Source organism: Flavobacterium sp., from assembly GCF_040383245.1.
In the GTDB taxonomy this organism is placed as follows: Bacteria; Bacteroidota; Bacteroidia; order Flavobacteriales; family Flavobacteriaceae; genus Flavobacterium.
In genome coordinates this window covers 1-54709 of the sequence record NZ_JBEIDX010000019.1, presented here as the reverse complement: position 1 = coordinate 54709, position 54709 = coordinate 1, and the positions used below count along the sequence as shown (strand labels likewise).

General features: G+C 32.3%; 47 protein-coding genes and 4 tRNA genes. 48 read left to right on the top strand and 3 right to left on the bottom strand.

The window, feature by feature from the left end; genetic code table 11:
* Positions 1-25 precede the first annotated feature (25 nt).
* From rpsU to ABWO08_RS08605, 23 genes are all read left to right on the top strand, one after another.
* On the top strand, positions 26-223 hold the full coding sequence (rpsU, locus tag ABWO08_RS08715; RefSeq protein WP_353085228.1) for a 30S ribosomal protein S21: 198 nt from the start codon (positions 26-28) through the stop codon (positions 221-223).
* Positions 224-339: 116 nt separating this feature from the next.
* Entirely contained in the window at positions 340-1233 is an 894-nt protein-coding gene (locus ABWO08_RS08710; protein WP_353085226.1) for a tyrosine-type recombinase/integrase, read from the top strand.
* Positions 1234-1256: 23 nt separating this feature from the next.
* Complete coding sequence (gene hpf, locus ABWO08_RS08705; RefSeq protein ID WP_353085224.1) at positions 1257-1553, top strand: ribosome hibernation-promoting factor, HPF/YfiA family; 297 nt, start codon at positions 1257-1259, stop codon at positions 1551-1553.
* Between the two features lie 95 nt (positions 1554-1648).
* A tRNA-Thr gene (locus tag ABWO08_RS08700) sits at positions 1649-1722 on the top strand.
* 30 nt (positions 1723-1752) lie between these two features.
* Positions 1753-1834 (top strand) — tRNA-Tyr (locus tag ABWO08_RS08695).
* 160 nt (positions 1835-1994) lie between these two features.
* Positions 1995-2066, top strand: a tRNA-Thr gene (locus ABWO08_RS08690).
* A gap of 58 nt (positions 2067-2124) precedes the next feature.
* Positions 2125-3312: an elongation factor Tu gene (gene tuf / locus ABWO08_RS08685; protein WP_353085222.1), complete on the top strand. Its 1188-nt coding sequence runs from the start codon at positions 2125-2127 to the stop codon at positions 3310-3312.
* Between the two features lie 65 nt (positions 3313-3377).
* Positions 3378-3451 (top strand) — tRNA-Trp (locus ABWO08_RS08680).
* A gap of 17 nt (positions 3452-3468) precedes the next feature.
* A complete protein-coding gene (secE, locus tag ABWO08_RS08675; protein ID WP_353085220.1) occupies positions 3469-3666 on the top strand; it encodes a preprotein translocase subunit SecE in 198 nt (65 codons plus the stop codon).
* Positions 3667-3676: 10 nt separating this feature from the next.
* Positions 3677-4228, top strand: a complete 552-nt coding sequence (gene nusG, locus ABWO08_RS08670) for a transcription termination/antitermination protein NusG (RefSeq protein ID WP_353085218.1) — start codon at positions 3677-3679, stop codon at positions 4226-4228.
* Between the two features lie 66 nt (positions 4229-4294).
* A complete protein-coding gene (gene rplK, locus ABWO08_RS08665) occupies positions 4295-4735 on the top strand; it encodes a 50S ribosomal protein L11 (protein WP_353085217.1) in 441 nt (146 codons plus the stop codon).
* Positions 4736-4743: 8 nt separating this feature from the next.
* A complete protein-coding gene (gene rplA, locus ABWO08_RS08660) occupies positions 4744-5433 on the top strand; it encodes a 50S ribosomal protein L1 (RefSeq protein WP_353085215.1) in 690 nt (229 codons plus the stop codon).
* Positions 5434-5456: 23 nt separating this feature from the next.
* Positions 5457-5957 (top strand): 50S ribosomal protein L10, encoded by a 501-nt coding sequence (gene rplJ / locus ABWO08_RS08655; protein WP_353085213.1) that lies wholly within the window; start codon positions 5457-5459, stop codon positions 5955-5957.
* A gap of 55 nt (positions 5958-6012) precedes the next feature.
* The gene (gene rplL / locus ABWO08_RS08650; RefSeq protein WP_353085211.1) at positions 6013-6390 is read left to right on the top strand and encodes a 50S ribosomal protein L7/L12; all 378 of its coding nucleotides are present in this window, start codon (positions 6013-6015) and stop codon (positions 6388-6390) included.
* A 264-nt stretch (positions 6391-6654) separates the two neighbouring features.
* A complete protein-coding gene (rpoB, locus tag ABWO08_RS08645; RefSeq protein ID WP_353085209.1) occupies positions 6655-10467 on the top strand; it encodes a DNA-directed RNA polymerase subunit beta in 3813 nt (1270 codons plus the stop codon).
* A 245-nt stretch (positions 10468-10712) separates the two neighbouring features.
* On the top strand, positions 10713-15017 hold the full coding sequence (gene rpoC, locus ABWO08_RS08640) for a DNA-directed RNA polymerase subunit beta' (protein WP_353085208.1): 4305 nt from the start codon (positions 10713-10715) through the stop codon (positions 15015-15017).
* A gap of 2 nt (positions 15018-15019) precedes the next feature.
* Positions 15020-15334, top strand: a complete 315-nt coding sequence (locus tag ABWO08_RS08635; protein WP_353085207.1) for a DUF3467 domain-containing protein — start codon at positions 15020-15022, stop codon at positions 15332-15334.
* A gap of 197 nt (positions 15335-15531) precedes the next feature.
* Positions 15532-16629 carry a glutamine-hydrolyzing carbamoyl-phosphate synthase small subunit gene (carA, locus tag ABWO08_RS08630; RefSeq protein WP_353085205.1) on the top strand — a complete coding sequence of 366 codons (1098 nt, stop codon included), beginning with the start codon at positions 15532-15534 and terminating at the stop codon, positions 16627-16629.
* A gap of 145 nt (positions 16630-16774) precedes the next feature.
* Positions 16775-18067, top strand: coding sequence for a phosphopyruvate hydratase (eno, locus tag ABWO08_RS08625; protein ID WP_353085203.1), 1293 nt, complete (start codon positions 16775-16777; stop codon positions 18065-18067).
* A gap of 190 nt (positions 18068-18257) precedes the next feature.
* Entirely contained in the window at positions 18258-19541 is a 1284-nt protein-coding gene (locus ABWO08_RS08620) for a citrate synthase (protein WP_353085201.1), read from the top strand.
* Between the two features lie 77 nt (positions 19542-19618).
* Positions 19619-20533 carry a dimethylarginine dimethylaminohydrolase family protein gene (locus ABWO08_RS08615; protein WP_353085198.1) on the top strand — a complete coding sequence of 305 codons (915 nt, stop codon included), beginning with the start codon at positions 19619-19621 and terminating at the stop codon, positions 20531-20533.
* A gap of 60 nt (positions 20534-20593) precedes the next feature.
* Positions 20594-21532 carry a citrulline utilization hydrolase CtlX gene (gene ctlX / locus ABWO08_RS08610; protein WP_353085196.1) on the top strand — a complete coding sequence of 313 codons (939 nt, stop codon included), beginning with the start codon at positions 20594-20596 and terminating at the stop codon, positions 21530-21532.
* 16 nt (positions 21533-21548) lie between these two features.
* The gene (locus ABWO08_RS08605; RefSeq protein ID WP_353085194.1) at positions 21549-21914 is read left to right on the top strand and encodes a CoA-binding protein; all 366 of its coding nucleotides are present in this window, start codon (positions 21549-21551) and stop codon (positions 21912-21914) included.
* On the opposite strand, the gene ABWO08_RS08600 is transcribed toward ABWO08_RS08605, so the two are convergent.
* Positions 21911-23407: a sodium:solute symporter gene (locus ABWO08_RS08600; protein WP_353085192.1), complete on the bottom strand. Its 1497-nt coding sequence runs from the start codon at positions 23405-23407 to the stop codon at positions 21911-21913. The genes ABWO08_RS08605 and ABWO08_RS08600 overlap by 4 nt on opposite strands.
* A 123-nt stretch (positions 23408-23530) precedes the next feature.
* Here ABWO08_RS08600 and recR point away from each other — a divergent pair, with 123 nt between their 5' ends.
* Both recR and ABWO08_RS08590 read left to right on the top strand, forming a co-directional pair.
* Positions 23531-24145 (top strand): recombination mediator RecR, encoded by a 615-nt coding sequence (recR, locus tag ABWO08_RS08595; protein ID WP_353085190.1) that lies wholly within the window; start codon positions 23531-23533, stop codon positions 24143-24145.
* Between the two features lie 154 nt (positions 24146-24299).
* Positions 24300-25691, top strand: a complete 1392-nt coding sequence (locus ABWO08_RS08590) for a UDP-glucose 6-dehydrogenase (RefSeq protein WP_353085188.1) — start codon at positions 24300-24302, stop codon at positions 25689-25691.
* A 23-nt stretch (positions 25692-25714) separates the two neighbouring features.
* On the opposite strand, the gene ABWO08_RS08585 is transcribed toward ABWO08_RS08590, so the two are convergent.
* Positions 25715-28006, bottom strand: coding sequence for an SLBB domain-containing protein (locus ABWO08_RS08585; RefSeq protein WP_353085186.1), 2292 nt, complete (start codon positions 28004-28006; stop codon positions 25715-25717).
* Positions 28007-28099: 93 nt separating this feature from the next.
* Here ABWO08_RS08585 and ABWO08_RS08580 point away from each other — a divergent pair, with 93 nt between their 5' ends.
* From ABWO08_RS08580 to rfbB, 20 genes are all read left to right on the top strand, one after another.
* Positions 28100-28582, top strand: coding sequence for a UpxY family transcription antiterminator (locus tag ABWO08_RS08580; protein ID WP_353085185.1), 483 nt, complete (start codon positions 28100-28102; stop codon positions 28580-28582).
* Between the two features lie 132 nt (positions 28583-28714).
* A complete protein-coding gene (locus tag ABWO08_RS08575; protein WP_353085184.1) occupies positions 28715-29221 on the top strand; it encodes an ArsR family transcriptional regulator in 507 nt (168 codons plus the stop codon).
* A 124-nt stretch (positions 29222-29345) separates the two neighbouring features.
* Entirely contained in the window at positions 29346-30617 is a 1272-nt protein-coding gene (locus ABWO08_RS08570; RefSeq protein ID WP_353085182.1) for a nucleotide sugar dehydrogenase, read from the top strand.
* Between the two features lie 137 nt (positions 30618-30754).
* A complete protein-coding gene (locus ABWO08_RS08565) occupies positions 30755-31819 on the top strand; it encodes a GumC domain-containing protein (RefSeq protein ID WP_353085180.1) in 1065 nt (354 codons plus the stop codon).
* A 98-nt stretch (positions 31820-31917) separates the two neighbouring features.
* Positions 31918-32364, top strand: a complete 447-nt coding sequence (locus ABWO08_RS08560) for an adenylyltransferase/cytidyltransferase family protein (RefSeq protein WP_353085178.1) — start codon at positions 31918-31920, stop codon at positions 32362-32364.
* A gap of 22 nt (positions 32365-32386) precedes the next feature.
* Positions 32387-33829 (top strand): lipopolysaccharide biosynthesis protein, encoded by a 1443-nt coding sequence (locus ABWO08_RS08555; RefSeq protein WP_353085176.1) that lies wholly within the window; start codon positions 32387-32389, stop codon positions 33827-33829.
* An 18-nt stretch (positions 33830-33847) separates the two neighbouring features.
* Positions 33848-34924 carry a DegT/DnrJ/EryC1/StrS family aminotransferase gene (locus tag ABWO08_RS08550; protein ID WP_353085174.1) on the top strand — a complete coding sequence of 359 codons (1077 nt, stop codon included), beginning with the start codon at positions 33848-33850 and terminating at the stop codon, positions 34922-34924.
* A 4-nt stretch (positions 34925-34928) separates the two neighbouring features.
* Positions 34929-35636 carry a WbqC family protein gene (locus tag ABWO08_RS08545; RefSeq protein WP_353085172.1) on the top strand — a complete coding sequence of 236 codons (708 nt, stop codon included), beginning with the start codon at positions 34929-34931 and terminating at the stop codon, positions 35634-35636.
* Positions 35633-36580: a hypothetical protein gene (locus ABWO08_RS08540; RefSeq protein WP_353085170.1), complete on the top strand. Its 948-nt coding sequence runs from the start codon at positions 35633-35635 to the stop codon at positions 36578-36580. Before ABWO08_RS08545 ends, ABWO08_RS08540 begins: the two co-directional genes overlap by 4 nt.
* The gene (locus ABWO08_RS08535) at positions 36573-37994 is read left to right on the top strand and encodes a GNAT family N-acetyltransferase (RefSeq protein ID WP_353085168.1); all 1422 of its coding nucleotides are present in this window, start codon (positions 36573-36575) and stop codon (positions 37992-37994) included. Before ABWO08_RS08540 ends, ABWO08_RS08535 begins: the two co-directional genes overlap by 8 nt.
* 1 nt (position 37995) lies before the next feature.
* The gene (locus ABWO08_RS08530) at positions 37996-39270 is read left to right on the top strand and encodes an O-antigen polymerase (RefSeq protein WP_353085167.1); all 1275 of its coding nucleotides are present in this window, start codon (positions 37996-37998) and stop codon (positions 39268-39270) included.
* Complete coding sequence (locus tag ABWO08_RS08525) at positions 39267-39986, top strand: glycosyltransferase (protein ID WP_353085165.1); 720 nt, start codon at positions 39267-39269, stop codon at positions 39984-39986. The genes ABWO08_RS08530 and ABWO08_RS08525 overlap by 4 nt, the downstream gene beginning before the upstream one ends.
* On the top strand, positions 39986-40906 hold the full coding sequence (locus tag ABWO08_RS08520; RefSeq protein WP_353085164.1) for a glycosyltransferase: 921 nt from the start codon (positions 39986-39988) through the stop codon (positions 40904-40906). The genes ABWO08_RS08525 and ABWO08_RS08520 overlap by 1 nt, the downstream gene beginning before the upstream one ends.
* A 2-nt stretch (positions 40907-40908) precedes the next feature.
* Entirely contained in the window at positions 40909-41520 is a 612-nt protein-coding gene (locus ABWO08_RS08515; RefSeq protein ID WP_353085162.1) for a sugar transferase, read from the top strand.
* Positions 41504-42283 carry a GNAT family N-acetyltransferase gene (locus ABWO08_RS08510; protein WP_353085160.1) on the top strand — a complete coding sequence of 260 codons (780 nt, stop codon included), beginning with the start codon at positions 41504-41506 and terminating at the stop codon, positions 42281-42283. Before ABWO08_RS08515 ends, ABWO08_RS08510 begins: the two co-directional genes overlap by 17 nt.
* Positions 42258-43172 carry a DegT/DnrJ/EryC1/StrS family aminotransferase gene (locus ABWO08_RS08505; protein WP_353085158.1) on the top strand — a complete coding sequence of 305 codons (915 nt, stop codon included), beginning with the start codon at positions 42258-42260 and terminating at the stop codon, positions 43170-43172. Before ABWO08_RS08510 ends, ABWO08_RS08505 begins: the two co-directional genes overlap by 26 nt.
* A gap of 416 nt (positions 43173-43588) precedes the next feature.
* Positions 43589-44662, top strand: coding sequence for a GNAT family N-acetyltransferase (locus tag ABWO08_RS08500; protein ID WP_353085156.1), 1074 nt, complete (start codon positions 43589-43591; stop codon positions 44660-44662).
* A 356-nt stretch (positions 44663-45018) separates the two neighbouring features.
* A complete protein-coding gene (locus ABWO08_RS08495) occupies positions 45019-45864 on the top strand; it encodes a phytanoyl-CoA dioxygenase family protein (RefSeq protein ID WP_353085155.1) in 846 nt (281 codons plus the stop codon).
* A gap of 262 nt (positions 45865-46126) precedes the next feature.
* Positions 46127-47272: a DegT/DnrJ/EryC1/StrS family aminotransferase gene (locus ABWO08_RS08490; protein ID WP_353085153.1), complete on the top strand. Its 1146-nt coding sequence runs from the start codon at positions 46127-46129 to the stop codon at positions 47270-47272.
* A gap of 41 nt (positions 47273-47313) precedes the next feature.
* Positions 47314-48360, top strand: coding sequence for a dTDP-glucose 4,6-dehydratase (rfbB, locus tag ABWO08_RS08485; protein WP_353085151.1), 1047 nt, complete (start codon positions 47314-47316; stop codon positions 48358-48360).
* A 73-nt stretch (positions 48361-48433) separates the two neighbouring features.
* On the opposite strand, the gene ABWO08_RS08480 is transcribed toward rfbB, so the two are convergent.
* Positions 48434-48982, bottom strand: coding sequence for a DUF3575 domain-containing protein (locus tag ABWO08_RS08480; protein ID WP_353085149.1), 549 nt, complete (start codon positions 48980-48982; stop codon positions 48434-48436).
* A gap of 137 nt (positions 48983-49119) precedes the next feature.
* Here ABWO08_RS08480 and ABWO08_RS08475 point away from each other — a divergent pair, with 137 nt between their 5' ends.
* From ABWO08_RS08475 to ABWO08_RS08465, 3 genes are all read left to right on the top strand, one after another.
* Positions 49120-51015, top strand: a complete 1896-nt coding sequence (locus tag ABWO08_RS08475) for a polysaccharide biosynthesis protein (protein ID WP_353085147.1) — start codon at positions 49120-49122, stop codon at positions 51013-51015.
* 14 nt (positions 51016-51029) lie between these two features.
* Positions 51030-51569 (top strand): sugar transferase, encoded by a 540-nt coding sequence (locus tag ABWO08_RS08470; protein WP_353085145.1) that lies wholly within the window; start codon positions 51030-51032, stop codon positions 51567-51569.
* Positions 51570-51721: 152 nt separating this feature from the next.
* On the top strand, positions 51722-54709 hold a 2988-nt coding region (locus ABWO08_RS08465; RefSeq protein ID WP_353085143.1), incomplete at its 3' end, for a beta strand repeat-containing protein.

Here is a 54709-nt window from a genome sequence, read left to right as displayed (position 1 = left end):
CTTAACGAGAGGAGGTGTCTATATTATGTTAATTATACCAATTAAAGACGGAGAAAATATCGATAGAGCATTAAAGCGCTATAAAAGAAAATTTGATAAAACAGGAACTGTTCGTCAGTTGCGTGCACGTCAAGCTTTCATCAAACCTTCTGTTACAAATAGAATGAAAATCCAAAAAGCGGCTTACATTCAAAACATGAAAGACAAATTAGAAAGTTTATAATCAATTTTCTATTTAAATAATAATCGTTAGTAGTTAAAGTTTCATAACTTTGTTACTAACGATTTTTTTATTGGTTTAATTTCAAATAAATCTTTCACTACTTTAATTATTATAATTTGACTTATCCAAAAGCTTTTCAAGAATACCTTCAGCTCGAAAAAAATTATTCCTTGCATACGGTTAATGCCTATGGAAATGATTTAATTTTCTTTCAGGAGTTTTTGAAATCTAATTTTGATACAGAAAAGTTAGAAGAAGTGAATTATAGCATGATACGAAGTTGGATTGTTTCGATGGTCGACGCAGGTGTTTCCAATAGTTCTGTAAATAGAAAAATATCTTCTTTAAAATCCTTTTACAAATTCTTACTAAAGATTAAAGTAATTGAGTCTAGTCCTTTATTAAAACACAAATCGTTAAAGACGCCTAAGAAATTACAAATTCCATTTTCTGAAAACGAACTGGATATGGTGTTAAATAATTTAAAGTTCCCAGATGGATTTGACGGAATTCGCGATAAATTAATCATTGATCTTTTTTACACTACCGGAATACGAAGAACAGAATTGATTGGTTTGAAAATGCAAAATATTGATTTACAAAATCGTACACTTAAAGTATTAGGAAAAAGAAATAAAGAGCGAATACTTCCAATTGTACCCGTTATTGCAGTGCAAATTGAAAAATATTTAGCCGAAAGAACTAAATTATTATCAATTAAAGATTCGGACTATTTTTTCTTACTGTTAAAAGGTGTTAAATTAAATGATTCATTTGTGTATCGATTGATAAATTATTACTTTAGTGATGTTTCCGAAAAGGTAAAAAAGAGTCCACACATATTAAGACACACTTTTGCGACACACCTATTAAATAACGGAGCCGATTTAAATTCAGTAAAAGAATTATTAGGACATGCCAGTTTAGCTTCAACTCAAGTATATACCCACAGCAGTTTATCTGAGTTAAAAAAGATCTACGGACAGGCCCATCCCAGAAACAAAAAATAGTAATAATCATAAATTTAATAGTCATGAAGGTAAATGTAAATGCAGTTAATTTTTCCGCAGATAGAAAATTGGTTGATTTTGTTCAAATAAGATTAAATAAATTAGATAAATTTTATGACAAAGTTGTTTCCACAGAGGTATTTTTCAAAGTTGAAAATACAAGTGATAAGGAAAATAAGATTGTTGAAGTAAAAGTCAATGTTCCTGGAGATGAATTTTTGGTTAAGAAAAAATGCAAAACATTCGAAGGTGCTATAGAATTAGCTGCCGAATCTTTAGAAAGACGATTAATAAAAAGAAAAGAAAAAGTCAGAATTTAAAATAAATGAAAATTTTATAAAAAATATTTTGTAACATAAAATAAATACCTACATTTGCAGTCCGTTAGAAATAGCGGACTTTTTTTATTGCCAATGCCAGCGTAGCTCAGTTGGCTAGAGCAGCTGATTTGTAATCAGCAGGTCGTGGGTTCGAGTCCCTCCGCCGGCTCAAAGCCAGTAAGGTGTAATATTAAAAGTTGGGGAGATACTCAAGCGGCCAACGAGGGCAGACTGTAAATCTGCTGACTACGTCTTCGCAGGTTCGAATCCTGCTCTCCCCACAGAATTTTTTTAATTAAAATTTTTACAGAGCTTGCTTTGTAAAAAATTTTTATTTGAAAATTTAGTAAGGGTTCACCTTACGGATCACAAGCTCGCTTGTAATCCTTGATGTCTTTAGGTTTGCGCTTAAAGAGTGTTGGTGAAAACTTTACGTTCCTTGCCGACTTAGCTCAGGGGTAGAGTGCTTCCTTGGTAAGGAAGAGGTCACGGGTTCAATTCCCGTAGTTGGCTCAAGATTAAGAAATTTGAACACTAATAAATATAATAACTAAGTTTAAAATTAATTGAAATGGCAAAAGAAACCTTTAACCGTTCGAAACCACACTTAAATATTGGTACGATCGGACACGTAGATCACGGAAAAACAACTTTAACTGCAGCAATAACTAAAGTGTTATCTGATGCTGGTTACTGTCAAGCAAAATCATTTGATCAAATTGATAATGCTCCAGAAGAAAAAGAAAGAGGTATTACTATCAACACTTCTCACGTTGAGTATGAAACAGCTAATCGTCACTACGCACACGTAGACTGTCCAGGTCACGCGGATTACGTAAAGAACATGGTTACTGGTGCTGCTCAAATGGACGGTGCTATATTAGTAGTAGCTGCAACTGATGGACCAATGCCACAAACTCGTGAGCACATCCTTTTAGGACGTCAAGTTGGTATTCCTCGTATCGTTGTATTCATGAATAAAGTGGATATGGTTGACGATGCTGAGTTATTAGAATTAGTTGAAATGGAAATCAGAGATTTATTATCTTTCTACGAATATGATGGAGATAATGGTCCTGTAGTTCAAGGTTCAGCTTTAGGTGGATTGAACAACGATCCAGCTTGGGTTCCAAAAATTATTGAATTAATGGAAGCTGTAGATGCTTGGATTGAAGAGCCAATTCGTGATACTGAAAAACCATTCTTGATGCCAGTTGAGGACGTATTTACAATTACTGGTCGTGGAACTGTTGCTACAGGTCGTATCGAAACAGGAGTTTGTAATACAGGAGATCCAGTTGAAATCATCGGTATGGGTGCTGAAAAATTAACTTCAACTATTACAGGTATCGAAATGTTCCGTCAAATCCTTGATAGAGGTGAGGCTGGAGATAACGCAGGTATCTTGTTAAGAGGTGTTGCTAAAGAAGATATCAAAAGAGGAATGGTTATCGTTAAGCCAGGATCTGTAAAACCACACGCTAAATTTAAAGCTGAGGTTTATATCTTGAAAAAAGAAGAAGGTGGACGTCACACTCCATTCCACAATAACTACCGTCCACAGTTCTATGTACGTACAACTGACGTAACAGGAGTTATTTCTTTACCTGCAGGGGTAGAGATGGTTATGCCTGGAGATAACTTAACTATTGATGTTGCTTTATTAAGCCCAATCGCTATGAACGTAGGATTACGTTTTGCTATCCGTGAAGGTGGTAGAACAGTAGGTGCTGGTCAAGTAACTGAAATCGTAGAATAAATTTATTTTAAATAAAAATTCAGCAGAGGGTCTTTTTAGACTTCTCTGCTGGCTTTTATAATAAAACGGGCGTAGTTCAAGGGTAGAATAGCGGTCTCCAAAACCGTTGATGGGGGTTCGAATCCCTCCGCCCGTGCCAAAAATATATATAGCATTATGTCAAAAGTATTTAATTATTTTTCGGAGGCATTTGAAGAATTAAAATCAAATGTTACATGGCCAGAATGGGCTGAAGTTCAAAGATTAACTATTGTAGTTGCTCTTTTCTCAGTACTATTTGCTTTGGCTACATGGGGAGTTGATGAACTTTGTTCTAGAACCATTGCTAGTTTTTTCAAATTGATTAAAGGATAATATTTTTATTATGGCTGATAATAGTGTGAATAAATGGTATGTTGTAAGAGCTGTTAGTGGACAGGAAAATAAAGTTAAATCTTATATTGAAACTGAAATTAGCCGTTTAGGAATGAGTGAATACATTTCACAAGTTCTTGTGCCAACAGAAAAAGTAGTTCAAGTAAGAGATGGAAAAAAAATATCTAAGGATAAAGTTTATTTTCCAGGATATGTTATGATCGAAGCTAATCTTGTTGGAGAAATCCCACATATCATTAAATCAATAACAGGAGTTATTGGTTTCTTAGGAGAAGTAAAAGGGGGCGATCCAGTGCCTTTGCGCTTATCTGAAGTAAATAGAATGCTTGGTAAAGTTGATGAACTTGCAGTAAATGTAGATACACAATCAATACCATTCAAATTAAATGAAACAGTTAAGGTTATTGATGGACCTTTCAATGGATTCAACGGAACTATTGAAAAAATTAATGAAGAAAAGCGTAAACTTGAAGTAATGGTTAAAATTTTCGGAAGAAAAACACCATTAGAATTGAGCTTTATGCAAGTTGAAAAAGTATAATTTTTGTTACATATATAATAAACCGCATCAATCGCTTCCAATTGAGAGATGTAAAATTTTTAAAAAATGGCTAAAGAAATTAGTAAAGTAGTTAAACTACAAGTTAAGGGAGGTGCTGCGAACCCGTCGCCACCGGTTGGACCTGCTTTGGGAGCTGCTGGAGTTAATATCATGGAATTCTGTAAGCAATTTAATGCTAGAACCCAAGATCAACCCGGCAAAGTTTTACCAGTACAAATTACTGTGTATAAAGACAAATCGTTCGATTTTGTTGTAAAAACTCCACCTGCTGCTATTCAATTATTGGATGCTGCTAAATTAAAATCTGGTTCAGGCGAGCCTAATAGAAAAAAAGTTGCTAATGTAACTTGGGATCAAATTAAGGTTATTGCCGAAGACAAGATGGTTGATTTAAATGCTTTCACAATTGAAAAAGCAATGAGCATGATTGCTGGAACAGCTAGATCTATGGGTATAACTGTAACTGGAGATTCTCCTCTAAATTAAGGTAAGAAATGGCAAAATTGACAAAAAAACAAAAAGAGGCTGCTTCAAAAATTGAAAAAAACAAACTATATTCTTTAAAAGATGCTTCATCTTTATTGAAAGTAGTTGCTTCAGCAAAATTTGATGAGTCGGTAGATATTGCTGTTCGTTTAGGAGTAGATCCAAGAAAAGCAAATCAAATGGTAAGAGGAGTTGTAACTCTTCCTCATGGAACTGGAAAAGACACTAAAGTATTAGCTTTAGTAACTCCAGATAAAGAAGCAGAAGCTAAAGCAGCTGGTGCAGACTATGTAGGATTAGACGATTACCTTCAAAAAATTAAAGATGGTTGGACAGATGTTGATGTAATCATCACTATGCCAGCTATTATGGGTAAATTAGGTCCATTAGGACGTGTATTAGGTCCTAGAGGTTTAATGCCAAACCCAAAAACTGGAACTGTAACCATGGAAATTGGTAAAGCAGTTGCTGAGGTAAAAGCTGGTAAAATTGACTTCAAAGTTGATAAAACTGGTATCGTTCACGCAGGAATTGGAAGAATCTCTTTTGAAGCTGACAAACTTGTAGACAACGCTCACGAAATTATTCAAACATTAATCAAATTAAAACCAACTGCAGCTAAAGGTACTTATATTAAGTCTATCCACTTATCAAGTACTATGAGTCCTGCTATTGCTTTAGATCCTAAAGCAGTATAATTGGTAGTTAAACAAATTTTATTATGACTAGAGAAGAAAAATCAATCGCGATAGAAGATTTAACTGCAAAGTTGGCAGAATCTAATGTAGTATATATAGCAGATACTTCAGGATTAGATGCAGAAACTACTTCAAGTTTAAGAAGAGCTTGTTTTAAAGCTGGAATTAAATTAGAAGTTGTAAAAAACACTCTTTTAGAAAAAGCAATGGAAGCTTCTGACAAAGAATTCGGAGATTTACCTTCAGTTCTTAAAGGAAATTCATCAATCTTTATTTCTGATGTTGCAAATGCACCAGCTAAAATAATAAAAGATTTCAAAAAGAGAGCAGATAAACCTAACTTTAAAGGAGCATTTATCAATAATGAAATATATATTGGTGAAAATCTTTTAGACAGTTTAGTATCTATTAAATCTAAAGAAGAAGTTATTGGAGAAATCATCGGATTACTTCAATCACCAGCTAAGCGAATCCTTTCTGCATTATTAAACAATGCACAATCAAAAGGAGTAGCAGCAGAATAAATACGCGCACGAGTAAACAAAAATAAATTACAAAACATTTTAAACGATAGAAAAAATGGCAGATTTGAAACAATTCGCAGAACAATTAGTTAATTTAACAGTAAAAGAAGTTAACGATTTAGCTACAATATTAAAAGATGAGTATGGTATCGAACCAGCTGCTGCTGCAGTTGTGGTTTCTGGTGGTGCTGCTGGTGGTGGTGATGCTGCTTCAAGTGAGCAAACAGAATTCACTGTAGTACTTAAAGAAGCAGGTGCTTCTAAACTTGCAGTTGTTAAAGCAGTTAAAGAATTAACTGGTTTAGGATTGAAAGAAGCTAAAGATATGGTAGACGGTGCTCCAGCTAATATTAAAGAAGGAGTATCTAAAGCTGAAGCTGAAGGTTTGAAAAAATCTTTAGAAGAAGCTGGAGCTGTTGTTGAATTAAAATAATTTAACAATGGTTTTAGAACTAGGTTTAGGCCTTGGACAATAACGTCCAAGGGCCTAAACCATTTTTCGTATAATATATTTATTGCAAATTTTATTATGTAATTTATAAAATACGGATAAAAAAATTAATCACTACGATGAAAGAAATGAACTAAATTTTCCTGGTTTATTTATAAGATGTGCTGATTAATAAAAGGAAAAGTATAGGTTAAACAGTGTTTTTACACAAAAATTACTTTTTTTTAATCAAAATTTTGTCCATTGATGATAACAAATCAGACTGAAAGATTGAATTTTGCCTCAACGAAAAATATACCTCAATATCCAGATTTTCTAGATGTTCAGGTTAAATCGTTTAAAGATTTTTTCCAATTGGAAACTAAATCAGATGAAAGAGGCAACGAAGGGTTATACAACACCTTCATGGAAAATTTTCCAATTACCGATACAAGAAACCAATTTGTATTAGAATTCTTAGATTATTTTGTTGATCCACCTCGTTACACCATTCAAGAGTGTATCGAAAGAGGTTTAACTTATAGTGTTCCTTTAAAAGCTCGTCTTAAATTATATTGTACCGATCCAGAACATGAGGATTTTGAGACTATAGTTCAAGACGTTTATTTAGGAACAATACCTTACATGACACCAAGCGGAACATTTGTAATAAATGGAGCCGAGCGTGTTGTTGTATCACAATTGCACCGTTCTCCTGGAGTGTTCTTTGGACAATCTTTCCACGCAAATGGTACTAAATTATATTCTGCAAGAGTAATTCCTTTTAAAGGATCTTGGATAGAATTTGCAACCGATATCAATAATGTAATGTATGCATATATTGATAGAAAGAAAAAATTACCAGTAACTACACTTTTACGTGCTATTGGTTTTGAAAGAGATAAAGATATCCTTGAAATTTTTGATCTTGCTGAAGAAATTAAAGTTTCTAAATCAGGACTTAAAAAATATGTAGGTAGAAAACTTGCTGCGAGAGTATTGAACACTTGGCACGAAGATTTTGTGGACGAAGATACTGGAGAAGTTGTATCTATTGAGCGTAACGAAATTATTTTAGATCGTGACACTATCTTAGATAAAGACAATGTAGAAGAAATTCTAGATGCCGATGTAAAAGTAATCTTATTACACAAAGAGGATAATAATCAAGTAGATTATGCTATTATCCACAATACATTACAAAAAGACCCAACAAACTCTGAAAAAGAAGCTGTTGAGCACATCTATAGACAATTACGAAATGCAGAACCGCCTGATGAGGAAACTGCACGTGGGATTATTGATAAATTATTCTTCTCAGACCAACGTTACAACTTAGGTGAAGTAGGTCGTTATAGAATGAACAAAAAGTTAAACCTTGATCTTCCAATGGAAAAACAAGTTTTAACTAAAGAAGATATCATTACCATTATAAAATATTTGATTGAGTTAATAAATGCAAAAGCAGATATTGATGATATTGACCACTTATCTAACCGTCGTGTAAGAACTGTTGGAGAACAACTTTCACAACAATTTGGTGTTGGTTTAGCTCGTATGGCTAGAACCATCCGTGAGAGAATGAACGTTAGAGATAACGAGGTGTTTACACCAATCGATTTGATCAATGCTAAAACATTATCATCGGTTATCAACTCTTTCTTTGGTACCAACCAGTTATCTCAATTTATGGATCAAACCAATCCACTTGCAGAGATTACGCACAAAAGAAGATTATCTGCCCTTGGGCCAGGTGGTTTATCTCGTGAAAGAGCCGGATTTGAGGTTCGTGACGTTCACTACACACACTACGGTAGACTTTGTCCGATTGAAACACCAGAGGGACCAAACATTGGTTTGATCTCTTCTCTAGGAGTTTACGCTAAAGTTAACGGAATGGGATTCATTGAAACACCATACCGTAAAGTAACTAATGGACAAGTAGATTTAAATTCTGAACCTATTTATTTAAGCGCAGAAGAAGAAGAAGGAAAAATGATTGCGCAAGCAAACATTGAAATGGATGCTAAAGGAAAAATTACTGCTGATAAAGTAATTGCTCGTGAAGAGGGTGATTTCCCAGTAGTTGAACCTTCTTCGGTTCATTACACTGATGTTGCGCCTAACCAAATTGCTTCTATTTCAGCTTCATTAATTCCGTTCTTAGAGCATGATGATGCGAACCGTGCCTTGATGGGATCTAACATGATGCGTCAAGCCGTGCCATTATTACGCCCTGAAGCTCCAATTGTTGGAACTGGTTTAGAGCGTCAAGTTGCTTCTGATTCTAGGGTATTAATTAATGCAGAAGGAAACGGAACTGTAGAGTATGTTGATGCTAACATGATTACTATCAAATACGACAGAACTGAAGAAGAAAGAATGGTAAGTTTTGATACAGATGAAAAAACATACCAATTAATTAAATTTAGAAAAACCAACCAAAGTACTTCTATTAACTTGAAACCAATCGTAAGAAAAGGTGACAGAGTTCAATTAGGTCAAGTTCTTTGTGAAGGATATGCTACTCAAAACGGAGAATTAGCAATCGGTAGAAACCTTAAAGTAGCATTTATGCCATGGAAAGGATACAATTTCGAGGATGCGATTGTAATTTCTGAAAAAGTAGTTCGTGATGATATTTTCACTTCAATCCACGTAGATGATTATTCATTAGAAGTTAGAGATACTAAATTAGGAAACGAAGAGTTAACTAATGATATTCCTAACGTTTCTGAAGAAGCTACTAAAGATTTAGATGAAAACGGAATGATTAGAATTGGAGCTGAAGTTAAACCTGGCGACATTCTTATCGGAAAAATTACTCCAAAAGGAGAATCAGATCCTACTCCAGAAGAAAAACTTTTAAGAGCTATCTTCGGGGATAAAGCAGGTGATGTAAAAGATGCTTCATTAAAAGCTTCTCCTTCTTTACATGGTGTAGTTTTAGATAAAAAATTATTTGCAAGAGCAGTAAAAGATAAACGTAAGCGTACAAAAGACAAAGACGATTTGACTGCACTTGAAATGGAATTTGAAACTAAATTCGTTGATTTAAAAGACAAATTAATTGAAAAATTATTTGTAATTGTTAATGGAAAAACTTCGCAAGGAGTTATGAACGATTTGGGTGAAGAAGTATTACCAAAAGGTAAAAAATACACTCAAAAAATGCTTTACGCTGTAGAGGATTTCGCTCACTTAACAAAAGGTCAATGGGTTGCAGATGAGGATACAAACCGTTTAGTAAACGATTTGATTCACAACTACAAAATCAAATTAAACGATTTACAAGGAGCGTTGCGTAGAGAGAAATTCACTATTACTGTAGGAGATGAATTGCCAGCAGGAATCTTGAAATTAGCTAAAGTATACATCGCTAAAAAACGTAAATTGAAAGTTGGGGATAAAATGGCGGGTCGTCACGGTAACAAAGGTATTGTTGCTCGTATCGTTCGTCATGAAGATATGCCTTTCCTTGAAGATGGAACTCCAGTAGATATTGTATTGAATCCACTTGGTGTACCTTCTCGTATGAACATTGGACAAATTTATGAAACCGTTCTTGGATGGGCTGGTCAAAAATTAGGTCGTAAATATGCAACACCAATCTTTGATGGTGCAACTTTAGATCAAATTAATGAACTAACAGACGAGGCAGGAATTCCAAGATTTGGTCATACGTATTTATATGATGGAGGAACAGGAGAACGTTTCCACCAAGCAGCAACAGTTGGAGTTATCTATATGTTGAAACTTGGACACATGGTTGACGATAAGATGCACGCACGTTCTATCGGACCTTACTCACTTATCACACAACAACCACTTGGAGGTAAAGCTCAATTTGGAGGTCAGCGTTTTGGAGAGATGGAGGTTTGGGCACTTGAAGCTTATGGAGCATCAAGTACACTTCGTGAAATCTTAACAGTTAAATCGGATGACGTAATTGGTAGAGCGAAAACTTACGAAGCAATCGTTAAGGGAGAAACTATGCCAGAACCAGGTTTACCAGAATCATTCAATGTATTAATGCATGAATTGAAAGGACTTGGTTTAGACATCCGTTTAGAAGAATAAAGCAGTTCTGTATTCAGTTCCGAGAAATCGGAACTGAATACTTATTTATAATAAGTTTTTAAAGATTTATACCCGTAAACCGTTCCGATTTTTTATTGAACCTTTTGGTTTTTTAACTAGCACCTGCAAATACAGTTTGAGGTTTAGAGAAGTAATTCGAGGTAGTAACTTAATGGTTAGGTTTCTTTAGGAAGCAAAATCATAAATCTAAGTTCAATTAATATAATAAATCAATAGTAGAAACTATGATGAATAACAGAAATAAAGACAAGAATGCACCTAAAAGATTTGAGAAAATCTCTATTGGATTGGCTTCGCCAGAATCCATTTTAGCTGAATCAAGAGGTGAGGTTTTAAAACCAGAAACAATTAATTACAGAACCCATAAGCCAGAACGTGATGGTCTTTTTTGTGAGCGTATTTTCGGTCCAGTAAAAGATTTTGAATGTGCTTGTGGAAAATATAAAAGAATTCGCTACAAAGGAATCGTTTGTGACCGTTGTGGTGTTGAAGTAACCGAGAAAAAAGTACGTCGTGATAGAGTAGGACACATCAATCTTGTTGTGCCTATCGCTCACATTTGGTATTTCCGTTCACTTCCAAACAAAATTGGATACATCCTTGGATTACCATCTAAGAAATTAGATATGATTATTTACTACGAAAGATACGTAGTAATCCAAGCAGGTATTGCAGTTAATGCAGAAGGAGAACCATTACAACGTTTAGATTTCTTAACAGAAGAAGAGTATTTAAATATTTTAGATACCCTTCCAGCAGATAATCAATATTTAGATGATTTAGATCCAAATAAATTTGTTGCCAAAATGGGAGCAGAGTGTATCATGGATTTATTAGCTAGAACGGATCTTGATGCGCTTTCTTATGAATTACGTCATGGTGCAAATCATGAAACTTCTAAACAAAGAAAAACGGAGGCTTTAAAAAGATTACAAGTAGTAGAATCATTCAGAGATTCAAACCTTAATAGAGAAAATCGTCCAGAATGGATGATTATGAAAGTAGTTCCAGTTATTCCACCAGAATTGCGTCCGTTAGTGCCACTTGATGGTGGTCGTTTCGCAACTTCCGATTTGAATGACTTGTACCGTAGAGTAATCATCAGAAACAACCGTTTAAAAAGATTAATGGAGATTAAAGCTCCTGAAGTAATCTTAAGAAACGAAAAGCGTATGTTACAAGAATCTGTAGATTCATTATTTGATAACACTCGTAAAGCTTCAGCGGTTAAAACAGAATCAAACAGACCATTAAAATCGTTATCGGATTCCCTAAAAGGAAAACAAGGTCGTTTCCGTCAAAACTTACTTGGAAAACGTGTGGATTATTCTGCTCGTTCGGTAATTGTTGTTGGACCAGAAATGAAATTGTTCGAATGCGGACTTCCAAAAGATATGGCTGCCGAACTATACAAACCATTCGTTATTCGTAAATTAATCGAAAGAGGAATCGTTAAAACAGTTAAATCGGCTAAGAAAATAATTGACAAAAAAGAGCCTGTAGTTTGGGATATCTTAGAAAATGTAATTAAAGGACATCCAGTATTACTGAATCGTGCTCCTACCTTACACAGATTAGGAATTCAAGCTTTCCAACCAAAATTAATTGAAGGAAAAGCAATCCAATTACACCCTTTAGTATGTACGGCGTTCAACGCGGATTTTGATGGGGATCAAATGGCAGTTCACTTGCCACTTGGACCAGAAGCAATTCTTGAAGCACAATTATTAATGTTGGCTTCTCATAATATCTTGAACCCTGCTAATGGAGCTCCAATCACGGTACCTTCTCAAGACATGGTACTTGGTCTTTATTACATGACCAAAGAAAGATTGTCAACACCAGATCATAAAATTTTAGGTCAAGATTTGACTTTCTACTCGGCAGAAGAAGTAAACATTGCTTTAAATGAAGGAAGATTAGAATTGAATGCTCGTGTAAAAGTTCGTGCAAAAGATTTTAATGATGCAGGAGAATTAGTATATAAAGTTATCCAAACTACAGCAGGTAGAGTACTTTTTAACGAAGTAGTTCCGCCAGCAGCTGGATACATCAATGAAGTATTAACTAAAAAATCTTTAAGAGATATTATCGGAAAAATCTTGTCGGTAACTGATGTTCCTACAACTGCAGCTTTCCTTGATAATATGAAAGATATGGGATACAAATTTGCCTTCAAAGGTGGATTGTCATTCTCATTAGGTGATATTAGAATTCCAGAACAAAAAACCAAGTTAATTGCAGATGCAAGAGAGCAAGTTGAAGGAATTTCCTTAAACTATAACATGGGACTTATTACCAATAACGAGCGTTACAACCAAGTTATTGATATTTGGACTTCTGCAAATGCACAATTGACGGAGTTAGCAATGAAAAACATTAGAGAAGACCAACAAGGTTTCAACTCGGTGTATATGATGCTTGACTCTGGAGCAAGGGGTTCTAAAGAGCAAATTCGTCATTTAACGTGTATGCGTGTTTTTATGGCTAAGCCTAAAAAATCGACTGCAGGTGGTGGTGAAATTATTGAAAACCCAATTCTTTCTAACTTTAAAGAAGGTCTTTCTATCCTTGAGTACTTTATCTCTACTCACGGTGCTCGTAAAGGTCTTGCGGATACGGCTCTTAAAACTGCAGATGCTGGTTACTTAACTCGAAGATTACATGATGTATCTCAAGATGTTATTGTAAACTCTGTTGATTGTGGTACTTTAAGAGGAATTGAAGTTTCTGCATTAAAGAAAAACGAAGAAATCGTTGAAACATTAGGAGAAAGAATTTTAGGACGTGTGGCATTGCAAGATGTTATCAATCCTCTTGATTCTAATATATTAGTTCATGCAGGTGAACAAATTACTGAGGCTATTGTTAAAGCAATTGAAGAATCACCTGTTGAAAAAGTAGATGTACGTTCTCCATTAACATGTGAAGCTAAAAAAGGTATTTGTGCTAAATGTTACGGACGTAACCTAGCAACCGGAAAAATGACTCAAAAAGGAGAAGCTGTTGGAGTTATCGCAGCCCAATCTATTGGAGAGCCAGGAACACAGTTAACACTTAGAACATTCCACGTAGGTGGGGTTGCAGGTGGAGTTTCTGAAGAGTCTAGTATCATTGCTAGATTTGGCGGTAAGCTAGAAATCGACGATTTAAAAACGGTTGTTGGAGAAGATGCAGATGGAAACAAAGTAGATATTGTTGTTTCTCGTTCTACAGAATTAAAATTAATCGATGTTAAAACCGGAATCTTATTAAGCACGCATTACATTCCTTATGGATCTGTAATTAATGTTAAAGATGGCGATGTGGTTGAAAAAGGTGCTGCTATCTGTAAATGGGATCCGTATAATGGAGTTATCGTTTCAGAATTTACTGGAAAAATTGCTTACGAAGATTTAGAGCAAGGACAATCATATATGGTTGAAATTGATGAGCAAACAGGTTTCCAAGAAAAAGTAATTTCTGAAGGAAGAAATAAAAAATTAATTCCAACCTTATTGGTTTATGGTAAAGACGGAGAATTAATTCGTTCTTACAACTTACCAGTAGGAGCTCACCTTATGGTAGAAGATGGAGAGAAAATTAAAGCAGGTAAAATCCTTGTTAAAATTCCTCGTCGTTCTTCTAAAGCAGGTGATATTACAGGAGGTTTACCAAGAATTACTGAGTTATTAGAGGCTCGTAATCCTTCTAACCCAGCTGTAGTATCTGAGATTGATGGAGTAGTTACTTTTGGAAAAATCAAAAGAGGTAACCGTGAGATCATCATCGAATCTAAATTTGGTGAAGTTAAAAAGTACCTAGTGAAATTATCAAGTCAAATCTTAGTTCAAGAAAATGACTTTGTAAAAGCGGGAGTGCCATTATCAGACGGAGCAATTACTCCAGAAGATATTTTAAGAATTCAAGGACCATCTGCTGTTCAACAGTATTTGGTTAACGAAATTCAAGAGGTATACCGTCTTCAAGGGGTAAAAATTAATGACAAACACTTTGAGGTAGTTATTCGTCAAATGATGCGTAAAGTAAGAGTGGAAGATCCAGGAGATACTTTATTCCTAGAAGAGCAATTAATTCATACTTCTGATTTCTTAGTTGAAAATGATAAATTGTACGGAATGAAAGTAGTTGAAGATGCTGGAGATTCTGATGCTTTAAAACCAGGTCAAATTGTTTCACCTAGAATTCTTAGAGATGAAAATTCTTTATTGAAACGAAATGATAAAAATTTAGTTGTAGCTCGTGATGTTATTACGGCAACTGCAACTCCAGTTTTACAAGGTATTACAAGAGCATCGCTTCAAACGAAATCATTTATTTCTGCGGCATCGTTCCAGGAAACTACCAAAGTATTAAACGAAGCAGCTGTAGCTGGAAAAGTTGATACTTTAGAAGGATTGAAAGAAAATGTAATTGTAGGACACAGAATTCCTGCAGGTACAGGTATGAGAGATTACGATAATGTAATTGTAGGTTCTAAAGAAGACTACAATGAAATTATGGCTAGTAAAGAAGAATATATTTATTAATTATGAGCGATAACGAACAAGTACAGCCAGGGCAAATCAATATTGAATTGGATGAGAAAGTAGCCGAAGGAATTTATTCTAATTTGGCTATCATCAACCATTCACCATCAGAATTTGTATTAGATTTTGTAACGATCATGCCTGGTGTTCCAAAATCGAAAGTAAAATCGAGAATTATCCTAACACCGCAACATGCTAAAAGGTTGCTTAAAGCAATGGGAGAAAACATTCACCGATTTGAACAAGCTCATGGCGAAATAAAAGATTCCGAACAACCGGTAATTCCTTTAAATTTTGGTCCAACAGGACAAGCTTAATATTTAAAACTCCTCAATTTATTATTGGGGAGTTTTTTTATATGAATTTATAATTAATTAAATTAAAACAGGTTTCAATATTAATGTGTATAAATTTGATAGTATTCTTAATAAAGTTTATCAAAGTACTCTAAATAATTAAATCGAAAATCCTAAATTTGCATGCAACTACTAACTATTTGGCAAAACAACAACTAATGAAATATAATACAAGACCTCAAGCTATTCTACTTCTAGCTGACGGAACTATTTTTCACGGAAAATCTATCGGAATTTCGGGAACTACCTTTGGAGAGGTATGTTTTAATACTGGAATGACAGGTTATCAAGAAATTTTTACAGACCCTTCTTATTTTGGTCAAATCATGGTAGCCACAAATCCTCATATTGGAAATTATGGGGTCAATGAAAATGAAGTGGAGTCGGATGGAATTAAAATTGCCGGCTTAGTTTGTAAGAATTTTAGTTTTAATCATTCGCGTCCCGATTCTGAAAGTGACTTATATGCTTATTTTGAAAAACAAAATCTAGTTTGTATTTCTGATGTAGATACCAGAGCACTTGTAAGTTATATTAGAGATAATGGAGCGCAAAATGCAGTGATTTCAACAGATGGAACTTCTGTTGAAGAGTTAAAAAAACAATTGGCTGCGGTTCCAGATATGAAAGGATTGGAATTGGCATCTACAGTTTCTACCAAAGAGCCTTACTTTTTTGGTGACGAAAATGCAACCTATAAAATTGCGGCTTTAGACTTAGGAATTAAAAGAAATATCCTACGAAATCTTGCAAAAAGAGATTGCTATATTAAAGTGTTTCCGTATAATTCTTCTTTCGCAGATTTACAATCATTTAATCCCAATGGATATTTTCTTTCTAATGGACCTGGTGATCCAGAGCCACTAACTGTAGTTCAATCAGTAGCGAAAGAAATCATAAATTCGGATAAACCTCTTTTCGGAATTTGTTTAGGACACCAAATTATTGCTTTAGCAAATGGAGTGTCTACTTATAAAATGTTTAATGGACACAGGGGAATTAACCATCCTGTGATGAATATCCTTTCCGGGAAAGGTGAAATTACCTCTCAAAACCACGGATTTGCAGTTAATAGAGAAGAGCTAGAAAATCACGCCGATCTAGAAATCACGCATTACCACATTAATGACAATACGGTAGCGGGTATGCAAATGAAATCTAAAAAATGTTTTTCGGTGCAATACCATCCAGAGGCAAGCCCTGGTCCACATGACTCTTCTTATCTTTTTGATAAATTTATAGAATCGCTTCAATAACTGCAGTATTCAAAATAAATTACTGTTACTAAATCGTTTGAGTTTATAAGTTTTTCAAAAAACAAAGTAAATTTTTTCCAATATCATTAAATTTGTATACAATTTTTGATGATTTAATGGATAACAAATAAATAATTTATAAATAATGAGCATTATTATTAAAGTACACGCAAGACAAATTTTAGATTCTAGAGGAAATCCTACAATCGAAGTAGATGTGATTACCGAAAATGGCGTTTTAGGTCGCGCTGCAGTTCCTAGTGGAGCTTCAACCGGAGAACATGAAGCAGTAGAACTTCGTGATGGAGGAAAAGCTTACATGGGAAAAGGAGTTTTTAAAGCGGTTGAAAATGTTAATACTAAAATTGCTCCCGAATTATTAGGAGTTTCTGTTTTTGAACAAAACTTAATAGATCAATTAATGATCGATTTAGATGGTACTGCAAATAAAGGAAATCTTGGTGCTAATGCTATTCTTGGTGTTTCTTTGGCCGCTGCCAAAGCTGCTGCTAACGAATTAGGATTGCCATTATACCGCTATGTTGGTGGAGTTTCTGCAAATACTTTGCCTGTGCCAATGATGAATATCATCAACGGAGGATCACATTCTGATGCGCCTATTGCTTTTCAAGAATTTATGGTAATGCCAGTAAAAGCAACTTCTTTCACTCATGCTATGCAAATGGGAACGGAGATTTTTCATAATTTGAAAAAAGTATTACACGACAGAAATTTATCTACCGCAGTTGGAGATGAAGGTGGTTTTGCACCAAATCTTGAAGGTGGAACTGAAGATGCTATCGAAACTATTAAAAAAGCGGTTGAAAATGCCGGATATAAATTTGGTGACGAAGTGATGATTGCTTTAGATTGTGCTGCTTCTGAGTTTTATGTTGATGGAAAATACGACTACACAAAATTTGAAGGTCCAAACGGAAAAATTAGAACTTCAAGAGAACAAGCAGAATATATGGCTGAATTAGCTACTAAATATCCTATCATATCTATTGAAGACGGAATGCAAGAAAACGATTGGGATGGTTGGAAATATTTAACTGAATTAATTGGAGATAAAGTTCAATTAGTAGGGGATGATTTGTTTGTAACTAATGTGGAGCGTTTATCAACCGGAATTGAAAAAGGAATTGCGAATTCAATCTTAGTTAAAGTAAACCAAATCGGAACTTTAACAGAAACGATTGCTGCTGTAAATATGGCTAAAAATGCGGGTTATACTTCAGTAATGTCACACCGTTCTGGTGAAACAGAAGACAATACCATTGCCGATTTAGCAGTGGCTTTAAATTGTGGTCAAATTAAAACAGGATCAGCTTCTCGTTCTGATCGTATGGCAAAATACAATCAATTATTGCGAATTGAAGAGGAGCTAGCAGATACTGCTTATTTCCCTGGATTGAAAGCATTCAAACAAAAATAATAAATAAGTAAATTATTATAAAAGCCCTATAGTTTTATAGGGCTTTTTTTTGATTCAATTCAATCTATATCAAACATGTAATTTTTATTAAAAAATTAACTAAATCATTACTTTAATTCTTTTTTTATTCATTTGGAATTCCATAATTTTGTTATATTATAAATATTCAGACTTAATTTCCAATTATATCATGTCAAAAACAGCAATATTAGAGTATGATGGTAAAAAATTTGAGTTTCCAGTTATTATTGGATCCGAAAATGAACCTGCTATCGATATTAACAAACTACGCGATTTAACAGGTGCTATCACTCTTGATCCAGGTTATAAAAACTCGGGTTCATGTCAAAGTGAAATTACCTTCTTAGATGGTGAAGAAGGAATTCTTCGTTACAGAGGATACGCTATTGAAGATTTAGCAGATAAAGCTAATTTTCTTGAAGTGTCTTACTTAATCATTTTTGGTGAGCTCCCTACAAAAGAGCAATTAGAGCAATTTGAAAACGACATTCGTAAATATACTTTAGTGAATGAAGAAATGAAAAACATCATTGATGGTTTTCCAAAAACAGCGCATCCAATGGGTGTTTTATCTTCATTAACTTCTGCATTAACTGCTTTTAATCCAAAAGTAGTAAATGTTGAAAATGAAAAAGAAATGTATGAAGCGGTTTGTAAAACAATCGGTAAATTTCTTGTAATTGCAACTTGGACCTACAGAAAAATGATGGGTTACCCATTAAATTACTATGATAATACCAAAGGGTATGTAGAAAACTTCATGAAATTGATGTTTGAATTACCAACTGGACCTTATGCAAAAAATCAAGTGGTAATTGATGCTTTAGATAAATTATTTATTTTACATGCAGATCATGAACAAAACTGTTCAACTTCTACAGTTAGAATAGTTGGTTCTTCTCACGCGGGATTATTCGCTTCTATTTCTGCTGGAGTTTCTGCACTATGGGGTCCACTTCATGGTGGAGCAAACCAAGCGGTTTTAGAAATGCTTGAAGCAATTCAAAAAGACGGAGGTGATGCTAATAAATACATGGCAAAAGCAAAAGATAAAGACGATCCATTCCGTTTAATGGGATTTGGTCATAGAGTTTATAAAAACTTTGATCCAAGAGCAAAAATCATTAAAAAAGCTGCCGATGAGGTTTTAGCTACTTTAGGAGTTGATGATCCAATTCTTCAAATTGCTAAAAAATTAGAAGAGGCTGCATTAGTAGATGAGTATTTTGTTTCTAGAAAATTATATCCAAATGTTGATTTCTATTCGGGTATCATCTACCGTGCCTTAGGTATTCCAACTGAAATGTTTACCGTAATGTTTGCAATTGGTCGTTTACCAGGTTGGATTGCGCAATGGAAAGAAATGCGTGTAAACAAAGAGCCAATTGGTAGACCAAGACAAGTTTATGTTGGGCACCCATTGAGAGATTTTGTTGCAATGGATAAAAGATAAAAATCTATCAATACTTATAAACAAAAGCTTCGCTATTCAGCGGAGCTTTTTTATATTTGCTATAAAGCAAAAAATTTATGTTGCAGTTAAATGTAATAAATGAAACTTCAAGATTAAGAGCAGTTGTATTGGGTTCTGCTGTAGATAATGGTCCTACGCCAACTGCAGAAGAAGCCTACGATCCAAAATCATTAGAACACATTCTTGCAGGAACTTATCCAGTTGAAGAAGATATGGTAAATGAAATGGAAGCCTTTAATAAAGTGTTTCAAAAGTATGATGTAGAGGTATACCGTCCCGAGCGAATTGAAAATTACAACCAAATATTCACAAGAGATATCGGATTTGTAATTGATGATGTCTTTATCAAAGCGAATATTCTTCCTGATAGAGAACGCGAATTAGATGCTATTCAATATGTGATAGATCAAATGGATCCTGCTAAAGTGGTTCGTCCGCCAGATGAGGTTCATATTGAAGGAGGCGATGTAATGCTATGGAATGACTATATTTTTATTGGTACCTACAAAGGATCTGACTATAAAGATTATATCACAGCCCGAACCAATATGGCGGGTGTGAATTACATAAAAAAATTATTTCCGCATAAAATTGTAAAAGAATTTGATTTAGTAAAATCCAAAATGGAAGCCCGAGATAATGCCTTGCATTTAGATTGTTGCTTTCAGCCAATTGGAGAAAATAAAGGAATTATTTATAAAAGTGGTTTCAGGGAAGAAGCCGATTATAGATATTTATTGAAACTATTTGGAAAAGAAAATTTATTTCACATTACCCGCGAAGAAATGTATCACATGAATTCCAATGTGTTTTCAATAGCTCCTGATGTTGTAGTTTCCGAAAAAAACTTCACCAGACTAAACACCTGGTTGCGAGAAAAAGGTTTTACAGTTGAAGAAATTCCTTACGCAGAAATAGCCAAGCAAGAGGGTTTATTGCGTTGTTCGACTTTACCATTACTAAGAGATTAATAACCGTTTAGAGTAAAGATTCATTGAAACTTTAAACTTTAAACTTCAAACAAATAAACCATGAACCAAACCACCAATTCTATTTTAATGATTCGTCCTGTGGCTTTTCGTATGAACGAGCAAACGGCTGTAAATAATTATTATCAAAAGGTTTTAGACGGATTGACTCCGCAAAATGTGAATGCAAAAGCACAAGAAGAATTTGATGCATTTGTAAACAAACTTCGAATGGTTGGTGTGGATGTAACTGTGGTTGAGGATAATCTAAATCCGGATACTCCAGATAGCATTTTTCCAAATAATTGGATTTCATTTCATGAAAATGGCGATGTGGTTTTGTATCCAATGTTTGCAGAAAACAGAAGAGCCGAACGCAGAGAAGATGTTTTGGATATTCTAGAAGATGCAGGTTTTCAAATAAACGATGAAGTAATGGATTATTCTTCTGCGGAGGAGGATGGGTATTATTTAGAAGGCACTGGAAGTATTGTTTTAGATCGTGAAAACGGTAAAGCCTATTGCGCACTTTCACCGCGTGCCGATGAGGAACTTTTTATTGAGTTTTGTGAAGATTTTGATTTAAGTCCGATCATTTTTGAAGCTTTTCAAACGGTTAATGGTGAACGAAAATTAATCTATCATACCAATGTAATGATGTGCATAGGAGATACTTTTGCAGTAATTTGTTCCGATTGTATCGATGATAAAAAAGAGCGCAAAATGGTTTTAGACAGCTTGCGATCTGATGAAAAAGAAATCATTTTGATTACAGAAGATCAAATGAATAATTTTGCTGGAAACATGTTAGAGGTTTTAGGTTCTGACGAGAGAAGATATTTGGTCATGAGTTCTTCGGCATACCATTCATTAACCAAAAAACAAATTGCACAACTTGAAGAACACCTCACTATAATTCATTCTAGTTTAGATACTATTGAAGCTTGTGGTGGCGGAAGTGCTCGTTGTATGATGGCAGAAATTTTTCTTCCAAAAGAATAGTTTGACACAAAAATATATGAAAAATAAAAAAACACTTGTTCTTGGAGCTTCTACTAAACCAGAAAGATATGCCTTTAAAGCAATAACTATGTTGGTAGAAAAAGGGCATTCCGTTCTTGCTATTGGTCAGAACCAAGGGGAAGTTGCCGGAATTTCCATTAGAACTAAAAATATTCCACTGAAAAACATCGATACGGTCAGTCTGTATTTAAATCCGTTGCGTCAAAGGGAATACTACAATTACATCATCGAAACCAAACCAAAACGAGTAGTTTTCAATCCGGGTACAGAAAATCCAGAGTTTTATCAGTTATTAAAATCCAATAATATAAAGGTAGAAGAAGCTTGTACTTTGGTTTTGTTGGCAACCAATCAATATTAAAATTTAGTTTGACTTGTAGCGGGTTTGCTAATTAGTAGCAACCCAATAAATGTAATCAATCCGTTTACAATGATTAATTCATTATCGATTACATATTTTCCAAAAAGCCTTTCCGAATTTTGAGTAATCAAAAAACAAATTGCCGGGGAAATTAGGCAAATAAATGGCACCAATTTGTCATGAACTGCTTTCGATTTCATAAATAATCCAAAGGCAAATAAACCTAGCAATGGGCCGTAAGTGTAGGTAGCAATTTTAAATACCATTTTTACTACCGAATCGTCATTGATGGCGTTAAATAAAATAATTACCAAAAACATCAAGATCGAAAATCCTACATGTACTAAATGTCGCGTTCTAACAATGTTGGGTTTGTTCTGATTTTCGGTTTTGTCCATTCCCAAAAAATCAACGCAAAACGATGTTGTTAAAGCCGTTAAAGCACTATCGGTAGTTGCAAAAGTTGCTGCTGTTAATCCCAATAAAAACACAATTGTTGGAATAATACTTAAATGATGGATGGCAATTTCAGGGAAAAGTAAATCGGTCCTAGCTACTCCATTTACTTGCGGAACTGCAATTCCATTTTTATCTGCATAAAGGTAAAGTAATGCACCAACGCTTAAAAAGAAGATGTTGATTACAAGAAAAATCCCGGTGAAAGTGTACATGTTTTTTTGTGCTTCGCCGATGTTTTTACAGCTTAAATTCTTTTGCATTAAATCTTGATCCAATCCAACAGTTGCTATAGTTACAAAAATTCCACCTAAAATTTGCTTCCAATAATAAGTTCCTGCTAAATAATCTTCATAGAAAAAAACTTTCGAATAGTTGCTGTTTTTTACCTGTTCAAATGCTTCAATCATATTGAAATTCAAACTCTGGCAAATGAAATAGATGGTTAAAAATACCGAAGAAATTAAAAAGAAAGTTTGTAGCGTATCGGTGATAATAATTGTTTTTAATCCCCCTTTATATGTATAGGCAAAAATTAATCCCAAGGATATCAATACAGTTACTGCAAAGGGAACATGTAGTGCGTCAAACACATATTTTTGCAACACAAAAACAACCAAATACAATCGAAATGCAGACCCTATAGTTCTTCCTATTAAGAAGATACTGGCTGCAGTTTTATAGCTTACAACTCCAAGTCGCTGCTCAATATAGCCGTATATTGAAGTCAGATTCATACGATAATACAAGGGCAATAAAAGTTTGGCAACAATAATAAAACCAAGTGCACAACCTAATACAAACTGAAAGTATTTAAATTGTAAATCGGGGTTGCCTACCTCACCCGGAACCGAAATAAAAGTAATTCCAGAAATGGCGGTTCCAATCATTCCAAAGGCAACCAAATACCATTTGGAATTTTTATTGGCCTTGAAAAAAGTATCGTTGTCTGAACTTTTTTTACTAACCAGTGCAGCGATTAAAATTAGTATACTAAAATAGATTACAATTAAAATTAATATAGCTATTGGAGACATAGTTTTGGTTTTTTAGTTGGGCTAAAATAGTAAAAAAGATGCAAGTTCGAAGTTGAGAGCACGAAGAAAGTTCGACGAACAGAAATTCATCTAACTTCCAACTTTATTTTTTACTTTTGCTTCATGGAATTTTCATCAAAATTATTAGAAAAAGCAGTCAATGAAATGGCGCAGCTACCTGGAGTAGGAAAGCGAACAGCACTTCGATTGGTACTTCATTTATTAAAACAACCTTCAGAGCAAACGCAGTATTTGTCTCAAGCACTTATAACGATGCGTGAAGAGGTGAAATTTTGTAAAAATTGCCATAATATTTCTGATATTGAAGTATGTGAAATATGTTCTAATTCTTCAAGAAATCATTCGGTAATTTGTGTTGTAGAAGACATTCGCGATGTAATGGCTATAGAAAATACCAACCAATTTAAAGGAGTTTATCATGTTTTGGGTGGGAAAATTTCTCCAATTGATGGAATTGGTCCAAGTCAGTTAAATATTTTTACTTTAGTTGAAAAGGTAAAATCGGGTGCTGTTGAAGAAATTATATTTGCATTAAGCTCCACCATGGAAGGCGATACTACCAATTTTTATCTGTACAAACAGCTTAAAGATTATTCCATTAATACTTCAACAATTGCTCGTGGAATTGCCGTGGGAGATGAATTGGAATATGCCGACGAAGTTACCTTAGGAAGAAGTATTGTACAAAGAGTTCCCTATTCATTCACTAATGGATAAATAACATTTCAAATGGCACTTTTTTTTTAACTATTAAGTATATTTTAATTTAGTTGGAAATTGATAGTGAAAATAAAATAAAATCTTAATTTTGCCCCTTATTAGTCTATAAATAAATTATAGAGTTAATATAAATATATAAACGAAAAAATAAATGAAAATTACAAACATTTGTTGTATTGGAGCTGGATATGTTGGAGGGCCAACTATGGCAGTTATTGCTCAAAAGTGCCCAAATATCAAGGTAACGGTAGTTGATGTTAATGAAAATCGTATCAATGCTTGGAACAGCACAAATGATGAAGAATTACCAATATATGAGCCAGGTTTAGCAGATGTTGTTAAAGAAGCAAGAGGAAGAAATTTGTTTTTTTCAACTGAAGTAGAAAAAGCTATTGATGAAGCTGAAATGATATTTATTTCGGTGAATACCCCAACAAAGACATATGGTGCTGGAAAAGGGATGGCTGCCGATTTAAAATATATTGAATTGTGTGCACGTCAAATTGCAAAAGTTGCAAAGACGGATAAAATTGTTGTTGAAAAATCAACGCTTCCAGTACGAACTGCTAGTGCAATTAAAGAAATTTTAACCAATACCGGAAATGGTGTTCGTTATCAAATATTATCTAATCCAGAGTTTTTAGCTGAGGGAACTGCAGTTGTCGATCTTTTCAATCCCGATCGTGTTTTAATAGGTGGAGATACTTCACCAGAAGGTCAAAATGCAATTCAGTCTTTAGTGGATGTTTATTCAAACTGGGTGCCAAAAGATCGTATATTAACAACCAATATTTGGTCATCCGAGCTGTCTAAACTAACAGCAAATGCTTTTTTAGCGCAACGCGTTTCTTCAATAAATGCAATTTCTGAACTTTGTGAAAAAACAGGAGCTGATGTAAATGAAGTTGCTAAAGCTATTGGAATGGACAGCAGAATTGGGCCTAAGTTTTTAAAAGCTTCGGTTGGTTTTGGGGGATCTTGTTTTCAAAAAGACATATTGAACTTAGTATACATAGCTAAATCATTTGGACTAAATGAAGTAGCTGATTATTGGGAACAAGTAATTATCATGAATGATCATCAAAAAAGAAGGTTTTCAAAAAATATTGTAAGCACTTTATATAATACAATATCGGGAAAGAAAATAGCATTCTTTGGTTGGGCATTTAAAAAAGATACAAACGACACTAGAGAATCAGCTGCGATTTATGTGGCAGATGATTTAATAAATGAACAAGCTTCAATTTCGGTATTTGATCCAAAAGTTAGTCATGAGCAAATATTATTTGATTTAAATTATTTAGAATCAAGAACACAAGCTCAAAATGCAAAATATATTATATCTAACGATAACGCCTACGAGGCATGTAAAAACGCTCACGCTATAGCAGTATTAACAGAATGGGATGAATTTAAAGAGTATGATTGGCAAAAAATATATGACAGTATGTTAAAGCCGGCTTTTGTTTTTGACGGAAGAAATGTACTAAATGCTGATGAACTACTCAAAATTGGTTTTGAATACCAAGCTATTGGAAAATAAAATAATTTAATTTATTTTATTTATTATCTGAATACTGCTAAGAGTATACCGGCTAAACTTGCCAATACACTTGAAATCCCAACAATTTCACTTGTGCTCGTTTTTTGTCTTTCTGGTTTTTCGGGTACAACAATTTTACTTCCAGGCAGTATTTTTGGATAACTATGAATACCAAAAAATGAACTGCTAGTACTAGCTGATCCATTAGCATTTACAACATATACTTTTTTTAGCCATCCTTTGTCAGTTACACCTCCTGAGTTGTTTATGTAGTATTTTAATCCTTTTCCTTTTTTATAGGGAACTTCGCTATTAAACCTTACACCTCCAGTAACTGCTACTGTATAACTTTTGTTAGAGATTTGTATTGCATCACCTTGCTCCAAAATTAAATTTCGGGTTCCAATTGGATCTTGGTTGATTGCTTTCCAGTCAATTGGAATTATCAATTCATTTCGAATCACTCGTATTGCATCTTGATCAGCTTCATCTGTTAATCCACCGGCTCTTTGAATAAAATCTAAGATGCGTTCTTCCTTTTTCACAATGGCATAACCACCTGGATATAAAACTTCCCCAGTTAAAGTAATCATTTGAGGTGTTTCAAAAGTAACAATACGACGCACCACTACATTGTCTTGTGCTTCTAGAAGGAAACTGGCTGCCGAATCGGGATTTTTTGGATCTATTGAAAGATTGAATGAAATAATTTTTTCTTGATCGTTAGCATTATATGCTGCATCTTTTTTATTTCGAAACACCGTAACCGAGCTAGCAGCAATGTTTGTAAAATATTCAGATTCTAATAATAAATCATATAATGTCATTCCTGACACATAATTAAAAGTTCCTGGTTTACGAACTTCACCAGATATAGAAATTTTATAGCTATCCAATAATTCTTGGTTGAAAAATACCATAACGATATCTTCTTTTTGAAGTGTCATATTGGCTGTAGTATCACCGTTTAATGCAGCTTGTAAATTAAAACTAATATATTCTTTTGTTAAATCCTCTTTTTGTCGAATAAGAGAAGCTTTATTTAAAAAAACATTTTCTTTAACGCCGTCGGCTTTAACTACTAAATCTTTAATGGTCATTAAACCAGTAAGTGGTAAACTGTATTCTCCAGGACGAAAAACGGCTCCTTTAATTTGAACTCTGTTTTCGTAACGATCTAAAATTTTGTCAACACTTATTAAATCTCCTGCTTTAGGAACATAAGTTGAAAAGTTATTTTCATTTAAATCGGTGACTTTTAATTCGGTTCTGGTTTTTTGTTTGACCAAGATTCTATTTTTATAAGCATTATCAGTAAATCCTGATGCATAAGTAATAATTTGGTGTAAATTCTCACCGGTTCCTATTTCAAAAATTCCAGGTCTTTTAATTTCACCTTCAAGAGTAATTCTTCCATCGTAACTTGGTATACGAATTACATCATTGTCAGTTAATGAGATATTATCACTTTGATCTCCTTTAGATAAAAAACGATACAAATCTATAGTGCGAATAACTTTACTATTTCTGATTAATTCGATTTTTCGGTAACTGCCAATATCACTCGGACCGCCAGCTACATGTAATGCATTATAAACCGTACTCATGGCGCTCAAACGATAATTGCCTGATTGTTGCGCTCCAATTATTGTTACTAATATCGAACGGTAATTGGAAACACTTACAGATAATTTACTATTTCCAGAACCAACGGTTGAGTAGATTCGACTTACTTGTTTTTGAATTTTACTTTTTGCCGCATCAAAGCTTAAGCCACTGACAAAAACTTCACCTACATTTGGAATGTTAATGGTTCCGTTTTTTGATAACGATCCTGAATAGGATAATTGTTGTACACCATATATATTTATTTCCAGTTGATCACCTGGTCCTAGAATATAATTGGGTGGTGTTGGCATGTTTTGATTAGGTTCAAACGACAAACTTTTTGTTGTAAACAATTCAGATCCAAAAACATCAATTTTTTTCTTATTAAGTTGTACTGTATCGATTAATTGTGTTTTAAGACTGTTTTCTTTTTTTTCTTTTTGTAGTTTTTGTTGTGCACTTGTTGCCTCCAACCTTACTTTTAATTGTGCAAACTCTAAGGCGTTAATTCCTTTTGCTAGCGCAAGGGGCTCAACTTGTTCCAAAGTCATCTGATTGGCTTTGAGTTCTTTTCCAATTTGTGCGATTTCAGCTTCCGAAAATTGAGCGGCTTTTATCTGACTTAAATCTTTTCCTTTTAAAAATTCTTGCCCAATTGAAAAAGTCGAAAATAAGCCGAATAAACAAACAAATAAAATACGCTTCATGTGTTGAATGATAATTGTTTTATGCAGCAAATATAATAAAAACTTTGTTAGCTCACACAAGTTCAATTTTATTGAAAACAGTATATTTGCATTATGAATTGGTATGCTGTTTATACAAAACCACGCAACGAAAAAAAGGTTGCAGATAATCTTAATTCTTTAGGAATTGAGGCTTATTGTCCAATGGTAACTTCTGTTAAACAATGGAGTGATAGAAAGAAAAAAGTTGCTTTGCCGGTATTACCATCTTATGTATTTGTAAAAATTGAAACAGCTAATAGAAATAATGTTTTTCAAGTTCCGGGAGTAGTACGCTTTGTTTTTTGGTTAGGTCAACCAGCCATAATTAGAGAATTAGAAATTGAAACATTAAAGAAATATCTTACACTAGATTACACTTCAATAGAACAATCTCCGCTTAATCGTGGTGACAAACTAAAAATTCCTTATGGCCCATTTAAAGGACAAGAAGGATTAATTAAAAGTACTACAAATTCTAAAATTCAATTATCACTAGAGTCATTAGGAATTTTACTTACATTAGAAAAACCTAAGAATTTGAATATAGAATTATAAGTTAATTTCTATTTTCAATACATTTCTTATACATAATCGGCAGTATTTTATGGCATTTTTTCTATATTGTTTAATTTAATATTTGAAATAAATAAAAATAAGAGTACTTTTGTTATTCAAAAATCATTATTTGTGTTAGCTAACTTAATTACTTCCAAAACAAGATTGCGCTTGCTAGTGAAATTTTTCATTAATGCTGCTAATGAAGGTTATTTGAGAGGTTTGGCAACTGAAATGCAGGAAAACACAAATGCTATCCGAAAAGAATTAAATAACTTAGCTGAAGCAGGATATATTCTTAGAGTGGAACAAGATTCGAAAGTAATATACCGTGCCAACAAGCTTCACCCTTTTTTTTCATTACTTCAGCAAATTGTTCGTAAACACATTGGTTTGGATGATATTATTGAAGCTGTGGTAACAAGAATAGGGGAGGTTAAGCGTGTTTTTTTGATAGGAGATTATGCTAAAGGAATAGATTCTGGCCTTCTAGAAGTGGTAATTGAAGGAGGATTAATCCATGAACAGTATTTAGACCAATTGAAAGAAAAAGTAGAAAATGAAATTCATAAAACCATTATTTTTCAAGTCACACAGCGATTTGAAGGTGATGGTTTGTTGATTTTTGAACAAGAATAAGCTAGTTAAACTAGCCTAAATATTTAATAAGTTAGACAATTAATGGGACTGACAGGGCGAAGCCATTATTAGGATTTGAATTTTTTATTCCTAGTTACCCCAACCCCAGCATCTCAAACTTACTATGGAACCAAAAACTATTATTTCAGTAACAGGACTCGGCTATGTAGGATTGCCATTAGCATTAGAATTTGCTAAGAAATTTAAAGTCATAGGTTTTGATATAAATAAAGACCGAATTGCCCTAATGAAATTGGGTATTGACCCTTCTAATGAATTGTCTAATCATGCATTTAAAGATGTAAATATTAAATTTACTTCAGATGTAGAAGAAGCCAAAGTTGCTAATTTTCATATAATTGGAGTACCAACCGATATTGATAAGAACAAAGTACCAAATTTAAATCCTTTAATTAGTGCTTCTAAAAGTATTGGAAAAATTCTAAAAAAAGGAGATACTGTAGTTTATGAATCTACTGTTTATCCAGGATGTACAGAAGAAGATTGCATACCTGTATTAGAAAAGTACAGCGGTTTAAAAGCAGGTGTAGATTTTAATTATGGTTACAGTCCAGAACGCATTGTTCCAGGGGACAAAATTAAAACCGTAACCAAAATTTTAAAAATTGTTTCTGGTAACAATCCTGAAGCATTAGATGTAATTGCAACAGTTTACGGTTCAATTATAGAAGCAGGTTTACATAAAGCACCAACAATTAAAGTGGCCGAAGCCGCGAAAGTGATTGAAAACACCCAGCGAGATATCAATATTTCATTAATGAATGAATTGGCAATAATTTTTGATAAAATGGGAATTGATACCCAAGCCGTAATAGAAGCTGCAGGAACCAAATGGAACTTTCATAAATACCAACCAGGACTAGTGGGAGGACATTGCATTAGTGTGGATCCTTTTTACTTAATGCACAAAGCGAAAAAAATTGGTATAGACCCTCAAGTTATTGCAGCGGGACGCCGAGTAAACGATTACATACCTACCTTTATTGCCAAACGTGTAGTTCAATCCTTAATTGAAAAAAACATAAATCCAGGTAAGGCCAATGTATTGGTTATGGGGATTACTTTTAAAGAAGATGTTTCAGATATTCGTAATTCTAAGGTTATTGATCTTATTAAGGAATTACAAGACTTTTCTATTGAAGTAGAAGTAGTTGATCCTTATGGTGATCCAAACGAAGTTTGGCATGAGTACAAAGTTAAAGTGCAATCAAAACCAACCAAAAAATACGATGCAATTGTATTGGCTGTAGGTCATCAGGAATATAAAAATATGACTTATTCAGAGTTTGAAAAACTATCAAATGGCCCCGTAAATTTATTCGATATCAAAGGCATCCTAAATAAAATTGATTTCAAAAATTATTGGAGATTGTAAGTAATTTTCAATGAGCCAATTTGAAGATTTGAGAATGAAATCCTTGGTGAAACTAAGTGATAACTTTTCGAAACAACAAAAGTGATAAGTGAAAACTTGAAACCTGAAACTTGAAACAAAATCATAGATTAATACATATGGAAACAACAAACGACGAAATCACACTTAAAGAAATTCTTGTAAAAGCTAAAGAGTGGTATATATATCTTTTATCTAAAAAGAAAAAAGTAATACTGGCAGCAATAGCTGGAGCAATTTTGGGTTTAGGATATTCTATTTATAAAAAACCTGTTTATACAGCCAAACTTACCTACGCTTTAGAAGACGGAAAAGCCGTAGGAGGTGGATTAGGAAGTTTGGCCAGTTCTTTTGGATTCGACATTGGAGCAACTAGCGGAAGTAGTGGTGCCTTTTCTGGTGCCAACCTAATGGAATTGTTTAAATCGCGCACAATGGTAGAACAAACCCTATTGGCACCTGTAACCCAAAATAACAAAACCATTTCTTTAGCAGAAATGTATATTCAAGATAAGGAGTGGCGTGAAAAATGGGAAGAAAAACCTTATTTAAAAGTCATAAAATTTATACCTAATGCAGATAGAACTAAATTCACTAGAGTTCAAGACAGTATTTTTGGAGTAATTTACAAAGATCTTTCAAAAAACTGTTTAACTGTTGAGCAAAAAGACAAAAAAACAGCTATTGGAACTATTACTTTAAAAGGTACTAACGAATATTTTGCACAGCAATTTGCCTTGGCTTTGTCAAAAACGGTAACCGATTTTTACATAGAAACTAAAAGTAAACGCGCTAAGGAAAACATGGACATCTTAGTACGACAAACCGATTCAATCCGTGGCGAACTCAACGGTGCAATTACAGGTGTAGCTGTAGCCAATGATAATACTTTTGGACTTAATCCTGCACTAAATGTAAAACGCGTTCCATCTGCCAGAAGACAGGTAGATGTTCAAGCCAATACTGCTATCTTAACCGAAATTGTTAAACAAGCGGAGTTAGCCAAAGTAACCTTAAGAAAAGAAACCCCATTAATACAAGTCATCGACAAACCGATTTTACCGTTACCAAAGGAAAATTTTGGAAAAGTTAAAGGAATTCTATTAGGCGGAATCTTAGCCGGGTTTTTAACCATTTTAGGATTGATTGTAATAAGGATTTTTAAAGAAATTGCGGGTAGTTAATTTGAAAATTTGAAGATTTGACCCGAGGCACAGCCGAACCGTGCGTAGCTAAACCTAAAATTTGAAACTTTAAACCTGACCCGAGGCGAAGCCGAACGGTGCGAAGCAAAACCTTAAAAAAAACTAAAATGAAAAAAGCCATAATAGTAAGCGGATATTTCAATCCCATCCACAAAGGGCACATTGAGTATTTCAATAATGCCAAAGCAATGGGCGATTACCTTATTGTAATTGTCAACAATGACAAACAGCGTGCCTTGAAAGGCAGTAAAGAATTCCAACAAGAAGTCGAACGCGTCTTTATAGTTTCTAATATTAAAAGCGTTGACCAAGTATTTCTCTCCATTGATGAAGACCGTACTGTTTGCGCTACCATACAGCACATACACGAAAAATTGCACAACGAATATCAACTTGCTTTTGCCAATGGTGGTGACCAAAATAATAATTCAATACCGGAAGTTCCTGTTTGTGAAAAATTAGGAATAACATTACTGGATGGGTTAGGGGACAAGATTCAATCATCAAGTTGGTTGTTGAAATAACAAACATGAAACAATTCAATTAATGAAAGGGTTAAGAGAAAAAGCCATAAAAGGAGTTAGTTGGAGCTTTGTAGATAATATTGCCAACGCAGGTATTACTTTTATAGTCGGAATAATATTAGCCCGTATTCTTTCACCAGCTGAATTTGGCCTCATTGGTATGATAACGATTTTTATAGCAGTGTCTAATTCAATAGTGGATAGTGGTTTTTCAAGTGCATTAATTCGTAAAGTGGAGCCAAAAGAAGTAGATTATAATACGGTTTTTTATTTTAATCTGTGTTTGGGAATTGTCCTTTATCTAATTTTGTTTTATTCTGCACCTGCTATAAGTTGGTTTTTTAAGGAACCTAATCTGATTTCTATTACCAGAGTAATGGGTACTATATTAATAATTAACGCTTTTGGTATAGTACAAAGAAGTTTATTGGTAAAAGAAGTTGATTTTAAAAACCAAACAAAAATTTCAATGATTTCTTCAATTATAAGTGGTATTGTTGGCATAACGATGGCTTTAAAAGGTTTTGGAGTATGGAGTTTAGTAAGCCTGCAAATATCACGGCAATTATTAAATACCATCTTTTTATGGGTTATTAGTAAGTGGCGACCAGTTTTGGAGTTTTCAAAAGATAGTTTTCAAGAACTCTTTGGTTTTGGTTCAAAGTTATTGATATCAGGATTAATGGACACCATTTATAATAATATTTATTTTTTGATTATTGGTAAGTATTACTCTGCTGTTCAATTGGGTCAATATACTCGCGCCGAACAATTTAATTCAATTTTTTCAAGCAATCTTACAAGCGTTGTACAACGTGTTAGTTATCCCGTATTATGCAATATACAAGATGAGGATGAACGACTAAAATTGACATATCGACGTGTAATTAAAGCTACAATGCTGGTTGCATTTACCTGTATGTTAGGATTAGCCGCTATTGCAAAACCACTAATTCTATTAACGATTGGTGAAAAATGGTTGCCATCAGTTACCTATCTTCAAATTATTTGTTTTGCAGGAATGTTACAACCTTTACATGCTATTAATCTAAACATGTTAATGGTAAAAGGTCGCTCTGATTTATTTCTAAGATTGGAAATAATTAAAAAGGCTATAGCTGTTGTACCAATATGCTTAGGTGTTTTTTACGGTATTGAGCTTATGCTATGGGGGAGTGTGTTTATCTCTTTTGCGGCCTATGTATTAAATAGTTATTATTCTGCAAGGCTAATCAACTATTCCATCTGGGCCCAAATAAAAGATATTTATCCTTCATTTTTGGTTTCCATTTTTGTAGCTGCAGCTATGTTTTTATTTACATTATTCAATTATTCTGTATGGATTACGCTACCCTTGCAATGTACCTTCGGATTTATAATAACTATTGCAACATTCGAAATCATAAAATCAACGGAATATTTTGAACTAAAAGGGATTTTACTTTCAATAATTAAAAGAAAATAACATATCAAAGAAATCAAAATGATAAACGTAACTAAAACTTTTTTTCCGTTAATTGAAGAATATAATGCTCAAGTTCAAAAAATCTGGGAAAACCAATGGTTAACTAACAGAGGAGCACTAGTTCTTGAATTAGAGGAAAAATTAAAAGAATATTTGTCGGTTTCCAATATCATTATCATGAATAATGGAACAATACCAATTCAGATTGCTTTAAAAATTTTAGGGAATAACTCAGAAATAATTACAACTCCTTTTAGTTATGTAGCCACTACCGCAGCTATTGTTTGGGAAAATTGTACGCCAGTATTTGTTGATATTCATCCAGACTATTTAACTATTGATGAAACTAAAATTGAGGCTGCTATTACACCTCGTACTAAAGCAATATTAGCTACTCATGTTTTTGGAAATCCTTGTCATATTGAAGCTATTAAAACCATTGCCCAAAAACATAATTTAAAGGTTATTTATGATGCAGCGCATGCTTTCGGAGTAACTTATCAGGGAAAGTCAATTTTTGAATATGGCGATGTTAGCACCTGTAGTTTTCATGCGACTAAATTGTTTCATACAGGTGAAGGCGGGGCTATTTTTTGCAGGGATACCCTTTTAAGAGATAAAATATTTTACAGCCATAATTTTGGTCATAATGGCCCACATGAATTTCATGGATTGGGAATTAATGGAAAAATTTCTGAATTGCAAGCGGCTATGGGATTGTCTGTTTTTCCTCATATGGGAGAAATTATCGCGGGTAGAAAAAAAGTAGTTGAATATTATAATGCAAATCTTAACTTCACGAAGCTTTCAAAAATTAAAATTAGAGAAAATACTCAATGGAATTATAGTTATTATCCAGTTGTTTTTGAAACAGAAACGAAATTATTGGAAGTGCAAAAAGCGTTGAATGAACAACAAATATTTCCAAGACGATATTTTTATCCGTCTTTGAATAAAGTAAATTATGTGAATAGTAATGAAATGAAAGTTTCAGAAAGTGTGGCTTCAAAAATATTATGTTTGCCTTTGTATATGAATTTAGATTTATCAAGTGTAACTAATATTATAAATATTTGTAATTTGATAAATAATTAAAATTATGAAAGTAGCGATAATGCAACCTTATTTTTTCCCTTATATTGGGTATTTTCAATTAGTAGCTGCGGTAGATAAGTTTGTAATTTATGATGATGTTAATTTTATTAAAGGCGGATGGATTAATAGAAATAAATTATTAATCAATAAAAAAAGTAGTTTATTTACTGTTCCTCTAAATAAATCAAGCTCATACACATTGATAAATGAAACTAAAATAAATTTGAAATTTTATAATATTTGGAAAGTTAAATTTTTAAGATCTTTAGAACAATCTTATAAAAAAGCACCCTATTTTACAGAGGTGTATAATTTAATTAAAAATGTATTAGAGATTAACGAGAATGATTTAATTAGTGAATTAGCAGTAAATAGCATAAAAAATGTTATTGACTACCTACAACTAGATACAGAAATTTGTGAAACATCAGAAAATTATAATAATAAAACAAAAAGCGGACAAGAAAGAGTTTTGGATATTTGTGGGATAGAAAAAGCGTCACAATACATTAATCCGATTGGAGGAATAGAATTATATTCTAAGAAGACTTTCAAAGAAAATGGTATAGTACTTAATTTTATTAAGTCGAAACCAATTATATATACTCAGTTTGATAATGATTTTTCACCTTGGCTTTCAATTATAGATGTCTTAATGTTTAACTCTGTTAGCGAGGTGAATAAAATGGTTAACCAATATGAATTGGAATGAAAGCAATAGGAGGCTATTTTGAATTAGAATTAAAAAAGAATGAAGAATATCATAAAGATGCTTTATCTTTAAATACAGGCAGAAATGCTTTGGAGTATATTTTAAAAACAAATACTTACACAAAACTTTATATTCCATATTTCACCTGTGATGTTTTGTTGCAGCCCATATTAAAGTTAAAATTAAAATTTGAATTTTATTCAATAGATGAAAAATTAGAACCCATTTTTGACTATTCTAAAATGGAAGAAGGGGAATGCTTCTTATATACGAATTATTTTGGTCTAAAAGATTCATTTGTTAAACAACTATCTGAAAAATGTAAGAATGTAATTATTGACAATGCTCAATCGTTTTATTCTAAACCAATTAGTAATTTTAGCACATTTTATTCCCCTAGAAAATTTTTTGGAATATCAGATGGGGGCTACTTATACACAAGTAAAATAATTGAAGATGCTTTAGATCAGGATTTGTCTTACGATAGATTTGCACATTTATTGAAAAGGATTGATATGAGTCCGGGAGAAGGAAGTAAATGTTTTTCATTAAATAATGAGAAGCTAAATAACCTACCAATTCGTAAGATGTCAAATTTAACTAAAAGGATGTTAGAATCTTTTGACTATGATTTAATTGCTAAAAAAAGAATTGATAATTACCTATTTTTAGATGAAAAATTAGGGAAGCTTAATAAATTAAAAATTAATTTTGATAAAAATCAGGTTCCCATGGTCTATCCATTTTGGGGGAATAATGAGTTGAGAAAAAAATTGATTGAAAACAGGATTTATTGCGCAACTTATTGGCCTAATGTTAAAGAATGGACTAGACCTAATGACCTAGAATATAAACTTACAGAGGAGATGATTTATCTGCCAATTGATCAAAGATATGATTTGAAAGAAATGGAATTAATAGTTAATATGATTATTAATGTATAAAGTTCTAATTAGACCTTTAATAATTTCTGATGCGCAAATTTCCTTTAAATGGCGTAATGATCCTAAAATTTGGGAACTGACTGGTTCCAAACCAAAACAAGAAATTACTCTCGAAATTGAACATGATTGGATTAAAAAAGCAATTGCTGATAAGACCACAAAGCGCTTTGCAATTCTTGTTGATGATGTATATGTAGGCAATATACAATTGACTGATATTATTGAATATGATACAGCTCAATATCACGTTTTTATTGGAGATAGAAATTATTGGGGAAAGGGAATAGCGAAATTAGCAACCAATCAAATTTTATATTATGCCAAAGTAGTGTTGGGGCTAAAAAATATTTTTCTTAAGGTTAGAAAAGAAAATTTTTCAGCCATAAAAGTTTATAAAAAAAACGGTTTTAAAATTGTAAATGAAAAAGAGGACTGGATAAAAATGAATTGTGATATTTCACAACTTGAAACAACTACTGCAAGTGTTTTTGTAATGGTTTATAATCATGAGAAATATATTGCTGAGTGTTTAGAAGGTATTTTAATGCAAAAATGTAATTTTAATTTTGATATTGTTGTTGGAGAAGATTGCTCAACCGACAAATCAAGAGAAATTTTATTAGAATATCAAAATAGATACCCAGGAAAGTTTAAATTATTACTACATGAAACCAACATAGGCGCTGCCAATAATCAGATGGAAGTGTTTAAAAACTGTAAGGGCAAATACATTGCCATGTGCGAAGGGGATGATTACTGGATAGACCCATTAAAACTGCAAAAACAAGTAGATTTTTTGGAAGCAAATGAGGATTATGTATTAATTCATTCTGATATTTTTCTAAAAAACAGCAGTGGCGAGAATATTAAAAGTGCGAGGAATACTATTTCAAAAATAATTAGATGGCCAAAAAATAATGACTATAATGTTGTTAAATATCTAGTAAAGGGGAATTATATAATGACTCTTACAGTATTGATTACAAAAAACGCTTTATTTAAAGCATTAAATAAGATTACTGAAAATGATAATGAAATAGCAACTATCGATTATACAATATTTCTGGAATTGTCAAAATTAGGTAAAATACATTATCAACAGGAAAAAACCGCAGTATATCGTATTTTACCTAATTCAGCATCAAATAACACTGATTTAGATGCTAGGCTCAGCTATATCGAGTCAACAATCAATATTTCAAGATTTTATAACCAAAAATTCACAGTTGGAATATGTAAATTATACTTCGATAGAGTACAATTAAGTGCCCAATTATATGAATTTGCTAAAAGGGGATTAGTTATAAAATGCATAAGTACTTTTTATAGGGGTATTAAATCTGATAAATTAAATATTTTAAGATTGAAAAATTATTATTATTTCATAGTTTTAATAGTATCAAAAATAAAATAAAATGTATAGTTTAATTAATTTTTTACCAAGTCTTATTTTTATATCATTATTGTACTACAATACTAAGAGCGTAGGGAGGATTATTAGTTTATCTAATTTCATTATTTTATTATATACAGTTTCAATGATTTGCTTTGGTATCTTTAGCTTAGTAGATTCAAATTACTTTATTAATTTAGAATCGTTTTTTATTGTATTTTTTTCGATACTAATATTAAATCGACCTTTAGCTAAATTTGAAAAAAAAATTACATCTGAAATAAAAATTATTGAGCTTGCAAAAAAGAGATTTAAAGTTCTCGTTTTTTTAATTGTTGGTATTAGTCTCTATTCCATATTCTTTTTTGGGAAAAATATACTTCAAGTTTTTAATTCTGACTTATCTGTTTTAAGAAATCAAATATTGGAAGATGGAGGTTTTTATAAAAGCAGTGTTTTTTCAAAGATTGCCGTTTTTGGAGCTTATTTATCCCCTATAACACTTTTTTTATATTTTTATTTACTTACAGTTCATGAGAATTATAAATTAAGAATATTTTTACTTTTCTCTTCAACTTCATTTATTTTTTACACACTTAATGTAGCTGGACGTGATGGAATAATAATTTGGTTGATAACTTATTTAGCCCTTTTGTGTCTTTTTTATCCTCTACTAAAAAGAGAAATAATAAAAAATCAAAAAAAACTTATTTTAACTGGTATGATGATTTTTTTACCAATCATGTTAATAATATCGTATGCACGATTCGAACGATTTCAAGTTGAAGGATCTGATAATACTAATAAAAACGTTTTATTTTCAATGATTGCTTATATAGGCATGCAACCTTATGAATTGTCAGACAGAATTGAACAGCTCAAAACAATTGAATACGGAGGGGAACCGAGATCAATTTATCCTTTATTGTTTAATATTCGAGATCAGTTTATGGGCATAGCTAATGATTCAGATATAAATAACAGACTTGAATTGCGTTCAGACTCTTTGGATTTAGGATTCAAAACCCAAATGTTTGTTTACTATATTGGAGATCTCCTTACAGAATTAGGAATGTTAGGTTTAATTATTGTCACTTCCATCATATATTATATTTGCAGAATTAATTTAAAAATTATTGATGGCTCTATATCTATTTCTAGGTTATTAATTAGTTTTACGTGGTATATGATAATAATTGTTGGTGTTTTTTATTTTTATTACGGTCAAGTAGTAGGAAATGTTTTCCTGTTAACACCATTTCTAATACATTTTTACTTAAAGTTAAGATTTACATGATTTCAGTTTGTATTGCAACCTATAATGGAGAAAAATATATAAAGGAGCAATTAGATTCAATAATTAACCAATTAGATAAGAATGATGAGATAATTATTTCTGACGACGGTTCATCAGATAATACAATAAAAATAATCGAATCTTATAAAGACGATAGAATTGTCTTGTACAAAAATTCTTTTAAAAATGTTGTTCTTAACTTTGAATTTGCTATCGATAAATCTAAGGGGGATTACATATTTTTATCAGATCAAGATGATATTTGGCATAAAGATAAAGTCAAATCCTTTATGTTCTGCTTTTTAAAAAATTCAAATTTAACATTGCTAATTAGCGATTTTCAAATAATTAATCAAAATGGTTTAAACTTAGATGGTGTTTACAATAAAAATGAATTCTCAAGTAGTTTAGTAAAAAACGTAATAGTAAATCATTTTATTGGATGCGCAATGGCTTTTACTAGTTCTACAAAAAATGTAATTATGCCTTTTCCCAAGAATATAGCAATGCATGATTGGTGGATTGGTACTTGTAGTATAATTCATGGAGAAGTAAACTTTATAGATATAAAGCTACATTTTTATAGGAGACATGACAATAATATAACAAAAGAAGAAGGCGCAAAAGTTGGAATAAAATTAATTTGGAGGGTTAATTTAATTGTAAACTTAGTTATTAGATATTTTAAAATCAAACTTAATAAATCAATCAGATAATGAAAATTCTTGTAATTCTAGCAGCCTACAATGGTGCTAAATACATTGAAGAGCAAATGGATTCTATTTTAAATCAAGATTCAGTCTCTTTAGATATAATGGTATTCGATGACTGTAGCACCGATAATACAATTGAAGTCCTAAATAAATATAAATCGAATGCAAATGTATCAATAAATAAAAGAGAAAAAGGAACAGGAAATGGATGTCATAATTTTTCAGATGCAATTCAGTCCTTACCCAATGACCTAATAAATTCCTATGATTTTATAGCATTTGCAGATCAAGATGACATTTGGCTTCCAAATAAAATGTTTGAAGCAGGTAAAATGCTTAAAATTGAGCAGTCAAGTTTATATTTTTCAAACTTGATTGTATGGGATGAAAAAACCAATAATAAATCAATACTCAATAAAAGTTATCCTCAAAAAAAATATGATTTTTTGTTTGAAGGAGGCAGTGCGGGCTGTACTTATGTTTTTACAAATGATTTTTGCTTAGGATTAAAAAAAATATTAAAGAACACCAATTACTATCAATGGGAGTACTTCTCTCACGATTGGTTTGTTTACTTTTATGCAAGAGTCAATGGACACATTGTTTCTATTGACAATAATGCTTATATAACGTATCGTATTCACGCTAACAATTCTCATGGGAAGTTAAACCAGATTTCTTTATATGCAATTAAAGAGCGATTAAAGTATATAAAAAATGGCTGGTATTTTAAACAGATAAAAGGATTTAGTGCATTTATAACTCCAGTCTCTATTGAAAGTAAAATATATCATTTATATGCTAAAAATTATTTCACAAGGTTGTATGTGCTACTAAGGTATAACTTCGAATTAATGCGCAGTACTAAAAAATGTATTCAGTTTTTTATTATTAGTCTGCTACCATTAAAAATTAATAAATAAGTATGTATAAGAAATTCAGTAAAAGACTAATCGACTTAATTGGTTCTCTTACAGGACTACTATTATTAAGCCCATTATTATTAATTGTAACCATCTGCTTATTTATTGCAAACAAAGGTAAACCTTTCTTTTTTCAAACCCGACCTGGAAGAAATGAAAAATTGTTTAACATTGTAAAGTTTAAAACCATGAACGACAAAAAAGATGACGCAGGCAATTTGTTATCCGATTCGAAACGATTGACCAAAGTAGGTGTTTTTATCCGTAAAACATCTTTAGACGAAATTCCACAATTAATAAATGTACTTATTGGGGATATGAGTTTAATTGGACCTCGCCCATTATTACTTAAGTATTTGCCATATTATACAGCTGACGAAAGACTAAGACACACTATAAGACCAGGTATTACGGGATGGGCTCAAATAAATGGAAGAAATGGCGTAAACTGGGATAAAAGATTAGCTTATGACATTGAATATGTCAAGAATATGAGCCTTAAACTAGATTTGAAAATATTCTACAAGACAATTATAAGAGTTATTACTTCTCAAGATATACTTTTAAATCCAGAGTTAATTATGAAAAACTTAGATGATGAAAGAAAAATATAATATAAGATTTGCCACAAAAAAAGATATTTCCTCAATTGTATTTTTAGTTAGAACTGCGTTTGAAAAAAAATATTTAATACCTTCAGTTTATAGGGGAAAAGGAATTGATGAATTTATTTTAGGAGAGTTAGAAAATAATTTTTCGAAATTTAAATATTTTCTTATTTGTGAAAAAGATAAGGTAATTGGTTGCGCCGAATTCAAATTTTATAGTTCTGATTTAAAAGTTTTTTTTAGTTTACTTTCAATACGAAATGAATATAAAAGTAAAGGAATTGGTAGGATTTTATTTGAACATTGCATGAGATATTTTCTTAATGAAGGTTTTAAATCTATAGAATTAGATGTATATAAAACTAATTTTAACGCTTTAAATTGGTATGAACGTTTTGGCTATAAAAAAGTGGATTCACAATCATTTTATAAGCTAAAATTAGAAGCGATAACTCAAAGGAAGAATGATATATATATTCAAAATTATCCACAGTATAAAATATTGCACAAGAAGCTAGGATTTTCTTTTTTAGAAGTGGTAATTAAAGATAAATCGTTTAAGTTTGGTGTTGTTGAGAATGATCTTATTATAAGAGGCTCTTATGATTCATCAGTAAAGCAATATTTAAAATACTTATGTGAAATGCTTAAACTTGAAAATATATATTTCATTGGTAATCCTTCCAAATTCAAAGAATTTGAATTTATTGATAATATTTACCGAATGAAATTAAATTTAGATTATGATAACAAAAAAAGCATTAAATAAAGAGCTTTTTATAAGAGAATGGATGCATACGAATTCAGCCAGAGATGCATGGAGTAAAATTATAGATGAGTATAAAGTTCTTAATCCAGTTGGCAAAATATTATTACCATCATATATTGGTTGGTCTTCAAATGAAGGCAGCGGTATTTTTGATTCAGTTGCCAATTCAGGGTTGGATTATGAATTTTATGAATTAGGACTACGACTAGAAATAAATCTTGAAGATTTAAAGAGCAAGGTAAGAGAAAATGAAACCCCCCTAGTTTTATTAGTACATTATTTTGGATTCGTTGATCTTGAATATAATCAAATAACAAATTGGTTAGTAGATCATAGTATTTTCTTTGTTGAGGACTGTGCTCATGCATGGTTAACAGATTTAATTGGAGGAAGGTCAGGAAGGAAGGGAAACTACTCTTTCTATTCACTACATAAACTACTTCCTTTGTCAACTGGAGGAGCTATGGTAAATAATAATCCTAACTTTAATAAAAATATTGCTAATATGAACCCTTTCTTAGAATTGAATTATGATTTATTTTCTATTTTTAACATTAGAAGATCCAATTATAAATATTTATATGATTTATTGAAGGATGTCTCTGGAGTAGAAGTAATTTACGAAAATTTAGAAGAGGGTATTTGTCCTCATACATTTCCGGTGATTGTTGAAAATTATGATAGAAACAATTTATATCATGAAATGAATGAGAAAGGTTTTGGACTTGTTAGTCTATATCACACGATGATAGAACAGCTTGAAAATGATTCTTCATTGGCTTCATCAAATTTATCTAAGAATATTATAAATTTTCCGATCCATCAAGATGTTAAAAAGGAAGATATGGAAGAAATGGTAATACAATTAAAAAAAATATTAAAAGTTTAAATTTGACGAACCTTTCAGATATTAGATATCTTGCTAAAGATTTACATATGTCGCATGAGCCAGTTTTTTTATGGTACATTAAATTAGTGCATGAAGTAACTAAATCTAATATGTGGAAACAACTTTCGCTAATAAAAAGTCAAAAAAAATAAAAATGTATCTGATTAAATGATCTTTAAAAAAAGAATTAAGTTTCTTTTTTTAAAGACACTAAAATAGTAAAAATACTAATTAATTCGACCATGCTGCTACATGATTTGACAGCCATAAATCAAATGACATTAAATATCTATATTCTTATCACTAATCAAGATACAGAGTTTCTTGAAAAAGGAAATTTTGAAATAATAGACTTGGATACTTCTGTGAGAATGGTCTGCCCAATGAAAACTATTTTAAATAATCTGAGAAATTAAATGCTTAATATTCATAAATTAGATACGGATGAAGGTCTTACTAGTTATAAAGATCTTTTAAAAAATTTAAATTCAACTAATCCCTATTATTCAATAGATTACATTAATTTTTCTAGTGGCGGCTTGCTAAACCTAATTTGTTTTTCATTTAATCCAAGAAAAGATGAAATTATTTTAATGCCAGGATATATAAAGCCCATAATTATTGATAATATTGAATCAGGATATTTTGATTTTATATCGCCATATGGATATTCAGGGCCAATTTGTACGTCAGGAGTTGATAATTTAGATTTTAAATTTTTTTGGAGTGCATTAGATAAATGGTATAAAGAGAACAATATAGTAACCGAGTTTATTAGGTTTAATCTTTTTGGAAATCAAATTGAATATTCAGGAAATAGTTTTCCAACTATGCTTAATGTTAAAGGGCAGATAATTGATGAAGACGCTCAATGGAATTCATTTGATTATAAGGTTAGAAAAAATTATAAAAAGGCTATACGAGAAAATCTAAAAAGCGAAATTTATTTCAAAAACATAAAACAAGACCAAATTTTAGAGTTTTATGATATATATAAAACTACAATGGACAGAAATGGCGCAAAAGACAGTTTTTTTTATTCATTTTCTGAGTTTAAAAAATACATTATTCAAAACGAGGAAAATTGTGTAATTTGTACCGTTTATCATAATGAAATTCCAATTTCTTCAGAATTAATACTAGTTTCTCAAGACACAATATATTCTTTTTTAGGAGGCACTTTAAGTAATTATTTTGATAAAAGACCAAATGATTTTCTCAAAGTTCAAGTTATAAATTGGGCAAGAAATAACGGAAAAAAATATTTTGTTCTTGGAGGAGGATATGGTTTTGAAGATGGAATTTTTAAATATAAAAAATCCTTTTTCCCTTTGGATGTAGTCAATTATTATACTGGAAGGAAAATTTTGAACAAAAAAGTTTATGATCAATTAGTTACTAAAGCATTTAATTTCAAATCATCAGAAGGCATGGATAAACTATATATTGAAGATAATAACTTTTTTCCGTTATATAGGAAAAAAGATTGATTTTATTTTGTTTAAAAATTGTTTTGGTATGCTTTACCAAATTTTATAGATTTAAATATCAACTATTTCTCTTGTATCAAAAACGAAGGAACAAAAAGATAAAGCGGTATTTTACGCAAATCAATCCAGAGATCTTGCTCCACATTACTAACATTCAGAAATTGTGTATAATTACCGCATAAGTAATATTTGTTAAGGAATTGTATTTAATGATAATTTAAATTATTTTTGTATTAAAAGAGTTGTTAAATTAAATAATATTTAGTTTTGAAGACTAAGATATATTTATGATAACCGCGTTTATAATCGTTCAATCAAATAACGAAAAAATCGCGATTAATTATTATATAAAATCTATGGAAAAAACAGATTATCAAATTGACGGAAAGAAGTATTCCATTTCAATAGAAGATTCTCCCTTATTTGAACTTGGTAAAGACGAAGTGCTTTCAACAAAAGATTCGGATATAACTTTTGGGCAGCCATGGTATAATATAGGATTTTCAGAAAAAGATTTTCTTAGTAAAGAAGAATTCAAATCATTATTAGCTGGTCTTACTTCTAGTATTAAAGAAATTATTCAAAAAGAATTATCAGTAAATACTGAGGGTTTTGAGCTTGAAAACTACCATAATTTTGTATTGGACGATGCTAAACATTTCAAAATTGTGTCCAAAACAAGAGACTTGTTTGCAGAAGATTTCAATTATCCTGTAATGGAACTAACGAATCGTTTGTCAGAAATTCTAGGTTTCAATCTAACTGATATAAATCCGAAGGACCAACAAAAAGTCCACATCATAGTCCGTATTAATAGACCTAAATCCAACGATTATAATCCACCACACAAAGACATTTACGAAGGAGTTGATAATGATTCGTATATTCCTAAATTTGTAAATTTTTGGATTCCTATAGCTGGGGTTACAAAGAATTCATCTCTTCCACTTGCCCCAGAAAGCCATAAACTAAATGAAAAATTAATCTACAGAACATTCGATGGAGGTATGATGGAAGGTAATAAATATAGAGTAAGAATGATAAAATCTTGGAATAGGGAAAATGGACTCGTAAGGTCTACTGTTCAAAATGGGCAAGTTTTAATTTTCTCAGGACATCTAATTCATGGACTTGCTATAAACAATGAGGAGGATAAAACAAGAGTAGCGTTAGAATTTCGACTTTTCAAAAAAAATGATTAAATACTTGTTCTGATAAAAGAATATTTGAAGAAAATCATTAGTAAAGAGAAATGCATCAAGGGGGTTTGTAATAGTAATTGATACCTACATTATTTTAAACACGTTTATGTTATCTTTTATTAATAGGTTTAATTACAACTTAAATTTTTATTTGAAAGTTTTATAATCAATCAAATAAGTTTAAAATATTTTATTATTTTTAATTTAAGCAGTACTACAATTGATAAATACAAAGCAAATATAATTTCAGTAAAAAATTAATATGTGTTCAAAAATATGGCTTTCCTCGCCACACATGGGAGGAACCGAACAAAAATACATACAAGAAGCTTTTGATGCCAATTGGGTTGCTCCATTGGGTCCTAACGTTAATGGATTGGAACAAGACTTAGAAAGTTATTTAGGCAATCAAACTCATGTAGGAGCTTTAAGTTCAGGAACAGCTGCTATCCATTTAGGTTTAATTTTATTAGGTGTACAAGCAGGAGATGAGGTTATTTGTCAAAGCATGACTTTTTCTGCTTCTGCTAACCCCATTTTGTATTTGGGTGCAACCCCAGTTTTTATAGATAGTGAGGAGCAAACCTGGAATATTTGTCCTGTTGCTTTAGAGCAAGCCATTCAAGATCGAATACAAAATGGTAATAAACCAAAAGCAATTATTGCCGTACATTTATATGGTGTGCCATATCAAATTGAAGAGATAAGAACTGTTGCAGATAAATATGAAATACCTATTTTAGAAGACAGTGCAGAGGCATTAGGTAGTACCTACAAAGGACAAAAATGTGGCACTTTCGGTGATATTGGAGTATTGTCATTTAACGGCAATAAAATCATTACTACTTCTGGTGGAGGAGCTATTGTAACGAAATCAGTTGCCCAAAAAGATAAAGCTATTTTCTTTGCTACGCAATCACGGGATAATGCACCGCATTATCAACATAGCGAAATCGGTTACAACTACCGTATGAGTAACATTTGTGCTGGTATTGGTAGAGGTCAAATGGAAGTCTTAGATGAACATGTTGCCTTACGAAGACAAATGCACGATTTTTATATAGAAATCTTTAAATCGATTGAAGGTGTGGAAGTATTTTCTACTCCAAACGACGATTATTTCGCGAATTATTGGTTGAGCGCCATTATTATAGATGAAAAGAAAACCAACGGCATTACAAGAGAAACACTTCGCTTAGCACTTGATGCTGAAAACATCGAGTCTCGTCCTTTGTGGAAACCCATGCATTTACAACCCATTTTTGAAAAGTATCCTTATTACGGAACAACAGTAGCAGAAAGTTTGTTTGAAAACGGTTTGTGTTTGCCTTCCGGTTCCAATCTATCTGATGATGATAGAAATAGAATTAAAGAGGTAATTCAATTTGTATTTTCAAATCAAAAATAATAATAAAAGCTCGTTAAGAAAATAGAAATTATCAAAGTAAAATGAAAAAAATATTAATTACCGGTGGTGCTGGATTTATTGGGTCGCATGTAGTACGCCGATTTGTAAATCGGTATCCAGAGTACCATATCTATAATTTAGATGCTCTGACCTATGCAGGAAATTTAGAAAACATTGCCGATATTGAAAAAGCACCGAATTATACTTTTGTGAAAGGTGATATTGTAGACGCATCATTTATTGATGCCTTATTTGTAAAACACCAATTTGACGGGGTATTACACTTAGCTGCAGAATCGCATGTTGACCGCTCTATTACCGACCCGTTGGCATTTGTGAAAACCAATGTTATAGGGACTATGAATTTATTAAATGCAGCTAAAACAATTTGGAAAGACAATATACAAGGCAAACGCTTTTACCATATTAGTACCGATGAGGTGTATGGGAGTTTAGGCGCTAAGGGCTTATTTACAGAAACAACGGCCTACGATCCTAATTCTCCTTATTCAGCATCTAAAGCCAGTTCTGATCACTTTGTTAGAGCCTACGGCGAAACATATGGTTTACCCTATGTAATTACCAATTGTTCTAATAATTATGGACCCTTTCATTTTCCCGAGAAATTGATTCCTTTATTTATTAATAACATCATTAATAATAAGTCTCTACCTGTTTATGGAGATGGAAAATATACCCGTGATTGGTTGTTTGTAGAAGATCATGCAGTTGCAATTGATTTAGTTTTTCATGAGGGTATAAACCACGACACCTATAATATTGGAGGATTTAACGAATGGCAAAATATTGATTTGGTAAAACTTCTTTGCAAATTAATGGATGAAAAATTAGGGCGTTCAACTGGGGAATCAGAAAAATTAATTACCTATGTAAAAGATCGGCCAGGGCATGATTTGCGCTATGCTATTGATGCAACTAAGATTAATAAAGAATTAGGTTGGAAGCCATCAGTTACTTTTGAACAAGGATTAGAAAGAACTATTGATTGGTATTTGGCCAATGAAGAGTGGTTAAAAAATGTAACCTCGGGCGCTTATGCAACATATTATGAAAAGCAATACAAATAAATTATTGTTATTAAATATATAAAAAAAAGCCGCAATATATGTGGCTTTTTTTATGCTTTATGAACAAATTAATTTACAATTTTAATATTACATTTAGACCGCCTCGATAAGGCAACCATTCTCCACTTTTATTGAATTTTTCGGCTCCATCATATCTTTCTCCTGTGTTTGCATTATAACCTTTGTAAATACTTTGTACAGTTCCTCCGCCTAAAAATGCTTCCAAAGCAATTTTTTCAGAAACAAAATATACATAACCTATACTAACACCTGCCATGTAGTTATAACCTACTTGATAGTTAGGAGTATTTTCATAGCCATATTTTTGCAATTTAAAAGTACTTCCTCCAATGTGCCCGCCAACATAAATTCCTTTTTGATCTTTATGAGGATAATACCTTAGCTCAGGTGTAATAATTAAAAAACGTAAAGGCATGTTGTTGTAACTGTTAAAAAATGAGCCAATTGCATCAATATGAAAAGTCAGGTGAGAGTTTAAAGTTCTTTCATATCCTAATGATGGAAAACCTAACAGAGTAGTAGCAGCATTTATGCTTAATCGATTTTGACCAATTGCTATTGCCTGATAAAGAAAAGCAAATAAAATTAAAGCTCGTTTCATGTAAAAAATATTTGATGTAAATATAGCATTTGTATTTGGATTTTATTTTGGTTTTGATTTTTGTGAAAATTATGATATGTCTGAACTATTGTGTAACTTGTATTAAAATTGTAAATTTGTGTCAATAAAATAATAAAATGCTACATAAAATAAAGTCTTTAATTAATCTAAAAAGAATTAAGTTTCTTCCTTCTTGGTTAATATTATTTATAGATATAGTTATTGTAACTATAGTTATGCTGATTAATTTTGTGGTTTTTAAGTTTATAGGAGTTAAATTTTATGACACATTACCTGCAATATACAGGTATAGTATTTTTTTAACAGTAGTAGTTTTTTATTTTCTTAAGTTTAATACTTACACAGGAGTAATTCGTTATTCTAGCATGAAAGATGCATTGCGTATTTTTAAAGCAATTACTTTTTCATTTCTAACTATAGTTATAATTGATCTAATTTGTTACTTTATTTTTGGAGCTCATGTTTTTGTTTTACTAATTATCTTTTTTTGTTCGTTATTAATATTATTAACATTAATTACCTTTAGAATTTTTGTAAAAATACTTTTCAAATATTTATCCGGTACAGTAGAAAAAGAAATTACAGAAGAGCTAGTTATTATTGGAGTAAATAGTACAACAATAGCATTGGCAGAAGCCTTTTTAAGTGACACTAGTCTGTATAATTTAGCATTTTTTATTGAAAAAAATAAGTATTTAAATGGCAAAAAAGTATTAGGAATACCTGTAATTGCCAAGTCTAATTCAATAATTTCAATATTGCGTTTTCATAAAATTAAGCACATTGTATTAATTAAAAACTTTTTACCAGAAAAAGAAGAATTAGAATTGCTTGAAGAATGTTTAAAATACAATATTAATGTATATAATCCAAAATTGGAAAGTGGTTTTAATTCAACTATAAATACTGTAAAATCATTAAAGAAATATACCATTGAGGAGCTAATGTTTAGAGAAACTATTAGCATTGATAATCCAAGTGTAATCAAAACCTTTTCAAACAAAACAGTTTTAGTAACCGGTGGTGCCGGATCTATAGGAAGTGAAATTGTGAGCCAAATAGCAAAATTAAATCCAGATCGTATAGTGGTTTTAGATCAAGCTGAAACACCATTAAATAGTATACAACTTTCTATATCAGCTTCTTTTCCTAATATTATTTGCGAATATGAATTGGTGGATGTGACTAATAAAAACGAGCTGCAATCAGTATTTAATAAATACAACCCTAAAGTAGTCTTTCACGCTGCAGCATATAAGCATGTACCTGTATTGGAAACCAATTACATGCAGGCAATTAAAGTGAATATTTTTGGAACTAAAAATGTCATGGATTTAGCATTTGAACATGAAGTAGAACGATTTGTATTTGTTTCTACAGACAAAGCTGTGAATCCAACAAATGTTATGGGTGCTTCTAAGCGAATTGCCGAAATAATGGTGCAATCACGATATAATGTGCAAACAGATCCGGTTAAAACTCAAATTATTACTACCCGTTTTGGAAATGTATTGGGATCTAATGGTTCAGTTGTTAACTTATTTGAAAAACAAATTAAAGAAGGCGGACCAATAACAGTTACTCATCCAGATATTAATCGATTTTTCATGACTATACCTGAAGCTTGTAAGTTATTATTAGAGGCAGCAACTATGGGAGCAGGAGGTGAAATCTATATATTTGATATGGGTAAGCCAATCCGAATTAAAGATTTAGCTGAAAAAATGATTCGGCTAAGTGGTAAAAAACCTTATGAAGAAATCGATATTGTTTATACAGGTTTACGTCCTGGAGAAAAATTATACGAAGAACTTTTAGCTGATACTTCCAAAACTTTGCCAACTTATCATCCAAAAATAATGATTGCACAAGATCCAGCATATTGTTATGAAAAAGTGCAAACATTTTTAGATAAATTGAATTCCAATTCCTATGCTAACAAAGAGGAATTAATCACAGTGATGATGGAGATGGTGCCCGAGTTTATTCAAACTTCTCAAGAATTGAAATAATTTAAAAATAAGCTATGATGGTCTTATATGTTTTTTTTGGAATATGTATAACCATTCTATTAATTACTGCAATTGATACAAAGTCCAATGGTTTTTTCTTGCAGGAGCGCATAGGGCAGTACGGAAAAAAGTTTACTATATATAAACTCCGCACTTTGCATTCCCAAACACATCATCTATCTTGTTGGGGAAAATTTCTTCGTAATTATAAAATAGATGAACTCCCACAATTACTCAATATTATAAAAGGCGAAATGACCTTGGTAGGCCCTAGGCCAGATGTGCCTGGTTATGCCGATTTATTGGAGGGAGATGATCGTAAAATTTTACTACTTAAACCCGGAATTACAGGTTTGGCTTCGCTTAAATACCGTAACGAAGAAACCTTGTTAGCCTCCATGCCCAATCCTCAAGAATACAACGATACGATTATTTATCCAGATAAAGTAAGGCTTAATCTTTTGTATCTAAAAAATAAATCTATTTGGCTTGATCTTAAAATATGTTTTTTTACTTTATATACTAAAAATTTGGTTGTAGAGGATTTATTGTAAGAAAAAACAACATTAATTAAATCATTTGTTGATACTTTCCTACATAATTAACAATTTGTTAATATTTTTTTGCTTTCACCAATGATTATTTTATTATTTTTGAATGGAAGGATAACAAATCCCTAATAGATAATTTTTAAAACAACAATTTTATGAAATACATACTACCATTTAATTTTTTAATGCCTTTGGCAACAAACAAGCTTGAAGGAAAAATGTTTAGAAAACTGCTAGTGCTATTTTTGATGTTTATGGGAATGGGTGTGAGTTGGGGGCAGACGAATCCGACCCCACAAAGTTTACCATATACACAGAACTTTGGATCTTCTACTTTTACCACTATGCCTGCAGGAATGGCAGGATGGAATGGCGTTAATGGTGCTAATGTGACCACTTTAACTTTAGCTGAATCTAGTTCAGTTACTGGAAATGCAACAATTGCTGTCGCTACTGCCACAACAGCATCAGGAGGTACTTTTGGGTTTATGACTTCATCAAATGCTAGACCATATATTCAAACAAGTAGCAATGGTAGTAATGGTGCAAATCAACTTGCCCTTGCAATTAATACTACTGGTAAAGAGAATGTTACAATAGCTTATGATGTTGAAATTATTTCTGCTCAACCAAGAACGGTTGGGATTGTGATGCAGTATAGAATTGGCACATCTGGTTCTTGGACAACGGTTACAGTAGCAGGAAATCCTTATTCTCAAGCAGGAGGAACTACAGGTGTTAAAGCTTCTCCTTCTATAGTTTTACCATCAAACGCAAATAATCAATCGGTTGTACAAATTCGATGGGCTATATGGAGAGGAATAGAAAGTGGTAATTCATCTGGTATTGGTATTGATAATATTAATGTAACTGCAACTGAAGCTGTAACCCCATCAATTGCCCTCTCATCTCCAACTATTCCAACGTCAAATATAAATAATAACAGTACCAATAATATTATTGGAGCTGTTCAATTAGATGTAACTACAGCTGACGCAACTTTAAATGGGGTTACTTTTACAACTGCAGGAACCTATACTGCTGCAGATATTGCTGCTAATGGTTTTAAGTTTTGGTTAAGTAGCAGCGCTACAGATATATCAAGTGCGACACAATTAGGGGCTTCACAAGTTGCAGCAACAAATGGAAGTAACATAACAGTATCTGGTTTATCAAATACTATTACAAACGGAACAACAAGGTTTGTTGTTTTGTCTGCTGATATAGCGGTTTCACCTACTAATGGTGCAACTATAGGAATTGCTAATACATCTCATTCAAATATTACTTTTGCATCCGGTTTAAAAACAGGCACCGATCCTTTAGCTGCTAGTACTACGAGAGCCATTGCTGTTGCTGTTCCAAATATTGCTATTTCAAGTAATCACCCAACAGCATCTAGTATTAATCAAAATGCCAGCAACCAAGTTTTTGGTTCGATTGCTTTAGCTGCTACTACTGCTAATGCCTCTTTAAATAGTATTACAATTACTACTGGTGGAACCTATCAAATTAATGACTTAGTGGCTTCAAGTTTTAAATTATATTACACCACTACCAATACTTTTTCTACTGCTACTCAGCTAGGTTTGGCTCAAGCAATTGTTGCTTCAGGAAATACAATTACATTTTCAGGTTTAAGTCAAATGATTAATTCAGGGGTTACTGGGTATTTATGGTTTACTGCTGATGTTGCCTACAACGCAGTTAACGGAAGAACTTTATCAACTGCTTCAACTGCATTTAACAATGTTACTTTTGCAACTGGTAACAAAACAGGAGCTGATCCAGTAGTCGCTGGAAACGATCATACAATTACAACTGTTACGCCAAACGTAACTATTTCACAGGTGGGTCCAACGATTGGGAACATTATAAATAATATAAACAATCAAATATTATATCAATTAAGTTTTGTAACTACAGATAATGCAACAGATATTAATAGTTTAACTTTAACTACTGCCGGTACTTATTTACCTAGTGATTTAACAGCAAATGGTTTTAAACTTTGGTACAATACCGTAAATAGTTTATCGGGTGCAACACAACTAGGATCAGGACAAGGAATTGTTTCAACAGGAAATAGTATCACATTTTCAGGTTTGACACAAAAGTTAAATATTGGAACTAGCTTTTTATTACTAACTGTGGATGTTGCTTCTGGAGCTACTCCCGGAAATAATATAAATATTACGTCTACCCCTTTTGCAAATATTTCTTTATCAGCGGGAAACAAATTAGGAACCGATCCCTCAAATGCAGGTGGGTTAAAAACTATTAGAATAGATGTTGCTGTTGGAGACGTGGTTATTAATCAGTTTAGTCCAGATTATTTAGGTGGATCTAATGAGTATGTTGAAATAGTAAATAAAACAGGAAATACCATCGATTTGTCTACTCTCAAATTATCATATCAATCAAGTTCAGGGAGTACAGGAAGTGCTGGAGCAACTCTATCAGGGAGTCTTGCACCATACAGTTTTTGGTTATTATCGCCAGATGTTACTATAGCTGTTGGTCTTACAAGTATCATAACCGCAGATGGTTCATTTACTGCAGGTTTCGCCGTGGCGAGTGGTCAAATAGCTATACAGCGCGTTTCAGACAATACAATAATTGATGCTGTTGGATATGGGACTTTAACCGGAGGAACTTTTTCAGAAGTCACTGCCGCTCCAACACCACCAACAGATGGTGGTTTAATAAGAGTAACAGATGGAGTTGATTCTGGTGTTAACAGCACAGATTTCTCAACAGTTACTAATGGAAACATTTATTTAAGAAATAGCAATTCAAGATTAGGAATTTCAGGCAGCACAATCGGTGCTGGAACTTACAGAGATTTTGTTGTAACTGGAAATACCTCGTTGAGCGGTGCTGTGAATGTTACAAATAGATTATCACTAATTGGTGGAACTTTAACTACTAGTGGTAACTTAACTTTAAAATCTTCATCAACAGGAACTGCAAACGTACCACCAATTACTGGTTCAATATCAGGAAATGTTACCGTAGAGCGTTACATTCCGGCCAAAAGAGCGTATCGTTTTGTCAGTTCGTCGGTTACAACTACAACAACAATTAAACAAAACTGGCAAGAAAATGCGGGTACTACAGCAGGATTAGGAACGCATATTACT

What these genes read in the sequence shown, in the direction of transcription:
- ABWO08_RS08555 (WP_353085176.1), top strand. Translation starts at nt 32,387, where the DNA reads ATGAAAGGGTTAAGAGAAAAAGCCATAAAAGGAGTTAGTTGGAGCTTT.
- ABWO08_RS08510 (WP_353085160.1), top strand. Translation starts at nt 41,504, where the DNA reads ATGAAAGAAAAATATAATATAAGATTTGCCACAAAAAAAGATATTTCC.
- carA (WP_353085205.1), top strand. Translation starts at nt 15,532, where the DNA reads ATGAAATATAATACAAGACCTCAAGCTATTCTACTTCTAGCTGACGGA.
- ABWO08_RS08475 (WP_353085147.1), top strand. Translation starts at nt 49,120, where the DNA reads ATGCTACATAAAATAAAGTCTTTAATTAATCTAAAAAGAATTAAGTTT.
- rfbB (WP_353085151.1), top strand. Translation starts at nt 47,314, where the DNA reads ATGAAAAAAATATTAATTACCGGTGGTGCTGGATTTATTGGGTCGCAT.
- ABWO08_RS08520 (WP_353085164.1), top strand. Translation starts at nt 39,986, where the DNA reads ATGAAAATTCTTGTAATTCTAGCAGCCTACAATGGTGCTAAATACATT.
- secE (WP_353085220.1), top strand. Translation starts at nt 3,469, where the DNA reads ATGTCAAAAGTATTTAATTATTTTTCGGAGGCATTTGAAGAATTAAAA.
- rplL (WP_353085211.1), top strand. Translation starts at nt 6,013, where the DNA reads ATGGCAGATTTGAAACAATTCGCAGAACAATTAGTTAATTTAACAGTA.
- ABWO08_RS08615 (WP_353085198.1), top strand. Translation starts at nt 19,619, where the DNA reads ATGTTGCAGTTAAATGTAATAAATGAAACTTCAAGATTAAGAGCAGTT.
- ABWO08_RS08505 (WP_353085158.1), top strand. Translation starts at nt 42,258, where the DNA reads ATGATAACAAAAAAAGCATTAAATAAAGAGCTTTTTATAAGAGAATGG.
- ctlX (WP_353085196.1), top strand. Translation starts at nt 20,594, where the DNA reads ATGAACCAAACCACCAATTCTATTTTAATGATTCGTCCTGTGGCTTTT.
- ABWO08_RS08525 (WP_353085165.1), top strand. Translation starts at nt 39,267, where the DNA reads ATGATTTCAGTTTGTATTGCAACCTATAATGGAGAAAAATATATAAAG.
- ABWO08_RS08495 (WP_353085155.1), top strand. Translation starts at nt 45,019, where the DNA reads ATGGAAAAAACAGATTATCAAATTGACGGAAAGAAGTATTCCATTTCA.
- ABWO08_RS08570 (WP_353085182.1), top strand. Translation starts at nt 29,346, where the DNA reads ATGGAACCAAAAACTATTATTTCAGTAACAGGACTCGGCTATGTAGGA.
- rpsU (WP_353085228.1), top strand. Translation starts at nt 26, where the DNA reads ATGTTAATTATACCAATTAAAGACGGAGAAAATATCGATAGAGCATTA.
- ABWO08_RS08600 (WP_353085192.1), bottom strand. Translation starts at nt 23,407, where the DNA reads ATGTCTCCAATAGCTATATTAATTTTAATTGTAATCTATTTTAGTATA.
- ABWO08_RS08585 (WP_353085186.1), bottom strand. Translation starts at nt 28,006, where the DNA reads ATGAAGCGTATTTTATTTGTTTGTTTATTCGGCTTATTTTCGACTTTT.
- ABWO08_RS08550 (WP_353085174.1), top strand. Translation starts at nt 33,848, where the DNA reads ATGATAAACGTAACTAAAACTTTTTTTCCGTTAATTGAAGAATATAAT.
- rpoC (WP_353085208.1), top strand. Translation starts at nt 10,713, where the DNA reads ATGATGAATAACAGAAATAAAGACAAGAATGCACCTAAAAGATTTGAG.
- ABWO08_RS08480 (WP_353085149.1), bottom strand. Translation starts at nt 48,982, where the DNA reads ATGAAACGAGCTTTAATTTTATTTGCTTTTCTTTATCAGGCAATAGCA.
- ABWO08_RS08605 (WP_353085194.1), top strand. Translation starts at nt 21,549, where the DNA reads ATGAAAAATAAAAAAACACTTGTTCTTGGAGCTTCTACTAAACCAGAA.
- rplK (WP_353085217.1), top strand. Translation starts at nt 4,295, where the DNA reads ATGGCTAAAGAAATTAGTAAAGTAGTTAAACTACAAGTTAAGGGAGGT.
- recR (WP_353085190.1), top strand. Translation starts at nt 23,531, where the DNA reads ATGGAATTTTCATCAAAATTATTAGAAAAAGCAGTCAATGAAATGGCG.
- rpoB (WP_353085209.1), top strand. Translation starts at nt 6,655, where the DNA reads ATGATAACAAATCAGACTGAAAGATTGAATTTTGCCTCAACGAAAAAT.
- ABWO08_RS08545 (WP_353085172.1), top strand. Translation starts at nt 34,929, where the DNA reads ATGAAAGTAGCGATAATGCAACCTTATTTTTTCCCTTATATTGGGTAT.
- ABWO08_RS08500 (WP_353085156.1), top strand. Translation starts at nt 43,589, where the DNA reads ATGCTTAATATTCATAAATTAGATACGGATGAAGGTCTTACTAGTTAT.
- ABWO08_RS08635 (WP_353085207.1), top strand. Translation starts at nt 15,020, where the DNA reads ATGAGCGATAACGAACAAGTACAGCCAGGGCAAATCAATATTGAATTG.
- ABWO08_RS08515 (WP_353085162.1), top strand. Translation starts at nt 40,909, where the DNA reads ATGTATAAGAAATTCAGTAAAAGACTAATCGACTTAATTGGTTCTCTT.
- nusG (WP_353085218.1), top strand. Translation starts at nt 3,677, where the DNA reads ATGGCTGATAATAGTGTGAATAAATGGTATGTTGTAAGAGCTGTTAGT.
- ABWO08_RS08580 (WP_353085185.1), top strand. Translation starts at nt 28,100, where the DNA reads ATGAATTGGTATGCTGTTTATACAAAACCACGCAACGAAAAAAAGGTT.
- rplJ (WP_353085213.1), top strand. Translation starts at nt 5,457, where the DNA reads ATGACTAGAGAAGAAAAATCAATCGCGATAGAAGATTTAACTGCAAAG.
- ABWO08_RS08590 (WP_353085188.1), top strand. Translation starts at nt 24,300, where the DNA reads ATGAAAATTACAAACATTTGTTGTATTGGAGCTGGATATGTTGGAGGG.
- ABWO08_RS08470 (WP_353085145.1), top strand. Translation starts at nt 51,030, where the DNA reads ATGATGGTCTTATATGTTTTTTTTGGAATATGTATAACCATTCTATTA.
- ABWO08_RS08565 (WP_353085180.1), top strand. Translation starts at nt 30,755, where the DNA reads ATGGAAACAACAAACGACGAAATCACACTTAAAGAAATTCTTGTAAAA.
- ABWO08_RS08530 (WP_353085167.1), top strand. Translation starts at nt 37,996, where the DNA reads ATGTATAGTTTAATTAATTTTTTACCAAGTCTTATTTTTATATCATTA.
- hpf (WP_353085224.1), top strand. Translation starts at nt 1,257, where the DNA reads ATGAAGGTAAATGTAAATGCAGTTAATTTTTCCGCAGATAGAAAATTG.
- ABWO08_RS08620 (WP_353085201.1), top strand. Translation starts at nt 18,258, where the DNA reads ATGTCAAAAACAGCAATATTAGAGTATGATGGTAAAAAATTTGAGTTT.
- ABWO08_RS08535 (WP_353085168.1), top strand. Translation starts at nt 36,573, where the DNA reads ATGTATAAAGTTCTAATTAGACCTTTAATAATTTCTGATGCGCAAATT.
- ABWO08_RS08540 (WP_353085170.1), top strand. Translation starts at nt 35,633, where the DNA reads ATGAAAGCAATAGGAGGCTATTTTGAATTAGAATTAAAAAAGAATGAA.
- ABWO08_RS08490 (WP_353085153.1), top strand. Translation starts at nt 46,127, where the DNA reads ATGTGTTCAAAAATATGGCTTTCCTCGCCACACATGGGAGGAACCGAA.
- tuf (WP_353085222.1), top strand. Translation starts at nt 2,125, where the DNA reads ATGGCAAAAGAAACCTTTAACCGTTCGAAACCACACTTAAATATTGGT.
- eno (WP_353085203.1), top strand. Translation starts at nt 16,775, where the DNA reads ATGAGCATTATTATTAAAGTACACGCAAGACAAATTTTAGATTCTAGA.
- rplA (WP_353085215.1), top strand. Translation starts at nt 4,744, where the DNA reads ATGGCAAAATTGACAAAAAAACAAAAAGAGGCTGCTTCAAAAATTGAA.